The organism is Leclercia adecarboxylata, from assembly GCF_023639785.1.
In the GTDB taxonomy this organism is placed as follows: Bacteria; Pseudomonadota; Gammaproteobacteria; order Enterobacterales; family Enterobacteriaceae; genus Enterobacter; species Enterobacter adecarboxylatus_D.
Map to the genome: position 1 here is coordinate 343,908 of NZ_CP098325.1, position 57,671 is coordinate 401,578.

Genomic DNA, 57,671 nt, shown 5'->3' on the forward strand with positions numbered 1-57,671 from the left:
TAGAGAGATTATCAATGACAACAACGTCTTCTCCGCGCTCCAGTAATGTCAGTACCGTGTGAGAACCAATATAGCCTGCACCGCCCGTAACCAGAATTGCCATAATAAATCCCCTAAAAAGCCCGCATCTGTCCGCCCACTAAGGTGGCGGAAAATAATCGCTCTTTTGCAGTTTTTTATCCTGTTACTCTGGTTAGGTTAGTGCTAATTCCCCATATTGTCACTTTAGCTAAAAAGACGCTTCCGGTGATTAACCATAACTTTATATGCCAGCTTTTTAAGGGTGGAAAGAAGGCTGAAGGTCAGGTGTTTTGTATCATAGACAATATAGTTATCGGTGAAATTTAACGTGTGGATTCCGTCACTGTTATTAATCGACGAACTTATTTTGCCTACCAGTTTCTCTTCATATTTATGCGGCGTCAGGCTGGTTAATTCTTTGATGAAGATAGACTTACCGTAAAAGCCAGGATTGCACTCCTGGGTAAAGAGGTAGGTTTTATCGTTGATCGAGTAGGGCTTGCCGGCGCCTCTGGCATGAATATTACAGATATCCAGGGCCGGGGAGATTTGCTTCCAGTCGCCGAGAATGCCCTCTGAGGTGTGGATCACCAGCTCGTTATCCATGGTGGTGGAGACCAGGTAATTCACGCCGTTCAGCTCAAAGACCACGTTATCCGTCACGGCCAGGTCTGAGACCAGCACTTTGACCTTTTCCCAGCGCGCAGGGAAATCAACGGACTGGAACAGAATGACCTCTTTTCTCTCTGATGACTCGGGGATCATGAACAGTTTGCCGTCGAGTTCAAACAGGAACGGAAAAGAGAGATGGCATTTTAAGTCATCAAACCCTTCAAGCTTAACGTCGTCCGTTTCCTCAAGATCGTTATTAAGAATACGACAGCGCAGTACGCCCTTAGCGTTAAGGAAGGAGAAAGCTTCATAAAAAACATACAGTCGGTCACCTTTATCTATAATAAAAGGATCGGCCTGGAAGATATATTTTTTATCAAGCTGCCGTGCTTTTGCGTTACACAGAATATCCAGCGTGTTATCCGGAAAAACATGCTTGCCGTGGCTATTAATGACCATGATGTCCCAGGACTCATGGAAAAACAGCTTTTTGATTAATTTGTTATTTTTATTAAACATTTCACCCTGCTACTCATGAGTAAAGATGAATAAATCCAGAAATAAGCGGTGTCTGTTGGCCCAGAGGTATGATAGATGAATCGTGACACTCACTTTTCCTGCGCAGTAACATATCAACCTTAGTGCAGCGTTTGTAAATAGAAATAGTCATATCGGGTGAGTTCCGGGATATATCCTGTGAAATAAAATGTCATCTGTTGGCGTCGGGTTTTGGGAAGAAGGGTATTCAATGCGCTTAAACGTTCTGCCGGGCAGTATAAATCCATTGATGCTTCTTATCGCCGGGGCGCTGATGTTCTCTTCGGGTTGGGCCTGTGCGGAAAGTGCAGAAGCCTTGCAGACGGTGCATCCACCCGCTATCAGCGGCCCCCTGGCAAACCCTGGTAACGGCGTGGCCCGTTTTCACGATCAGGACTTGAACCTGGCGGATTATCCGGCGACAGGCCTCGAATATCGTCGCTATTACTGGAGCGAGGTTGAACCGCGAGAAGGGCAGTACAATTTTGCGCTGGTGGATGAGGGATTTGCGGCGGCGGCGGCACATCAACCGCCCATGAACGTCGGCCTGCGCTTTATGATCCTCGATGGGCCGGAGTCGGGCTCAGAGATCCCCCAGTGGCTGATCGACAAAGGGATTAAAGGCACCTGGACGCCGGATCATAAAACCTTTGCCCCCGATCTGGACGATCCCACCTATATCGCTTACGCCCGGCGGCTTTTGCAGGCGTTTGGCGCGCGGTACAACAATAACCCGGAGCTGGCGTTTATCGACATCGGAATGGTCGGGGCCTGGGGAGAGTGGCATAACAGCAACTTCCCGAACCTGCCGCCTTTGCAGGAGCGCTATCCCCCCGCGCTGCTCAACCGTTACGTTGATATGCATTTCAGCGCCTTCCCCGACACGCCTAAGATCATGCTGCTTAACGGCTATGATTCCGTCGCATATGCAGTGAAAAAAGGGGCGGGCTGGCGTGCGGACTGCTGGGGGGACTGGCGCAACTTCAGCCCCACCTGGAGCCATATGGCCAATGATTACCCGGAGCGGCTCACGACGGCGCAGGCGGCCTGGCCGGGGTTCAACAACGCCTGGAAAAAGGCACCCATCAGCCTTGAGATCTGCGGCCATATGGCGGAATGGCTGACCGAGCAAAAGTACACGCGGGAAGAGGTGCAGGCGACCTTTGACTGGGCGCTGGCGCAGCATGCCAGCACCCTGAATATTAAATCCACCGAGATACCGAAGGTCTATCGCGATATCGTCGACAAGGCGCTGACAAAAATAGGCTATCGCTTCCGGGTGGTGTCGCTGACCCATCCGGTGAGCGCGCGTGCGGGGCAGGCCGTGTCGCTCACCAGCCAATGGTCGAATGACGGCGTGGCACCAATTTATCTGCGTTATACCCTTGCCTGGCGACTGCAGGACACGCGCGGGAATACGGTCGCGCAGGGCAACGCCGGGGACGATATCCGCCAGTGGCTACCGGGCGGGCACAGCTCGGCTTATCAGCTGGCAACCCCGGGTAACCTGGCGTCAGGGCGCTATTATCTTGATTTGGCGCTGGTGGATAACACCGGTAAGGCGCGCATACAGCTCGCTAACGAGGGGAAGTTGAGTGATGGGTGGTACCGGTTGTCGTCGGTGGTGATTGAGTGAGGGGGAGTGGATTCTCCAAAAGCAAAAACCCGCCTTTTGGGCGGGTTCTTTAAATAGTGGTGCCGGACTCGGAATCATATCTACGACTAACATGCTGTTTGTCATTATTTTTGTTGGTATTTCTTGTAAATAGCGCCCCCACGAAGACCCCGTAAAAAAGTGCTTTAGTTTTGTGATGGTTGTCACGAAAAATCGGTGTTTAATGGTAGGGGGGCTTCGTTATGTGTGGATTCCATATATACCGGTGTGAAAACATACTCACCTCACTCGTAGGGGGTTAATTCGTTACCCCTGCATTGAGCTTTAAGTTGATATGTCGGATTAGATGCTTTTGAGATAATGCTCGGTGTAATGATTTATTACCATATAAATCATAATGATATTTTAATGGTTTTTTAGATGTCGCCATGAAGCAGTTGAGATAACCAAACATCATGGCTCACTTTAATTACATTGAAAACTGTCTACTGATCCCCCTGCTTTGATTCCCCTTAGGTCGATATGCTGACAGAGCTGGAGTCACCCATGCACTTGTGGCTGGAAACCAGTGTCCACCCTATTCTGTTTGCGCAGTTAAGGCCATTTTTCACACACCAGTATAATTTATGCCAGCATTTATCCAATTGCGATGCTGGCATAACTGAGATAAGGAGATAAGCCGAATGAAAATCAGTTTTTTCCAGTAGTATTACTTCTGTGTAAATTATAGTAGTTAACAAATAGGCGAGCGTTGATGATTTCCCACCAACCGTAAGCGGTCACTGACAGCAATAGGAAAGAAAGCACGGCACCAATACCTGAACCGATAGCCTTACACAACATGAAAAACGTTAACTCAGAATGACTAAGAGCTTTATATATCAAGCTTATAGCGTTTGTTCCCCACATAGTGCAAAGTAAAAATGTAGTAACAAAAAATATATCAATAACCAGTAACGAAAATTTTGCCCCCCATCCAGTCTGAGATGTTATCTCAGCCATCCCATCATCCCTAAATAGCACAACTGACTGGATGCGATTAATGCTTTTGTACATCCAGATGGTGGCTAATGGATAGCGGGTATTCATCATTAAAAGAATTTCATGATATTTGGAATAACGGTGTCGTGTTGCAAGAGCAAAATAATATTCGACAAGCCGGGGATCGTGGTTTGGCTGAGAAAATATAAATAGAAATTTCTCTAGCGCTTCGTTTTCTGATTTTTTGTTAAAAAAGTTAGATGAAATTAATGACAACAATGTATTAATAAGCTCACCCATATAACCTCCATGTATATATTAAATATCAAATGCTGTTCAGGACCTGTCGTATAATTTAAGTGCTACGGCTATTGAGTCCGTAGTCACGTTATGTTAACACAGCCTGGCTATCGGATAATCAGCAGATGCGATATGATATAGCCGAACATTTTTCAGCCAGAGTAACCGCTATGCCTTTGCAAATAAAAGACATTATTGATCTGCAAACTCTTATCGAGTCGGAACAGGTAGAGTTCAAGCTGGCAGGGGGGAAAGATGGCAAAGGCGAGTTACCGAAAGACTTCTGGCCCACCTATTCCGCAATGGCGAATGGTCGGGGCGGTTGGGTCGTTCTCGGTGTAAAAGAACAGTCTGGAAAATTTACACCAGTGGGTATTACTGAGCCCGAAAAGATTAAGACCGATCTGTTTAATCAGTTAAACGATCGCGATCGGGTCAGTGCGAATGTGCTGAGATCAGAAAACGATGTGCAACAGGTCTCTTTGCAGGGAACGGATGTTCTGGCGATCCATATTCCACAGGCGATGCGCAAACAAAAGCCGGTTCACCTGAAAAAGTCCCCATTTGGTAACACCTATCTACGCCTGCACGAAGGCGATCGCCTTTGTGATGATATGACCGTCAAGAGGATGCTTGCAGAGCAGATCCACGACAGCCGCGATAATGAAGTGCTATCCGAGCACTATACCTTTCAGGACGATATCGATCTGGACAGCCTGAAAGTCTATCGCAATCTGCTATCAGCAAATAACCCGCAGCATCCTTATCTGGCCTGTGAGCCGTTTGAACTATTTAAAGTGGTTGGTGGATGGCGTAAAGACAGGGAAACCGGAAAAGAGGGCATCACGCTGGCTGGCATCCTCATGTTTGGTAAATGGGATGCGATTATTGCCGCAGCGCCTAACTACATGGTGGATTACCAGGAACGCCCCGAAGCTAAAACGGAGCTGCGTTGGGTGGATCGGGTATGTCCGGACGGTACATGGTCAGGAAACCTGTTTGATTTTTATCGCAAGGTATATCAAAAGCTGGTCGCCGATCTGAAAGTCCCCTTTATGCTTGAAGAGGGGCTGCGTAGAACGGATACGCCAGTACATATCGCACTGCGTGAAGCGCTGGTCAACACGCTGGTCCATGCTGATTTTACCGACCGGGTTTCTATTTTGATCGTCAAACGTCCTGATATGTTTGGCTTTCGCAATCCCGGCTTGATGCGCCTGCCGTTGGAGGATGTAATTGCAGGCGGAGTTAGTGATTGCCGCAACAGGTTGCTACACCAGATGTTCTTGCTGATTGGTCTGGGCGAGAAAGCTGGTTCAGGGATGCCTAAGATTTTCAGCGGCTGGAAATCGGCTAACTGGCGCACCCCTAAACTTTGGGAAAAAACATTTCCTGCGCAGACGCTATTAGAGCTTTCCACCGCTAGCCTGATTCCACAGCATGTTCTGGATGACCTGCATCAACGATTTCGCGAGGCCTTCGATCTGCTTGATGATTTTGAACAGGTGATTGTTGCAACGGCGGCGATTGAAGGCTGGGTTAACCATGAACGAGCCTGCCAGTTAACAACACGACACTCCCGCGAAGTCACGCTGACGCTTCCCCGACTGGAAAGTAAAGGTTTTCTGGCCGCAGGCGGTGAACAAAAGAGTAAATATTACACCTTGCCCGGCGTATCGGTCATGACGCCGGATGAGGTTTTCTCGTTAGGGGCGGTTGTGAGTTCTACTCATAACGAGGGTAACTCCGCATATAACGAGCAGAGGTCCACACATAACGAGGGGAACTCCACATATAACGAGCAGAGGTCCACACATAACGAAAGGAACTCCACACATAATGAGGAAAGCTCCACATATAACGCCGGGGATGAACAACCCTCATCCCGGGATGAATATGGACGTTTGCTTAACCGCTTTATCGATCAACCCTATATTGATGATGTTGACAATCTCACCGAGGCTTTCCGGGATTCGTTGTTTGCTTTAGCTGCGGTTCCGCGTGAAAGGCTGCGTCTGGGGAATAAAGAGCTGATGAAGAGTGTGATCCTGAATGTGTGTCAGGGACAGTATATTTCCGTTGCTGCGCTGGGGCAGATCCTTAGTCGTAACCCTAATGCGTTGCGTCAGCAGTACTTAAAACCACTGGTGGAGCTAGGGGAACTGAAGCTGGCGTTTCCGCAGTATAAGAATGACCCTAAACAGGGATATAGCGCAGTTTGAATATTTGCTAAAACTAAACAAGAGACGGGGAATCCCGATGTCCATTCTCCAAAAGCAAAAACCCGCCTTTTGGGCGGGTTCTTTAAATAGTGGTGCCCGGACTCGGAATCGAACCAAGGACACGGGGATTTTCAATCCCCTGCTCTACCGACTGAGCTATCCGGGCAACGAGGCGCATTAAACCGTAATCACGTACGGTCGTCAACCTTATTTCGGCAAACCCTGTTCAACTGCTTAAGATTGCGGCAATCTGTCGGTTTGCCCGGCGATTTTGCACAAATCTTCCAGACAGAAAGGTCATCCCGGGCAATGCTGATAGCGAAAAAGAGGAGCGACAGTGAACGACTGGCTTGAACTGCGGCAGCATGCGGATACGGGAATTGAAACGATCAAGGCGCACTTTGAAGGGCACGCCTACGATCCGCACTGGCACGACAGCTATCTGGTCGGCATCACACTCAGCGGTACCCAGCAGTTCCATTGCCGTCGCGAACGCCATCGTAGCCACCCGGGCGATGCGTTTCTGCTTGAACCGGGCGAGATCCACGACGGCGACGCGCCCGTTGCAGGCGGCTTCACCTATCTGACGTTCTACCTGGACGAGCGCTGGCTGACCGACACTCTGCATGGCCTGTATGAATCCACCCCTGGTCATTATTCCCTGCATTTCACGCAAACCCTGACCCGCGAGCCGCAGCTGGTGCGTACTATTGGCGACACCTTTGCCGCGCTGCACAATGACGAGATGAAGATCGTGCAGCAAGGTACAATGGATAATCTGCTGGCCCAGCTTACGTCACATTGCCACTGGCGCAAAAAAGGTCCCTCGCAACTGCAGAGCGCGGCGGTGGCGCACCGGGCGCGGGACTATCTTTATGCCCATCTGGGCGACAATATTGGTCTTTCCGATCTGGCCCGCGAGACCGGGACCGATCGCTTCACGCTCACCCGCTGCTTCAAGCGCGAGTTTCACCTGGCGCCCCACGCCTGGCTCATTCAACTGAGGCTGGCAAAAGCACGGCAGTTTCTGGCCCGTGGGGATCAGCCTGTCGATGTGGCGGCTGCGCTGGGGTTTGCCGATCAAAGCCATTTAGGACGCTGGTTCCAGCGGGCCTATCGCATTACGCCTGCCCACTACCGACGGTTGTGCACAAACCTTCCAGACGTTTCCATAAAATAGCGGCAATGTCAGGGCTCTTATAAAAAAGGAGCCACCTGTGAATCTGATGCCGTTTCTGCTGTTTGCTTTTGTCGCCTCGATAACGCCAGGCCCCACCAATATTCTGATTCTCTCTAACAGCCAGCACTACGGCGTGAAGGCAACCCTGCCCGCGCTGATGAGCGCCTGCGCGGCAGCCAGTGCTATTGTGCTGGTTTCGGGTGCCGGAGCGGGTGAGCTGCTGCACCAGTATCCGCTGGTGCGTCAGGTGATGAGCTGGGCCGGGGTGCTGTGGTTAAGCTGGATGAGCTGGCAGCTATTTTGCGCACCGGCCGCAAACCTGTCTGGCCAAACGCACACCCGTTTTACCGCGCGCGCGGCGGCACTCTTGCAGGTCATTAATCCCAAAACCTGGATGATGGCGCTGGCGGTTGTCAGCCTGTTTGCCCCTGCAGGGACGCATGCGTTACGGGATGTCGCGCTGATGGCGCTCTGGTTTTTATTGATCTCGGTGGCCTGCCTGCTGTGCTGGGCATGGCTGGGAAAGGCGGTGAACAGGCTGTTTCGCACCACTGCGGCAATGGTGCGCTTTCAGCGCCTGATGGCGCTGTGCCTCTTTATTTCAGCGTGGGCGGGAATGCTGGCCTAAGTTAGCGCTCCCCCTTTGCGACATTGCGCGAAGTGCAGAATGTCCTCCGCCAGACGCTGGGCGGTATCGACATCGGCCTGGCTGCGGTTCACCAGCATCCGGCTGAGGCAACCCTCCAGGATCAGATCCATCTGCTTTGCCACCATCGCCGGATCGTCCACTTCGAGCGTGGTCAGCAGCTCATGGGTAAAATCGTGCGAAGCACGTTTTTGCTGGTCGGCAAGCTGATGGATCGGGTGACCCGGATCCGGGAAAAAGGTACAGGCGGCTATAAACAGGCAGCCCGGATAGCGGTGATTACGCACGCAGTCGGTAAGGGCGGAGTAGCGCGCCATTAATTTTTGCTCTGCCGAGAGCTCCGGGTTCAGCATCAGCTGCCTGCGCCAGCTATCCACCTGCTGGCTGAGGTAGCGCAGGGCATCGTACAGCAGGGCCTCTTTATCGGGCCAGAAACGGCGGAGTTCATCCAGAGGATAATTGATGCGTTCAGCGACCATTTCCAGCGAGGTGCTGGCTATCCCTTGAATTTCAAGCAATTGCAGGGTTGCGCCCAGAACATCTTCACGTTGCACGGTTTTCTCCTCCGTTACTTTCGTACTTTCCCGCTTAAAGTGTCGTTTACGGTTGGCGATCGCGCAAATGCGCGCTGAATGCGGCAGCATCCATAAAGCCCGTTACCCGTTGAGCGGGCTGCTCCTCACCCTGTGCATTGAAAAACAGGATGGTAGGCAGGCCGAGCACCTTCAGCTCACTCAGCAGGGCCCTGTCTTCGGGGCCGTTTGCCGTGACGTTGGCCTGCAGGAGGACGGTATCTTTCAGGGCGTTTTGCACCTGCGGGTCGCTGAAGGTGTATTTTTCAAACTCTTTGCAGGCGACGCACCAGTCGGCGTAGAGGTCGAGCATCACCGGTTTACCCTGCGCCTGCGTCAGCGCGCGATGCAATTCGTCGACGTTTCTGACCGGCGTGAAGTTCAGGTGGGCCTGACTTTGCGCGGCCGGTGCGCCAAACGCCCAGTCCTGTAACGGCCGCACGCTGACCAGCGCGGCGGCCAGCAGCAGGATCTGCACAACGCGGATCCAGGACTTACGGGCACTGAGGCTGCTGATAAATGCCCAGCTAAAGAACGCCACGCCCAGCATGGCCCACAGTCGCAGCCCCCAGACGTCGCCGATGACCCGTTCCAGCAGGAACACCGGCAGCGCCAGGATCACAAAGCCAAACGCAGTTTTGACCGTTTCCATCCACGGGCCGCTTTTTGGCAGCAGGCGGTTGCCAAAGACCGTCACCAGAATCAGCGGCAGACCCATTCCCAGGGCGTAGAGATAGAGCGTGCCGCCGCCGAGCCACATATTACCGCTCTGGGCAATATAGAGCAGGATCGCGCTGAGCGGGGCGGTAGTGCAGGGCGAGCAGATCAGCCCGGCGATAGCACCCATCGCAAAGACACCCCCCATGGAGCCGCCCTGCTGACGGTTGCTCATCAGGGTTAGGCGGGTTTGCAGGGAAGAGGGCAGTTGCAGGCTGAAGAGGCCAAACATTGAGAGCGCCAGCAGGATAAACACCGCTGACAGCCCAATAAGCACCCACGGATGCTGCAGCGCTGCCTGAAACTGGAGCCCGGCCGCCGCAACAATCAGACCAAGGGCGGTATAGGTAAGCGCCATCCCCTGGACATAGATAATTGCCAGCAGCAATGCCCGGGCGGTAGAAAGGCGCTGCTTACCGCCGAGCACGATGCCGGAGATGAGCGGATACATCGGCAGCACACAGGGAGTAAAGGCGATGCCAATGCCTATTAATAAGGCCCAGAAAGCGGAGAAGGGCAGTTCACTGCCGCTTTCGCCCTTCACCCTGGTTCCCTCCGCGGTGGGGAGAGGGGAAAATGCCGGTTGGGCAGTTGCGGTAACTTCGCTTAGCGGCACCACTTTGGTCTCTGGCGGATAGCATAAACCGGCGTCAGCGCAGCCCTGATAGGTGACCGTCAGGGTGGCGCCTTTAGCAGCCTGATTTACCGTTACCGGGACGGACAGCTGGCCGCGGTAGATTTCGCTTTTGCCGTAGAACTCGTCTTCGTGCGCCGCGCCGGGAGGCAGCTGGAGTTCACCAACCTGGGCCTGGGCGGGCGTAATACTGATCTGTTTGCGGTAGAGGTAGTAACCCTCCTTCACATTCCAGTTGAGATTCAGTTCATGTTGGTTTTGCTGAAAATCGAACACGAAAGCCTGATCGGCTGGCGTGAAGTTCGAGCGGCCGGGTGCATCAAACAACCCGGCAAAAACTGATGTGCTGCACAGCAGCAGGATCAGCGTAAGGACGCGTTGAGCCATGAGAGATAGTCGTTATCACCGTGGACCACTGGCAGTACCAGCAGTTCCGGGGTCTGGTAAGGATGATGCGATTTGAGGCAGTCGAGGAGTGCTTGCTGATGGGCCACGCTGGATTTAAGCAGCATCTGCACTTCATACTCCTGTTCCAGTTTGCCTTCCCAGTAGTAAAGGGAGGTCGCGCCGGGGAGGATGGTCACACAGGCCGCGAGCTTTTCAGCCAGGACTTTGGCAGCCAGATCCTGAGCGGTAGCTTCATCAGGGGCGGTACAGAGTACAACAACAGTGTCAGGCATGTTCACAGGTCGACCTCGTTATCGCGAAAAAAATCACTATATCATGCCGGGCCGCTGCTCATTAATGAATCGGGCCGCTAAGCGGCCCGACTTTAACTCTTTTTACACCTGAAAGCGGTTTACAGCACAATCCCGCCGATGATGAAGCCGAGGATCACGCACAGGGTAATGGCGATCACGCCCGGGATCAGGAAGGCGTGGTTAAAGACGTACTTACCGATGCGGGTGGAGCCGGTGTCATCCATCTCGACGGCCGCCAGCAGAGTCGGGTAGGTTGGCAGCACAAACAGCGCGGATACGGCAGCGAAAGAGGCGATGGCGGTCAGCGGGGAGACGCCCAGCATCAGTGCTGCAGGCATCAGCGCCTTGGTGGTCGCCGCCTGGGAGTAGAGCAGGGTGGCAGCAAAGAACAGGACCACCGCCAGCAACCACGGGTAGTTATGCAGCAGGTCGCCCGCAACGGTCTGGATATCGGTGATGTGGGCTTTGACGAAGGTATCGCCCAGCCAGGCCACACCCAGCACGCATACGCAGGCACTCATACCGGATTTGAAGGTGCTGGCGTTAAGCACTTCGCTGGTATCGATTTTACAGGTGATGCTAATCAGCGTAGCGATGGTCAGCATGAACACCACGATAGCTTCGTTACGCGGCAGGACCGGGTTCTTGATCAGCCCAACGGTATCGCTGATGGCGGTAGCGTAGAACATCACCGCGACAATACCGATCAGGAACAGCAGCACGGAGCGCTTAGCGTGTGGCTTCAGGATAAACGCCTGGCTGCCGCGCAGCTTCACTTCACCTTTTGCCAGACGTTCCTGATACACCGGGTCGTCTTTCAGCTCAGCACCAAGGAAGTTACAGAACACCGCAGTGATCATTACTGCAATCAGGGTCACCGGAATACAGATTGCCAGCAGCGTCAGGTAGCTCACGCCGAGCGGCTCAAGGATACCGGCAAAGAAGACCACTGCCGCTGAGATTGGCGAGGCGGTGATGGCAATCTGCGAGGCCACAACGGCAATGGAGAGCGGACGGGAAGGACGGATGCCCTGCTCTTTCGCCACTTCGGTAATCACCGGCAGGGTGGAGAAGGCGGTATGGCCGGTACCGGCCAGAATGGTCATAAACCAGGTGACCAGCGGAGCAAGAAAAGTGATGTATTTTGGATGGCGGCGCAGCATACGCTCCGCCAGGCTCACCAGGTAGTCCATACCGCCTGCAACCTGCATGGCTGCGATCGCGGCGATAACCGCCATGATGATTTCAATAACGTCAAACGGGATCGCGCCTGGTTTGATCTGAAGAAAGAGGGTGAGGACAAGCACGCCGAGACCACCGGCGAAACCGATGCCGATCCCTCCGAGCCTGGCGCCTAAGTATATCGCCAACAAGACGATGACGAGTTCTGCTCCGAACATAAGTGCCTACCTTGCTTATTAACAAGTTGATATTAAATTGTTGTGTTTTGGTAACGCCTAAAAAGAAAAAAGGCACGTCATCTGACGTGCCTTCATGAAGTTTAACCTGAACTGTTATTGTTCACTTTCATCCGTATATCTTTTTGCTTTATAGGCCGGGTGCATTAAGTTTTGCGCCGAGAAGATATCATCCAGCTCGGCTTCTGTCAGCAGTCCGCGCTCAAGTACGACCTCGCGTACGCTTTTACCGGTTTCAGCACAGATTTTACCGACGATATCGCCGTTGTGGTGTCCGATGAACGGGTTAAGGTAAGTCACAATACCGATGGAGTTATACACGTAGCTTTCACACACCGCTTTATTAGCCGTGATGCCGTTGATGCATTTTTCCAGCAGGTTGTAGCAGGCGTTAGTCAGGATGTGGATGGATTCAAACATCGCCTGGCCAATCACTGGCTCCATCACGTTCAGCTGCAGCTGGCCCGCTTCGGAGGCCATGGTAACGGTAATGTCGTTGCCGATAACTTTGAAGCACACCTGGTTTACCACTTCAGGTACGACCGGGTTCACTTTGGCTGGCATGATGGACGAGCCCGCCTGCAGTTCCGGCAGGTTGATTTCGTTCAGACCGGCGCGGGGTCCGGAAGAGAGCAGGCGCAGGTCGTTACAGATTTTGGACAATTTCACCGCCAGGCGTTTCAGCGCGCTGTGCACCATTACGTAGGCACCGCAGTCAGAAGTGGCTTCAATCAGGTCTTCCGCTGGCACCACGGCCAGGTTGGAGACTTCGGCCAGTTTCTGCACTGCCAGCTGCTGATATCCATCCGGGGTGTTCAGACGCGTACCAATCGCCGTTGCCCCAAGGTTCACCTCAAGCAGCAGTTCAGAGCTGCGCATCAGGTTTTTGGTCTCTTCGTTCAGCAGCACGTTAAACGCGTGGAATTCCTGACCGAGGGTCATCGGGACCGCGTCCTGCAGCTGGGTACGGCCCATTTTCAGAATGTCCTGGAATTCGACGGCCTTGTTCTGGAAACCTTCGCCCAGCTGGTTAATCGCATCAACCAGCTTCACGATAGAGGCGTACACGGCGATACGGAAACCGGTCGGGTAGGCGTCGTTGGTGGACTGGCATTTATTGACGTGATCGTTCGGGTTCAGGTACTGGTACTCACCTTTCTGGTGGCCCATCAGCTCGAGACCGATGTTTGCCAGTACCTCGTTGGTATTCATGTTTACTGATGTCCCTGCGCCGCCCTGATAGACGTCGACAGGGAATTGATCCATGCACTTGCCGTTGTTCAGCACTTCATCGCAGGCGGCGATGATGGTATTGGCGATGCTTTTTGGAATGGTTTGCAGCTCTTTGTTTGCCATTGCTGCCGCTTTCTTCACCATCACCATGCCACGGACAAACTCAGGGATGTCGCTGATTTTGCTGTTGCTGATGTAGAAGTTTTCAATCGCTCTCAGAGTGTGAACACCATAGTAGGCATCCGCTGGAACTTCCCTGGTACCCAACAAATCTTCTTCGATACGAATGTTGTTTAACATGTGAACCTTCTTTTCAAGCTGCCGATTGATGTACTAAACACACAGTACATATGTGGTTATGTCTATTTTCTGACCGACGATTATCCCCTGAATCGACCAGATACCCGGAATGATATGCTGATGATAGCGAAATGCCGTAATCTGGATCACTTATTATGGAGCCCGCGGCATGATATTTATTAATCTGTGAAATAAATCACCGCTTTAATATTTCCAGAAAAAATATCCGTGCAAACCGATTGAATTTTGACTAAACGCCTCCATGTCTTACAGACGCGAATCGCAAATTGATACCGACAGGGGCCACAAAGGCGTCTGCCACACAGGAGAAGCCAGTGCGCTGGATACCGTTAGTTGCAATCTTTCTCTATGTTTACATAGAGATTTCTATTTTTATTCAGGTCGCCCACGTGTTTGGCGTTCTGCTGACGCTGATACTGGTGATCTTCACTTCGGTGATTGGCATGTCGCTGGTGCGCAACCAGGGTTTCAAAAATTTCCTGATAATGCAGCAGAAGATGGCCGCAGGGGAAAGTCCGGCAGCGGAGATGGTCAAAAGCGTGTCGCTGATTATCGGCGGGATTTTGCTGATTATTCCCGGCTTTTTCACTGATTTCCTCGGCCTGCTGCTGCTCGTCCCGCCCGTGCAAAAGCTCCTGACGCTGAAGCTGATGCCGCATCTGCGTTTTAACCGCATGCCGGGTGGGGGTTTCAGTGCCGGAACGGGCGGCGGCGAGACGTTTGACGGGGAATATCATCGTAAAGATGACCAGCGCGACCGTCTGGATCATAAAGACGACCTTTGATGTCAGTTGCCCGGCGGCGCTGCGCTTGCACGGGCCTACGAAACAGTAGGCCGGATAAGCGAAGCGCCATCCGGCGTTTACACAACGCTCCGCTTCGGTAAAAAGATCCACAGCCCCGCCAGCATCACAATGGCGTACAGACTCTTCCATCCCACCATCGCCAGCAGCAGCAAACAGAGCACCCCGCCGATTACCGCCAGCGCTTTATAGCGCCCTTTCAGCAGACGACACCCCGCCAGCATGCACAGCAGATAGATCATAATGAAGATACCGTTGGCATAGACGATAAGCGCGTCGAGGTTGATATCCAGCCAGTAGATGGCCAGCGTGCTTACCACACAGCAGCCCAGCACCGTATTGAGGGCATTGAGCGGCAGCTGACGTTTTGAGAGGCGTGCGAGACGGCTTTCCGGTTTGTACAGCGCCTGGGACCACACCAGCCGGGCAAAACTCTGAATATAAATATTCAGGCTGGCAAAGCAGGCCAGGTACCCAATGACGCAGGCGATCCACAGCGCCTTGACGCCAAACAGTTGTACCACGATAGCAGGAAGCGAAGCCGCTGCCGCCATATCCGCACCGTAGGCGGTAAAATGAAGTACCAGCACCGTACAGGCCCAGTAGACCGTGCCTGCCAGCAGCAGACCGATCATCAGGGCGCGCGGGAAATCACGTTCCGGCTGTTTAAACTCAGACGCCAGATGGGCGAATGCCTCGAGGCCGACAAAACACCAGAACATCACTGAAAGCGCAGCAAAAAGCGGGGTGTGGTGGATATCTGTAATCGCGGGGAAGGGGATCTTTGAAACGTCAATATCTCCCGCCCACCAGATGGCAGCAATCAGCCCCACAATCAGAACGGCGACCAGCGTTTGCAGGGTGGCGCTGGAACTGGCTCCCCGTGAGCCGACCCACCAGACAATGGCCAACGTACCCAGCTCGGCCAGTAACAGCTGCGCATCATGCCAGCCAAAGAGTGCCTGACCGAAGCCCGTCGCGATGTGCAGAGCGGCAGGCAAGCCCACGGGAATGACGGAAAGGAATAGCCAGCCGGTGACGCGCTCCAGACGTGGGCCAAACGCCATCCCGACAAAGTGCGCTACGCCACCTGCGCTTGGGAAGTGCCGCCCCAGAATGGCAAAAACAATCGCCACCGGGAAGACCAGCACGATCAGCACCGGCCACGCCCACAAGCTGTTATTACCCGCTACCAGGGCTGCCAGCGCCGGTACGGCAAATACCCCCGTACCCAATAGAGACGTTGAAAGTAAGCCAACACCCTGCGCGAGTCCCAGCTCCTGTTTGAGTCCACTCATTCCATTGTCCTGCCGCCATCAAAAGAGAGGCGATGTTAACACTTTCACAAATTTTTTTTCGACTACCCCTTGAAGGGGTAAAACCCCATCCCCATCTCTCAGGGCACTAGCCGGAAAACCGCTTACGGCCCGGCGTCACCCATAACTGATAATGACTTTCTCAAAGGAGAGCTATCAATGAGTATTCGTCCGTTACATGATCGTGTGATCGTCAAACGTAAAGAAGTTGAAACCAAATCTGCGGGCGGCATCGTTCTGACCGGTTCTGCAGCAGCAAAATCAACTCGTGGCGAAATCATCGCTGTCGGTAAAGGTCGCATTCTGGAAAACGGTAATGTGCAGCCGCTGGACGTTAAAGTTGGTGACATCGTCATTTTCAACGATGGCTACGGTGTGAAGTCCGAGAAGATCGACAATGAAGAAGTGCTGATCATGTCCGAAAGCGACATTCTGGCAATTGTTGAAGCGTAATCCGCGAACGACACTGAACATACGAATTTAAGGGAAAGATTAAAATGGCAGCTAAAGACGTAAAATTCGGTAACGACGCTCGTGTGAAAATGCTGCGCGGCGTAAACGTACTGGCAGACGCAGTTAAAGTAACCCTGGGCCCGAAAGGCCGTAACGTGGTTCTGGACAAATCCTTCGGCGCGCCGACCATCACCAAAGATGGTGTTTCCGTAGCGCGTGAAATCGAGCTGGAAGACAAGTTCGAAAACATGGGTGCCCAGATGGTGAAAGAAGTTGCCTCCAAAGCGAACGACGCTGCGGGCGACGGCACCACCACTGCAACCGTACTGGCGCAGGCTATCATCACCGAAGGTCTGAAAGCCGTTGCTGCGGGTATGAACCCGATGGATCTGAAACGTGGTATCGACAAAGCAGTCCTGGCAGCAGTAGAAGAGCTGAAAGCACTGTCTGTACCATGCTCTGACTCTAAAGCCATTGCTCAGGTTGGTACTATCTCCGCTAACTCCGACGAAACCGTAGGTAAACTGATCGCAGAAGCGATGGATAAAGTCGGTAAAGAAGGCGTGATCACCGTTGAAGACGGTACCGGTCTGGAAGACGAACTGGACGTGGTTGAAGGTATGCAGTTCGACCGTGGTTACCTGTCCCCATACTTCATCAACAAGCCAGAAACTGGCGCTGTTGAGCTGGAAAGCCCGTTCATCCTGCTGGCTGACAAGAAAATCTCCAACATCCGCGAAATGCTGCCAGTGCTGGAAGCCGTTGCGAAAGCAGGCAAGCCGCTGGTTATCATCGCTGAAGACGTTGAAGGCGAAGCGCTGGCGACCCTGGTGGTTAACACCATGCGTGGCATCGTGAAAGTGGCTGCGGTTAAAGCACCAGGCTTCGGCGATCGTCGTAAAGCCATGCTGCAGGATATCGCGACCCTGACCGGTGGTACCGTAATCTCTGAAGAGATCGGTATGGAGCTGGAAAAAGCGACTCTGGAAGACCTGGGCCAGGCGAAACGTGTTGTAATCAACAAAGACACCACCACCATCATCGATGGCGTGGGTGAAGAAGATGCAATCCAGGGCCGTGTAACTCAGATCCGTAAGCAGATCGAAGAAGCGACCTCTGACTACGACCGTGAAAAACTGCAGGAGCGTGTTGCTAAACTGGCAGGCGGCGTTGCAGTTATCAAAGTCGGTGCAGCTACCGAAGTTGAAATGAAAGAGAAAAAAGCACGCGTTGACGATGCCCTGCACGCGACCCGTGCTGCGGTAGAAGAAGGCGTGGTTGCGGGTGGTGGTGTTGCTCTGGTTCGCGTTGCAGCGAAACTGGCTGGCCTGGCCGCACAGAACGAAGATCAGAACGTAGGTATCAAAGTTGCGCTGCGCGCGATGGAAGCGCCACTGCGTCAGATCGTTTCTAACGCCGGTGAAGAGCCATCTGTTGTGGCGAACAACGTGAAAGCGGGCGAAGGTAACTACGGTTACAACGCAGCGACCGAAGAGTACGGCAACATGATCGACTTCGGTATCCTGGACCCAACTAAAGTAACCCGTTCTGCTCTGCAGTACGCGGCTTCCGTTGCGGGCCTGATGATCACCACCGAGTGCATGGTTACCGACCTGCCAAAAGGCGACGCGCCTGACTTAGGTGCTGCTGGCGGTATGGGCGGCATGGGTGGCATGGGCGGCATGATGTAATCATGTTGTTCTGCTACTCGCAGAAATAAAAAAACCCCCGGTCAGAAATGCCCGGGGGTTTTTCTTTTGGTCATCTTTTTAGTATAAGGTTTAGACACGGGCAGCACCTGCCCAGCTTATTGAAAACGAGGAATAACATGCGCGCTAACGTTTGTGCAGGGATTGTGGGAGCAGCGCTGCTGCTGGCGGGTTGCAGCTCCGGTAATGAGCTGTCTGCAGGTGGGCAGAGCGTTCGCTTTGTTGAGGATAAACCGGGAAGCGAATGCCAGCTGATTGGCACCGCTACCGGCAAGCAAAGCAACTGGCTATCCGGGCAGCATGGCGAAGAGGGCGGCTCAATGCGTGGCGCGGCGAATGGCCTGCGTAACCAGGCGGCTGAGATGGGTGGGAACGTGATTTATGGCGTGAGTAGCCCGACGCAAGGTTTGTTATCAAGCTTTGTCCCGACCGCCAGTGAAATGCAGGGCCAGGTTTATAAGTGCCCTAATTGATATGAAAAAAGGCCTCGGTGAACAGATTTCACTGAGGCCAAAAAAAGGGTAATGGTTGTCAAAAGGTAGAACTTTCTCGTTCTTTACCCAGCAATGATAAATGCAAATAAAAAACCTCTGCATCAAATAAGGAATAAAAAAGCCAAAGCAATTTTATTCCTTATGTACCCACATCCTTGTAAGAGTACTGGTTACTTATCTGAAAGTTACTTCATTCGTAGCGCTTTATGAAAATCTGCTAAAGGCTGGAGCGCTTCCTGTGGAGAAGGTGTTCCGCCTTTGTTGAATGCCAGAGGCTTAGTTTTAATGATTGCGAGCTGATGAGTGTATTCCATCAATCTTTTGCTTTTCGAGGCAATGTTGCGCGCAATCACGTCAATTTCCTGCTCAGTGACCGCGGCGTGGGTTTTTATTACCGCCCCCAACTTCAATTCGAGGCCGTCTTTATTTTCGATCCCGTAAATGATCAGCATAAACTGGTTAAATAGCTCAAGTTTCCACGGTTCGCTTTCAAGCAAACTATAATCGATAGCACCGTTTTGCTTAAACTCGGCATCATATACCGGAACATAATTAATGTTTGCGGTAAGCAGACCGATCAGATTGACATTTTTAATAAGATCCAAAGCCCTTGCAATTGCCATCATCAGGAACTGAATTTGTGCATCAGATACTTTGATATGATGCAGAGTCTCATTTTTCAGAATAAAAAGCAGTTTGAAGCCCTGCTCTTCCAGACTCACTGATAACGTAGTGACAATACAGCCCGGATCCGGTTGCTCGACATCCTTCTGTTCCATAACAGGAAGGTTATTCACCAGTTCCTGATTAGCTTTCTCAAAGAGCGCTGCTAACTCTTGCTGACCAGGAGAGGCGTTGTTTTGCAGGGAAACTAATCTGTTCTGCAAGATCATCATCAAATCTCGCAGCGCTTCAGCCTGCAAATAGAAGAGATGAGTCTGGTCATTGCTTGTTTTGGCCTTCAACGCCAGCGCCAGAAAACCCTCTTCGTGCGTGAGAATACCGGTGTTAAATCCCTTCAGATAATTACTCATATTCGTCCCTTTATCTATAAGTTATGGCTGGATTGTCTGAACGTTCTTCCCGTACTGGGCTAAATCAATAATACGGTCTGCTGATGCGATAGTTGAAGGTCTGTGCGCAACGATGACGCGAGTGATCTTCAGACTGGAAATCGATTTGTTAATAAACGATTCGTTAGCCAGGTCGAGGTGGCTGGTGGCCTCATCCATAAATAGGACACTCGGCTGGCGATACAGCGCACGAGCAATCAGGATTCGTTGTTTCTGACCGCCAGAAATCCCCAGACCCAATTCCCCGACAATAGATTCATACGCCATTGGCATACGCATTATCTCGTCATGAATATTGCAGTATTGCGCGCAGGCGATAATACGATCCTGGTCCGGATTATCTTCAAAACTACAAATGTTATCCGCAATCGAACCAGAGAATAACCTGTCTTCCTGCAACACACAGGCCGTACTCATGCGATAGTTATTCAAACCAATTTTAGCAATATCAAGTTCATCAGCTAATACGCTACCACTTGTAGGCAGCAATAAGCCGCACATGACCTTCAGCAATGTCGTTTTACCAACCCCTGATGGACCGATGATCGCGACAGACTCCCCTGGTTGAATGGTGAGGTTGAGGTCGCTAAATATCGGCCGTGAGAAAGGATCGTACTGATAGGTTAGATCTTTAACTTCCAGAACCACACCTTTGTTAGGTTCAAATACACGACGCTGCGGCATTTCTGCTTCCGGCTCGCTAAACACAATTTCTGACAGACGTTCGTTATGCAATGAGAGCATGCGCATTTGCATAACCAGGTCAATAAGACTGGATGCACGCTGAGAAAACTGGCCGCGGTAAGCGTTAAACGCCATGAACATACCGAGCGTCATGTTGTTATCAATAACCATGACGGCGCCTAACCACAGAATCACCACCTGATCGATACTGTTGATAAAGGCATTAAAGCCGCCAAACATCATGTCAAAACGGGTTTGTTTGATGCCCGCATTCGAGGCTTCAATGTTAATGTTGAGCCAGTGCTTGGAACGCCGCTCTTTAAGGTTGAGCGCCTTAATGGTGGAAATACCATACAAGGATTCCATAAAGTGTGAGCTTGAACGCGCGCCTTTAATTACCTGTTCTTCAGATATACGGCGATAGAAGTTATACGTACCAAAACGCATCAATGCATAACAGAGGGTAAAGCCAATGACTACCCATACCAACCAGCCACCGTACAGCGACATCATTACCAGCAGGCCTATGGTCATGATAGTGTCGATGATGCCGGTTACGATGCTGTTTGTGAATGTAGAGCGAATTACATCCAGCGATGAAAAACGTGACTGAATATCACCGAGGTGCCGTTTTTCGAAAAAGTTTAACGGCAGACTGCTCAGGTGGTCGAACAGGGTTGTTTTCCACTGAATATCCGTCAGCGTGTTCAGAGTGAGGGAGGTCCAGGCTCGCATCATGCTGACAAAGGTGCGGAATAATGTAAATACCACCAGCCCAATACAGATAACAGACAGCAGGCTGTGATCGTGGGCGATAATAACGTGGTCCGTAACCAACTGCGTACCAATTGGCATCAATAGGTTAATGGCTTCAATAACAACGGACAGCGCGAATATTTTAACGAGCGTCGGCTTGAGTCCGTTAATGTTTTTCATTAAATCGACAAGGCGCAGCCGGCTTTTGGCTTTTTCCTGCTGAAAGTTGCTGCCAGGCCAAAGCTCCATGGCGATGCCCGTAAAGTGATTGGACATCTCCTGAATACCAATCACACGCTTTCCTAACGCCGGATCGTGAACCACAAAGGTGGAACGCTTTACTTGTGTCAGAACCACATAGTGGTTCATTCCCCAGTGAATAATGCAGGGGAGTTTCAGCTGCCTGATTTCATCTAAATCTAAAGACAGAGAGCGGTTTTTAAGCCCGGCCTGTTCGGCAATCTTGCTTAGTTCGAGCAGGTTAACACCCTGCGATGAGCTGCCAAAGCGTTGGCGGAAATTAAATAGATCGATTTCCAGGCCATGATAGCTGCTGATCATGGATAAACAGGCGATGCCGCACTCTGATGATTCAGACTGCAATATAACCGGGACCTTTTTACGCAGTGAGAAATTCAGTTTTGCTACAATTGATTTAAATAATTCGTTTGTCATTGGATAGGCCCACTTACGCTATGTGAAATTTTATAAAACGGTGAAAACATCCACATATAAAGTGGTCGTTCTTCAAGGAAAACAATTGCCTGCGCTTTTAACCCGTTGGAAAGGGTTAATTCCTTACCATTGTATTTAAATGACTTATCATTTATCTCAACCAAGGTTTTATACAGCGCAAGTTCCTGCTGATTCATTGCGTTTATATTATTCACGTTAGTGTATTCAGCCATCTCCTGACGAGATGCCGGCACAGATGATATCGTTGCGATTTTCCCAGGGAATTGACCAAATTTGTCCGAAGGGAAAGCATCATAACGTATATTCACAGTATCCCCGGCTTTAACATAAGGAATGCTGTTGTTAGGTAACCAGAGGACAAGATAATATTTCACATTCCCGGTGGGTTTGATCTGCACCAGACTGCTTCCTTTATCAACCATTTGCCCAACGGTCACGGAGGCAGATTCTATTTTGCCACTGGTCGTAGCTTTAATGACCATATTTCCGCTGGCGCCTGATTCAACCATCTGGTTTTTGAAATCATTGATGTTATTGCGCTGACTAGCAATTTGATTCTCAAAATCAGCGGCTTTGGTAACGATATCACTTTTCAGTTGAGTCAGCTGAGATTCTTGCTGCATTCTCTGGCTGATCAGCGATTGATAGGCACTTTGCTGCTGAAAATATAATGAGTGTTGATAGTTATATTGATCTTTGGTGATTAAACCCTGGCGCAAATAATTATCATAGCTCTTTAAATTATTTTTCATGTCGTTCAGGCCTGTTTTGGTGTTCTTTAACATGGTTTCTGTTTCCACCAAAGCATTACTGAACTGACGGACCTGCTCATTTAACGCATTAACTGTTTCTTGCTTATTATCCGTCATCTTTTTAATGATTTCTTCAGCGTTAGCGATTTTATCTGTGATCGATTTGCTCATGAAATCAGAAACATTACCCGTATTCGTATCCCGGGACACATCAATTTCATACAGGGGCGCACCTTTTTCCACCAGGTCGCCAGGTTTAACGTATTGCTTTACGACATAACCTTGCTGAGAAGAGAAAACGTTAACGGAATGGGGCAGTGTGATCACTTCGCCACGAACGTCAATGCGCTGGGTGTAGCTACAAAAAATCAGTGTGAGTGTTAGCGTGGTGAGGAATGCAATTGATAGCAAGGATATTAACCACGCAGGCATTCCTGCGAGTAATAAAACTTTTCCTTTCCAATAGTATTTTTTATATTCAATCGCTTCCTTGCGATATATACTTTTTTTCATTGGTGTTTATTTAACCTATCGAATGGTTGCTAAAGGTCTAAAAACTAAAATTGTGATTATCCTAAGCGAGGTGAAAAGTAATTAATAGTAATGAATACTTACATTATTACAGCAAAAAAATGAGGTGAAAATGAACTAGTAAAATCTTGACTTATTATTATTTTGAGGGTTGAAATCTATAATTAAGAAAAGACCCTTGCGGGTCTTTTCTTAATTATGCCGATAAATCAATGGCCCCACGGCACAAACTGGCCATCAGCGACATTATTGAGTGATTTCTGGTTTATTGCCATCATTGCGTCCCAGCCAATTGCAAAGCCGCCTGATGCACCAGTCACAGCGCCCATCGCCAGGCCCCAGAACATGCCGACTACGTTAGAGAGCAGGCCGAAACCCAGCAGGCCGCCGTTTGCCCCTGACTGGGTTCCACCGATCAAGGTGCCCCATACGGCGCCGGTCACAGCGCCAAGCCCTGCAGCTGCAACGCGGGAAATCAGACTTTCAGCTCCAGCAGCAATTTCCTGCATTTCAAAAGTATTAAGTTCTTTCATAACAATATCTCTTTATCGGATATTACGATAAATTAATGGCCCCAAGGCACAAACTGGCCATCAGCGACATTGTTCATCGATTTCTGGTTTATTGCCATCATTGCGTCCCAGCCAATTGCAAAGCCGCCTGATGCACCAGTCACAGCGCCCATCGCCAGGCCCCAGAACATGCCTACTACGTTAGCGAACAGGCCGAAACCCAGCAGGCCGCCGTTCGCCCCAGACTGGGTTCCACCGATCAGGGTGCCCCACATGGCACCGGTCACAGCGCCAAGCCCTGCAGCTGCAACGCGGGAAATCAGACTCTCAGCTCCAGCAGCAATTTCCTGCATTTCAATAGTATTAAGTTCTTTCATAATGATATTCCTTTATCGAATTAAGCGATAATTAATGGCTCCAGGGCACAAATTGTCCGTCTACAGTGTTCTGCAGTGATTTTTCAACAATGGCTAGACCATTCTCCCAGCCAATAGCAAACCCACCAGTGGCGCCAGTAACCGCCCCCATGGCCAGCCCCCAGAACATACCAACAGCATTACCGATCAGGCCGAAACCCAGCAGGCCGCCGTTTGCACCTGACTGGGTACCGCCAATCAGGGTACCCCATACACCGCCAACAACAGCACCTAAGGCCGCAGCAGCCACACGGGTAATCAAATTTTCCCCTGCTGCAGCGACGTGCTCCATTTCAAATGCGTTAAGCTCTTTCACGTAATAATCCCTCTCAGGATAATTATTGCGCCCAAGGAACAAACTGACCGTCAAACAGGTTGTTGAAAGTTTTTTCAGTCAGCGCAATGGTTGCGTCCAGGCCTGCGGCAAAGCTGGAGATACCGCCGCCGATAGCGCCAGTAGCCAGGCCCCAGAACATACCCACCAGGTTACCGAAACCACCAAAACCGATCAGGCCGCCGTTAGCGCCAGACTGAGTACCACCGATCAAAGTGCCCCATACGCCCCAGGTTGCAGCGCCTAATACACCAGCGGCCAGGCGGGTAATCAGATTATCTTCAGTACCTGCAGCGATCTGTTCCATTTCAAATACGTTCAGTTCTTTCATGTTAATATTCCTTTATTGGTTAAAAATTTACTTTATTGAGACCATGGCACAAATTCGCCATCAGCTATGTTTTCAAAACTGCTATCTGCTAAAGCTAACGTTTTATCCCAGCCCATCGAAAAGCCAGTCGTGACGCCGAGAACGGCACCCGCACCCAGACCCCAGAACAAACCGATGGCGTTGGCTACCAGACCAAAGCCGAGTAAGCCACCGTTAGCACCAGCCTGAGTACCACCGATCAAAGTACCCCAGACACCCCAGGTTACTCCGCCCAGCACAGCTGCCGCTGCGCGGGAAACCAGAGTATCAATTGTACCGCCGGTAATATGGTCCATTTCAAGAACGCTAAGTTCTTTCATGATTATATTCCTTTAAATTACACATGCTTATATCGATTGATGAATTCGATATGTAGTATTAATAAAATATTTATGTCGTGAAGTTTCCTCCACTATTTTGCTGCTTATAAATAAGAGTGGTATATCGATAAAACTTAACAAGTAAATTACTCTTACCTATGTTTGTTTATTTTAATGAAAATAAAGTGTCAGTATTACCAGCCGAAGATAGATTCGACGAGAGAAACCAAGCCATATTTCTCCGCTATTTTCGCCAGGTCGCGGCCAGCTGATGCTCCAAAGGTCCTTTTCATATTTTTCATGAATGGATCGTCAGTAGTCTGTGCAGTTTTTGATGGATTGACTACGCGGTTATATATCTTGTCAAAAATAGATGCTCCACCTTCTACATATTGCATGTCTTCAGTAGATAAAATTTTCATAATATAAATTTATCCTTTAGGAGTTAAATATACGAATTTAATAATAAATAGATCCAGCCCTTGAAGTAGCTGACCCCAAAAATGTTGCATTATAATAATGCTCAAGTCAACATAGTAAAGCTGATTAGTTGATGATTTTAGATTTTATAGCAATAAAAATAAGGCACAGGTTAGCATGCCTTATTTTATATTTAAGCGGTTATTTCTCTTGCAGTATTACTTCTATCAACCCGGTAACAGCACCCTGAGATATATTGTTTGACAGGCGATAGTAATCAATATTGAATTTAATTTCTTGGGTGGCTTTAGTTTTAGAGATTTGATAATCGTCATAGTCGTAAAATTTCACGGCTGTGGAACCTTGTTTAATAATAAAGCCCACATCTTGTGCGCCACCTGCGGCTACACTTGTTGAATTAAGTAAAACGCCATCTTTAGTATCGGAACCTGATATTGGGTTAAACCAGTAGTTATAGTTAATACCAACAGCCTCACTCGGACAGGTCATATCTAAAATCACTTCTTTAGCTTTACCTGTAGCGTTAGGTGGCGTGATTTTTTTCAGATCAGGCAATTTGATCGGGTCTAGCTTAATGACATTACCCCCACGCGGCGTCAGGTTACATGAGGTGGCGCGGTAATTGACTGTTCCCAGGTTTAACGTCACCCTGAGCAGCTGAGTACTCAATATCAGGCTGTTAACCTGGCCCGAACGCCCTGCCGCATAGGTTATGGTGATTGAGGGCACCGTTGACTTCGAGGTATCAATAATGGCTTTGGTTTTGATCAACCACACTGTCCACTGCTTAATACCCATGGTGGCGGTTACCGTCAAAGGGTAGGTACCAATTTTGGCGACGACAGGGCGCCCTGGTTCACCCGACAAAGCATCCGATACCTGAAAGCCTATACCATCGATACCCGTTTCATAAACGGCTTCGCCGTTCATCCCCGTTACGCCTGGTACCGGGGTTTTTGAACCGACATCAATTCGATAGAGGTCAGGGTCGGCAGATGTGATATCACAGTTATAAAAAGTCTTCATACTGGAGACACCCACCGTCTTCGCGAACAGCACGCTACCTATGGGTAAGCTTGCATCTGACAACAGACGCGGGTTAAGAGTTAAGCCCACCGTTCCAGGTGTTGTGCCCGTAGAGTATTTACAGTCTGCAATACTCTGCGCGCTAAAAATTAACAGACCGAACATGAGTAATACATATTTTTTCATAGCCATTCCTTCGCCGTGTCATACAGTTAACGACATGTTGCTGTCGTTTGTCTTAGCTGTTCCTGGGTCTGGGACAAGTTATATGTTGCCTTACATTGCTGTTCGGTATTTTTTCCCCATTGAACCGCAAGTTCGCCACTATCTTTCAGACCTGACAGATAAACCATCCCACCGTCGCTAACGATACTGGCTGGCGCATCCATTTTTGAAGCAGGCACAACAGTGGCACCAAATGGCACTGGGTTGCCGGATACGGTCAGCAGTTTAATAAATGCCCTTCGGCCAATATTTCCATCAAAACTCAGACGGGTAATGGCTCCGCGTGTAGGAACCGATTTCTTACTGGTTTCGGGCAGTTCCATCTCATCACCCAATGTAGTGCTATCAAGTGTGAGCGTATTACGACGATAAGGGCTCAAATATGGATAGATCGCGTAGCCACGGAAATCTGTTTCAATGGTTTGGTCATTTTCAATGCGCACATTGCTTAAACCTGGCGCTTTAACCAGTCCTGAAGTATCAGACATCTCTTGTCCAAGCGTAATCCCATCTGCGTGAGCCATAATCGCCCCGCTTGCTCCGTAATTTAGCAGCTGGCTGTGTTTGTTATAGCTGTAACTACCATTAACCGTTCCCTGTGACCCACGGTAATTGGTATATACGCCGCCGCTGTTGCCTTCACGATTGCTGTAACCTTGCTGAACGTTCCAGTCGAGGTTATTTCTTTCAAGTGCAACACCGTTTAAGGATACGTACTGATCTGTTGACCCTGGATTGCTGTTGCTTACCTGATAGGTTGCATAGGCATTAGGCAACCATTCACTGAGAGGTACGGATATACTTAACGAGAACAGATGGTCGTCCTCTTTAGCACGGTCAGTACGACTTTTTTTCCAGGTATATCGACTATAGTTGTATCCTAAATAATAGTTGATACGACCCAAGCCACCGTTATATCCGATGCTGAGAGACTTATTGCGACGCTTATTGTCCCAATAATCTTCAAACAGACCTGATATTGAAAGATTGCCCAGCCCATCTCCCAGGCTTTGGTTGATTGTCAGGTTAGTCCTGTTACGCAGCGATCGCGGTGAATAAGTACCGACATCTGAGTTATAGCTCTCAAGAACGTCATTAAGTGTGTTAAACCCTTTTGTCGAGTAGCGATAACCTGCAACTGTAATGTTCGTGCCTGTCGAGAGGATGTTTTTACCATAGCGCAGACGCCATGACTGCCCAGAGGTTTTCTCAGCATTTTTCATTCTGGACCAAGCCTGAGTCAAGTCAGCAGAGAATGCACCCAGAGCACCTAAATTGCGCCCAATACCGAAGGCCAGAGCCTGATACTTAGATGCGGCCTGCAACCCGGAATATAACGTCGTATTACTAAAGGCCCCATGGCTAATGGATGCCTGAGTGAACGGCGTTTCGTCTGTATTGTTATCATAAGAACGGTATTTACCACTTGTGATTTCATATTCGGTTTGACCCTCACGAAGCATCAATGGTAATGAAGCGTAGGGAACGATATAGTTTTGCTTAGTCCCATCAGATTCTTCTATAGTGACGTATAAGTCACCATTACCGCCCGTGGCATAGATATCGGTGATCTCAAATGCACCGGGCGCAACGAAGGCCTGGTAAATTTGATAGCCATTCTGCTTAATCACGACACGTGCATTTGTTTTGGCAATACCACGCACGACTGGCGCATAACCACGAAGGCTATCTGGCATCATGTCAATATCGGTAGCAAGCTGCAAGCCTGTGAAAGGAACACTGTCGAAAATATTGGATAATGAAGAACTTTCACCAACAACAAGTGTACCGTTTAATGGAGTAATACTGCGCTGAGCATACAGGTATACTGAATCCCATTTGCCATTGTCGTAGTTTGTCTTATTCCAGGTGCCAAGATTACGAATACGCCATGCACCGATATTTAAACCAGACTGTAAGTTGAGGCTATAGTTCTCATTTTCTATCTCAAAATCTTTACTGGCGTTAAATTGATAGTTAGTAAATAGCGCATTAATCCCTTCATCAAATTCTTCAGAAGGGATATAACCTTGAGCATTGTTATTCAACGCAGCCTGAGGAATTGAAATAGACAATTGTTGCTTATTAAAGTTGAATTCAGTTTTGAAATCAGGAATAATGCTAGTATTAGTACAACCAGTAGCATCTTCCTTTAACTCGGGAAAAGCGCTAACGCGCAATCCGTAACGTTTAAGCCTGTCCAGGCTTAAACAAGGTACTAGCGTGGTTTTCTCATCACCGCTATCATTTACCTTTTCCATGAAAAGAATAGTTGTTATTTCCTGGTAGTCATTATTTAACAGGATTTCAACACGATATTCTCCCGGGGATTGGGCATCTTTGGTTGAGAAAATGGTTAAGTCAGGTACCGTTGCTGCATTGTTCTGACCAACTGAACTAATAAATGCAGGGTCAAAAAAGTCGCGAGCTAGTGTTTTGTTACATAGGCCCACAATTATAGCCGGCACAAGAACGGTAATTTTCGGAGATATTATGGCAAATAATTTATCCCATTTTTTGCTGGATGCAGACATATTTTTAACCCGGTTGGTCTAAAAGCGGTCATCATCAAAGTGATGTCGTATGAGTAGATCCAGTTCCACCATGCTCGTTAGCTATTGCCCAAATGACTTGATTGCCATCTGTGCCTGCTGGAAGGGTGAAGTCGTTGGTCGAGAAGGGATCAATATGTGGAACTGATTCACGCAGTTGTTTGCCGTTAATCATCACTGATTTGAAATAGATGAAGAAAGGCGTTGGGTTTTTAATTGTTATTTTATTATGGGTTTTGCGCCATTCAAGCTTAGTGACTTCACTGTCTACTTTCATATTCTGAATCGCTTTGGGACGATAAATCAGACGCATTCTATGGCGAACCGCAAGCTGCAGTTTATTTTCACCCTCAATGGTGTCGTTAGTCGGTGGAATGGACATCACGTCAAAGAAATAAACGCTGTCTCGATCTTTCGGCGCTTTGGAAATGTAAGCGTTGGGGAAAATACGAACCGTATTTTTTTGTTTTCCTTCCAGACGGAATAATGGCGGTGTAACCATAAAGTAAGAGTTACTCTCACCTTCGGCAGGTTCAACCCATGATTTCATCAGGAATGGGCCATCATCCTTATTTTCCATTTGAGCGCTGATTTCACGCGATCCCTCTTTGTAGAGATAACGCGTAGATTCAATCACAACACCACTGTTAGCGATACCGCTCACCGCCATCGTGGCCACTGCGATTAATTGATAAATAGACTTACGCATAATTCAATCCCTGAATATAAAAAAACGGAGTCTGCACACGGCAGACTCCGTTCGAAAATTAGTAAGTGATGGTAAAGGTTGCAACACCTTTAACTTCACCTGCAGTTACGCCTGCTGCGGTTTTAACATATGCAGCTTTATAGCTCAGCAGAGTAGGAGTAGTGCTGGTATAAGCGATAGTTTTCGGTGAAGTACCGTCAAATTTAACGCGGGTAGAATCGCTGTTGATCAGGGCCAGACCAGTATTTTTAGCTGGGTTAGCTGCCTGGTTGGTCAGAATGTCAGGCGTACCGGAGATGTAATCACCAGATACGTTAACGTTCAGGTTGCCAGCGAAATCAGCACCAGCTTTCTTACAATCGGTGATTTTGTAAGTAATGTCCTTCGCAGAAGCCATAGATGGGGTGTTGATCGCCAGGCCTTCTAAGGTAGACACTTTGATGTCATCCAGAACAACAGTGCCGCCAGTAATAGAACCGTATGGGGTGATATTACAAGAGTTATCGGTATCAGTTACGTTACCGTGGATAACGATTTGAGCAGTGTTACCTGCAGCGAAAGCCTGAGCACTCATAACTGCAGCAGCAGCAACCATAACAGCAATAATATTTTTTTTCATTTGTTCAATCCATAAATTAATGATAACCATTCCTGAAGGAAAATAGACGCGTCATGGTTATTGGGCGAGTCTATCTCTCTTTCTTCCTCTTATACATTGCCTGAGCTGCTATTGGTGCGTGTCGATATCACCCTTTGGCGTACTGGCTCGCATCAATAGTTAAAATCGATGTACCGAGGTGGAGCGTAATTTATTACTTTTTTTTACTGGCTGCATGTGAATTTATTTTGAATTAGCGATCATGAACAATATCTGCATTGTTTTTTATATTTCTTTCTTTATGTGACTTTTTAGTTCGCTGGTTTTTGTAATATAATTTGGTTTAGAAATGTGTTTTTTCTTTCTATAAGCGTGGAGAATGCTATTTTTGATAGATATGCTTTGAATATGAAAGGCTTATGGATTTGTTAAAAAAGCGTGAAAAAATATTTTATGTATGAACTGTAAGGCTTCACTTTCGTTTGTGGGTGTGATCTTTCCGTCGAAGGGGCAATAAATAGCGAATCAATTAAATCATTTGTCTAATATTTTTAAACACAGTAAAAAAAGCCAAATCATTTTGTGAAGCAATCCTGGTGATTGCTTAAGAGGGGGTTTATTTTTAATTAAGTTTAAATTGTGTGATTTTGTTGATCCTGCATATGTTTTGAATGCCATAAACGTGCTTTTTAAGATATCTTCTCATATAATAATATCTATATTGCGCACATAATATAAATCATATGAATAACCTATTTGATGATTATTTATATGAATTACAATGCTTCGTGTTACTCAGGATGAGTAGCAGTGTCTAACCCTTTGAGCGTATAAGGAAATTTTACGAACAATGGAATTCGATTTTTTTATAATTAATGATGAAATTATTTTTGATGTGAATTCTTGTCAAGTAAAGGCCCTTGATGGTCCCGACGAAGGCATCATACTTAACACACCAACTGCGCGTTGTTTGCAGCTTTTAATTGATAAAAGAGGTGAGGTTGTTTCCAGAGAAAGCTTTCTGGAGCAGGTCTGGCAGGTACGAGGGATCGTAGTATCACAAAATACGTTTTACCAAAATATCTCACTATTAAGGAAGTCGCTAAAAAAGGTAGGTTTAACGGAAGATATAATTGTTACTGTTCGCCGTAAAGGATTTATGCTTGCTACTGATACTCGTATTCAACCAATAGAAGATAAAAATAGTCTTGTAGGGGAAGGGGCTGAAGCTAATATAACGAATGATAGACAGTCTTCTCCCTTGCCTAACGTGGCGTATAAAGCGCGTGGTTTTAACTTAATGAACGCCTTTCTTCAGTCAATGGGCCGGGAATCGAAAATGCCGAAGTGGTTCATAGTGCTCATCATTCTTTTTATCATTTTAGAACTCATTTCACTTATTTCTGGCTATCTAAACAGATAGTGTTGTTCGCATAGCATTGGAACTAAAAGCATTATGGTTGCCTGGTTCTATGGGCCAGGCAACGTTTCTCAGGATTGTTGCAAACCCAAATCTATTGGCGTCTTACTGGGTTCTCCGCTAATTTCACGTGCCAGTTTTGGTACCATATAGCCCGAAACGAGAGTTAACAACTCACGCATAATTTTGCGAGCTTCGTCATCATTCACCATGAAATGTGCGGCTCCCTGCACTTTATCAAGTACGTGAATGTAGTATGGCATTACGCCGGCGTCGAACAGGGCATTACTCAGTCTGGCCAGGGTATGGGCATTATCATTTACGTCTCGCAACAGTACGCTTTGATTAAGCAGGGTAACGCCAGCCTGACGTAGTCTTAACATTGCCTGGCGGAATGATTCGTCAATTTCGTTGGCGTGATTAATATGGTTCACCAACAAGATTTGCAGTGAAGAACGCGCCAGTCGCTGGGCCAATTCATCTGTAATACGCGCCGGGATAACAATAGGTAAACGGCTGTGAATGCGTAACCGTTTAATATGTGGGATAACTTCCAACTGAGCGATCAGCCAGTCCAGCTCGTGATCTTTCGCCATCAGCGGATCGCCACCCGAGAAGATAATCTCATCCAGTTCCGGGTGGGCGGTGATGTAATCGAGTGCAGCCCGCCAGTTACGTTTGTTCCCCTGATTATCGGCATAGGGGAAGTGACGACGGAAGCAATATCGGCAATTTACCGCACAACCGCCCTTTACCAGTAATAAGGCGCGGTTTCGGTACTTGTGCAGCAAACCGGGCACTACGCTGTTCTGCTCTTCCAGGGGATCGGTGCTGAAGCCAGGGGCGGCGATAAACTCTTCTTGTGCAGTAAGCACCTGTTTTAAGAGTGGATCGTCAGGGTTACCTTTCTCCATTCGGGCAACAAAAGCGCGCGGAACACGGAGCGCAAACAGGCGCTTCGCATCACGGCCAGCCAGGAGTTTTTCGTTAGCGTCCAGATTTAAAAGACGCAGCAGTTCATCCGGACTGGTGATTACATCTGCAAGTTGCAATAACCAATCTTCTCTGGATGGGGTGTTTAGGGTTACAATATGCGCCATTTTGTGGCTTAGCTACCAGTTAACAATTTCAGAGGGCCTTATGGCGACTTACTATAGCAACGATTTTCGTGCCGGTCTTAAAATCATGATGGACGGCGAACCTTACGCGGTTGAAGCCAGTGAATTCGTGAAACCAGGCAAAGGCCAGGCTTTCGCACGCGTAAAGCTGCGCCGCCTGCTGACCGGTACTCGTGTTGAGAAAACCTTCAAATCCACCGACTCCGCTGAAGGCGCAGACGTAGTGGATATGAACCTCACCTACCTGTACAACGATGGTGAATTCTATCACTTCATGAACAACTCTACTTTCGAACAGCTCTCTGCTGATGAGAAAGCGGTCGGTGACAGCGCTAAATGGCTGCTGGATCAGGCTGAGTGCATCGTGACGCTGTGGAACGGCCAGCCTATCGCTGTGACCCCGCCAAACTTCGTTGAGCTGGAAATCGTTGAAACCGATCCAGGTCTCAAGGGTGACACCGCAGGTACTGGCGGCAAGCCAGCTAAGCTGTCTACCGGTGCCGTGGTTAAAGTTCCACTGTTCGTCCAGACTGGCGAAGTGATCAAAGTTGACACCCGCTCTGGTGAATACGTTTCTCGCGTGAAGTAATTCATTTCGGGATGCCGGGCGCAGCAGTCGCTGCGCCTTACCATTCTAAAGAAGGGTCATGGAAGATGCCGCGCACACTCAAAATTATCCTGATGACGATTATTGCCAGCGCTCTGCTTTCCGGCTGCAACACTGCTCGTGGTGTCGGGGAAGATATCAAAAGCCTGGGTAACGCTATTTCGCACGCCGCCTCCTGATATTTTCTACTTTTCCTAAAAATTCTTCCTTTTCCGTCACTCGCCGGGATCCTGGCTATGCTTATGTTGCTGTACACAATAACTTTGCCTAAAAAAGGAAGACATTATGCTTAAGAAAACATGTGTAGCGATCTTTTCTGTCCTGGTGCTTTCATCAGTTTTAACCGCCTGTAACACTACTCGTGGTGTTGGTGAGGATATCTCTCAGGGCGGCAGCGCAATTTCTGGCGCAGCAACTAAAGCTCAGAACTAAAGCACAGGCGTAATTTGGGCGGTACGGTGCTGAATATCGAATCGCCGTACCCTCAGTTTAACGCTCAGGGCAGTGACAGAAACGGCGAGTAACGGGTATCCATATGCAATTTCATCCTGATATTGCGCTTGTAGGTATACACCGTTTTTCCATGAATACTCAGCTTGCTGGCAATTTTCTGATTGCTGGCCCCATCCATCCAGAGCGTTAACACTTTCTCCTCCTGACGTGTCAATAGTGTTGTAGCGGCAGGCCCGGATTCATTGCACTCCTGTGCTGCCAGCGTCTCATTAATCACTTTTGCCAGTGCCTTCAGCGGTGTCGTTTTGGGTAACGATGGGCCTAAAGCAAATGTGCCAGTAAAGGCTGTCATGTCAGGGGGCTCATCCGAATGGAGCAAAATGAAAGGTACGGTCTCACTGGCATTCATCACTGAAGAGAACTGTTGGGTGTCGGCGGTGAATCCCTGAAAATCCGCGATAACCAACGCCGGTTTCCACTGCAGGATATGCTCTCTGGCAAGGAAGAGGTTATTAAGGCCCGTCACCAGCACTGGTGAAGGAAAAAGCCCTGAATGATTGATCCACATTTCCAGGCCCATACGGGTGTAATGACACCGGTCAATCAAGAGAATTTTGAACATGTTATTTCGCAATCGGCAAAGTGTAGTCGCTTCCTGCTATCAGGAAGTGCCTCATCATAAAGAAGTCGGATGAGTAATAAATGACTGAATTTCGCTCCTAATTGCGTCTAATTCTTGGCTTCAGTGACATAACTGGGCCTCAAACAAACAAGTTGAAAAAAAAGTTCATGCTCTTCACAATATGAAATTCATATATCTTGCAGGACGACCTGTAAGCTTTTCTCTCATCGGGGACGGCCCCAGACTGTTATTTAAGTTAAGGAGCCTGATATGCCCTGGATCATACTTTTTATTGCAGGTTTACTCGAAGTTGTATGGGCCATTGGCCTGAAATACACCCACGGCTTTACGCGCCTCACGCCCAGCATTATTACCGTTTCCGCAATGATTGTGAGCATTGTGCTGCTCTCGTGGGCCATGCGTTCGCTACCTGTAGGGACAGCATATGCGGTATGGACGGGGATTGGTGCGGTAGGTGCGGCCATTACCGGGATTTTACTGCTGGGTGAATCTGCGAGCCTGGCGCGTATTGCCAGTCTCGCATTGATTGTTGCCGGTATTATCGGCCTGAAGCTCAGCACGCATTAATGGGGCTGCTCAACCCAGATGAGCTTACTGACATCAAATCCCTGACGCGTTGCGGAATTCAGTAACCTTTGTTTCATCTCATCTGAAATCGTCGGTGTGCGGGAAAGGATCCACAGATAATCACGATCTGGCCCGCACACCAGCGCATGTCGGTAATCTCTATCCAGTCCAATCACGTTATAGCCGCCATAGAAGGGGCCAATGAATGAGACTTTCAGGGCCGCAGTATCAGATGCGCCGGTAAAATACGCTTTGCCCGTCACCTTTTGCCACATACCGCGTTCAGGATTATAGCCCCGGTTGATAACCTGAATTCCACCGTCGTTCATCAGGCTATAATTCGCCGTCACTTTCTCCAGGCCACGTTCAAAACGGTGGTCAAAGCGGGCAATTTCATACCAGGAGCCCAAATATCGCTGGACGTCGAAGGGATGGACGACAGTCACGCCCCGGGGAGGGGTAGGGGAACTGCAGGCGACGACCAGGAACGCAACGGTAACTGCGGCGATGACAGGCAGGATGCGCATAGAAGTATCCTTACAGGATTTTTGTTAAGTGTAGAACCTGTCAGGAATTTTGCTCTCCCACCGGCAGGCGGGAGAGCAAGGAACGGCTACATAAAGACGACGGCAACCAGCGTAACCACGCTTAGGATAGCCGCCAGGCCATAGAACACCCATTTACCGTTAGGAACGTGGATCTTCAGGTCATGCATGGCGTGATGGATACGGTGCAAACCGCACCACAGTGGCAGAACAATCATCAGGAAAATGAATACGCGGCCAATGAAGCTGTGGGCAAAGGCCAGCACCCGCTCGTAGCTCAGCGCATCACCAGGGTAGAGCCCCAGCGGCAGCATAATTCCCACCAGCAGAATAATGACCGGCGCGATAATGGCGCACCACATGCCGCCAGCCCCAAAGAGACCCCAGAAGACGGGCTCATCAGAACGTTTTGGATTTGGATTAATCACTGTGGTCTCCTTACCAGAACAGGGCTACACCGAGAATGACCACGGTCACCACCGCAGTTAACACCCAGAGTCCTTTGATAATTGGCTCTGGCCCAAGTTTTTCGTTTTTCACGATGATATTTGCCGCTTTTGGCGCCAGTTCAAACCAGGTTTTGGTATGCAACAGCGCCGCTGCCAGCACGATGATGTTCAGGATCACCACAATCGGGTTCTGCAGGAACCCGACATAACCAGCCCAGGTTTCCGGGCCGTGTTTCAGGGCAAACAGGCCGTACATCAGTTCAATACTGAACCATACCGCCGGCACTGCCGTGCCTTCACGCAGCATATAGAAGCGATAAAACGGCAGATTTTTCCACCAGGTGGACGGCATCGGCCGTACATAGGCTTTGCGTTTAGTCGTCATCATGCACTCCTTAGCGTGGTTTCAGGGTGGCGATAAGAAAGTCTTTCGAGCTTTCCACTTTACCCTGCTGGATCGCGGCGGCCGGGTCGACGTGCTTCGGACACACTTCCGAGCAGTAGCCGACAAAGGTACAGGTCCATACGCCGTTCTGACCGTTCAGCTGCGCCATACGTTCTTTCTTACCCCGATCGCGGCTGTCTTCGTTGTAGCGATGCGCCAGAGTAATGGCTGCCGGCCCGATAAATTCCGGATTCAGACCAAACTGCGGGCAGGCGGCATAGCACAGGCCGCAGTTAATACAGCCGGAGAACTGGTGATACTTGGCCATCTGCGCCGGGGTCTGCTTGTTAGGCCCTTGCTCCGGCGTGCGTGGGTTACCAATGATGTACGGCTTAATGGCCTCCAGGCTTTCGATAAAGTGGGTCATGTCGACCACCAGATCGCGCTCAATCGGGAAGTTGGCCAGAGCTTCGACTTTCATCCCCTTCGGGTATTCACGCAGGAACGTTTTACAGGCCAGCTTTGGCACCTTATTGACCATCATGCCGCAGGAGCCGCAAATCGCCATACGGCAGGACCAGCGGTAGCTCAGGTCCGGCGCCAGGTTATCTTTGATGTATCCCAGCGCATCCAGCAGGGAGGTCTGTTCATCGTAAGGCACTTCATAGAAAGCACTGTGCGGGGCGCTGTCCACTTCCGGGTTATAGCGCACCACTTCAACTTTCAGGGTTTGCATCTCAGCCATTCGCCGTCTCCTTCTTATCGGCTGCTTCCGCTTCTGCACCGTAAACGCGTTTGGCCGGTGGCAGCGTGGTGATCTTCACGTCGCTGTAGTCCAGACGGGTAGTGCCGTCTGCGTCGCGATAAGCGAGGGTGTGCTTGAGGAAGTTAACGTCGTCACGCTCGGTGCAGCCTTCGTCCAGACGCTGATGCGCGCCGCGTGACTCTTTACGCGCCAGGGCGGAGTGCGCCATACATTCGGCAACATTCAGACCGTGGCCCAGCTCGATGGTGTAGAGCAGATCGGTGTTGAATACGCTGGAAGTGTCTGTGACACGCACACGTTTGAAACGCTCCTGCAGCTCAGCCAGTTTATCAATGGTTTTCTGCATCAGCTCCGGCGTACGGTAAATTCCGCAGCCTTCTTCCATGGAAAGGCCCATCTCATCACGGATCTTCGCCCAGTTTTCACTGCCTTCCTGATTAACCAGCTTTTTCAGACGCTGCTCAACATCTGCTGCCTGCGCATCCAGGGCGGCACCGTTAGCTACGCCAGCAGCAGCAGCGCGCGCCATGGCCTGCTCACCGGCCAGACGGCCAAACACCACCAGTTCTGCCAGCGAGTTTGAGCCCAGACGGTTAGCCCCGTGCAAGCCGACGGATGAACATTCGCCCACTGCAAACAGGCCCTGAATTCGGGTTTCACACTGTTGATCGGTTTCGATACCGCCCATGGTGTAGTGTGCGGTTGGACGCACTGGAATCGGCTCTTTAACCGGATCGACGCCAACATAGGCTTTGGACAGTTCACAGATAAACGGCAGGCGCTCCAGCAGCTTTTTCTCACCCAGGTGGCGTAGATCGAGATAGACCACATCGCCGCGCGGGGTTGGGATAGTGTTGCCTTTGCGCCACTCATGCCAGAAGGCCTGAGACACTTTATCGCGTGGGCCAAGCTCCATGTATTTGTTCTTCGGCTCGCCGAGCGGGGTTTCCGGGCCCATTCCGTAATCCTGCAGATAGCGGTAGCCATTTTTATTCACCAGAATACCGCCTTCACCGCGACAGCCTTCCGTCATCAGAATGCCGGAACCCGGCAGACCGGTGGGGTGATACTGCACAAACTCCATGTCACGCAGCGGAACGCCGTGCTGCAGCGCCATGCCCATGCCGTCGCCCGTCACGATGCCGCCGTTGGTGTTGTAGCGGTAGACGCGTCCGGCCCCGCCGGTCGCCATCACCACTGCATTGGCGCGGATCTGGACCAGCGTACCTTCCATCATGTTCATCGCTACCAGGCCGCGAGCCTGACCGTCATCAACCAGGATGTCGAGGACGAAATGTTCGTCGAAGCGCTGGATCTGGGGGAACTGCAGTGAAGTCTGGAACAGGGTATGAAGCATATGGAAGCCGGTCTTATCGGCGGCAAACCAGGTGCGTTCAATTTTCATGCCGCCGAAACGACGCACGTTGACGCTACCATCGTCCCGGCGGCTCCACGGGCAGCCCCACTGCTCCAGTTGGGTCATTTCCGTCGGGCAATGATGGACGAAATAATCGACGACATCCTGTTCGCACAGCCAGTCACCGCCGGCCACTGTGTCGTGAAAATGATAATCAAAGCTGTCATGATCCTGCGCCACGGCGGCGGATCCCCCCTCGGCGGCAACCGTATGGCTGCGCATAGGGTATACTTTTGAAATCAGGGCGATTTTAGCGTTTGGATTAGCCTGGGCTGCAGCTATCGCTGCGCGTAATCCCGCTCCGCCAGCGCCAATAATGGCAAGATCGGCTTGATAGGTATGCACGACATTCCTCCAGATTTTTGATATTTCGCATCTTAACTACCTAAGGTAGTGCACGGCCCGGGAGGGCAAATGCGAAAGCGATTCCACTGCTCCTTTATGGGTAACGCAGTATAGCCGTAGGAAAGGAAGGGAAATTTGACGTGTTCGATTTTTTTGCGGTTATTTCCCTCCATTTATCATTGCAATTGATGAATTGCGTCACGTTATTATTGAAGATTATGAAAACCACAAAATTCACTGGGCAAAATTTGTCTCTGCCATGGGTTACGAGTAGACTTCGTCCCCTTGTCTGAAATCGGAGAAATTCTCATGAGCGAAACGGCCACCTGGCAGCCGAGCGCATCCATCCCCAATCTGTTAAAACGCGCAGCAATTATGGCGGAGATCCGCCGCTTCTTTGCCGACCGCGGTGTGCTGGAGGTGGAAACGCCCTGCATGAGTCAGGCGACGGTGACCGATATTCATCTGGTGCCGTTTGAAACCCGTTTTGTTGGTCCCGGTCACTCCCAGGGGATGAATCTCTACCTGATGACCAGCCCGGAATACCACATGAAGCGCCTGCTGGCGGCGGGGTGTGGCCCGGTTTATCAGCTGTGCCGCAGCTTCCGCAACGAAGAGATGGGACGACATCACAACCCGGAATTCACCATGCTGGAGTGGTACCGCCCGCATTATGATATGTATCGCCTGATGAATGAGGTGGACGATCTGCTGCAGCAGGTACTGGAGTGCCCGGAAGCCGAGACGCTCTCTTATCAGCAGGCTTTCCAGCGTTATCTGGAGATTGACCCGCTCTCTGCTGACAAAACCCAACTGCGTGAAGCGGCAGCGAAGTTGGATCTCAGCAATATCGCCGATACCGAAGAGGATCGCGACACGCTGCTGACGATGCTCTTTACCTTTGGCGTTGAGCCGCAGATTGGCAAAGATCGCCCGACCTTCGTCTATCACTTCCCGGCAAGCCAGGCGTCCCTGGCGCAGATCAGCACGGAAGACCACCGCGTGGCGGAGCGTTTCGAGGTGTACTTTAAAGGTATTGAACTGGCGAATGGTTTCCATGAGCTGACCGATGCCCGTGAACAGCAGCAGCGTTTTGATCAGGATAACCGCAAGCGCGCCACGCGCGGCCTGCCGCAGCAGCCTATCGACCACAATTTGCTGGACGCGTTAAAAGCCGGCCTGCCGGACTGCTCCGGCGTGGCGCTGGGTGTCGATCGTCTGGTGATGCTGGCGCTGGGCGCCGCGCAGCTGGGTGATGTGATTGCCTTTACCGTAGACCGCGCCTGACTGCACGCCGGGTGGCGCTGCGCTAACCCGGCCTACGAAGCATGTAGGCCCGTGCAAGCGTAGCGCCGCCGGGCATGCTGACTTACAGACTCCCCGCCGGGCGCGCCTTCGCCGCCGACGTTAACGTTCTTCCCGTCTTACGACCGTCCAGACTTTCCAGACGCATCTGGAACGGTGGGAACGGCAAGTCGATACCGTGTTCACGGAAGCCCGCCAGAATCAGCTGGTGGATTTCGTGGCGCAGCGGCATACGATGGCCCATTTCCGCAGCGTAAATACGCAGTTCGAAAATCTGGATCCCCTGCTGTAAATCCACCAGGAACACTTCCGGCTCTGGCGTGCTGATCACCAGCGAGCAGCGCTCGGCCGCCGTGTAGAGGATCTGCGTTACCTCTTCGCTATTGGCATCCGATGGGGCTGGTACGGTCAGGACCACACGCGTGACGGAGTCCGACAGCGACCAGTTAATAAACTGCTCGGTGATAAAGGCTTTATTAGGGACGATGATCTCTTTACGGTCCCAGTCGCTGATGGTGGTGGCACGGGTGTTGATTTTGGAGATGCTGCCGGTCAGATCGCGAATTGTCACGGTATCGCCAATACGGATCGGCTTTTCAAACAGGATAATCAGGCCAGAGATAAAGTTGGCGAAGATCTCCTGCAGACCAAACCCGAGCCCGACACCCAGAGCGGCAACCAGCCATTGCAGCTTCGACCACTCAATCCCGATCATCGAGAAGCCCACCAGCCCGCCAAACAGCATCAACAGGTATTTGGTGATGGTGGTGATGGCGTATCCGGTACCGGGCGTTAAATCCAGGTGCTGTAACAGCGCCAGCTCCAGCAGGGCCGGGAAGTTACGGATCAGTTGAGTGGTGATGATGAACACCAGAATGGCAATCAGCACCGCGCCGAGCGTTATTGGCTCCAGGCTCTCCACGCCCTGCACCGTCGAGGTCACATCCCAGAGGGTAATGTTCTCAAGGAAGCCAAACGCCGAGTGAATTTCCGACCACAGCACGATCACGGAGAGCAGGGCGATCAGCATCAGGATGGAGCGCACCAGGCGCAGTGACTGGGTACTGATGGCATCCAGATCCAGCTCGGTTTCATCGACCTCTATCGCGCCTTCGGTGCTGAGCGTATGGGCCGGCTCCTCTTCACCACGCGCACGCTGGGCGAGAATTTCGGCCCGGCGGTTCTTCGCCCGGTCGAAGGCCAGACGACGGCGTTGAATCAGCATCCAGCGGCGAATCACGTGGTAGACCACCAGCAGCAGGAACCAGATCGCCACCGACGTCTCAAGGCGTGCCAGCAGCGCCTGAGCGGTCGCCAGATAGCCGACGGCTGCCGCGAGAATTGCCGCCAGCGGAGCGCTGAGCAGCAGGTTCCACAGCATGCGGTTAATCATGTTATCGCCGCTGCCCTCTTTGTCGAGATAGAGCGGTATCCCTGCCTTCTTCAGGCTCAGCGTAACCACCGCCAGCGCACCGCAAATCAGCATAAAGCACAGACGACCCAGCGAGCCGGAAAACTCCCGATCGTTGAGATTATCAAACATGATCAGGGCCATAATCAGCGGCACGATAAGCCCGATGCTCATCAGGTAGTAGCGCATGGCGCGCGCCACGCGATTACGTGGCCAGCCAAAGTGCGCGACAAAGAGTCCATTAGGACGGGCGAAGGTGGCGCAGATCATCACCACCCACAGCAGCGGCACGGTGGCCGTCACCCCGGCACCGATAGCCACCGCCAGCGGATAAGGCCAGGCTTCGCGCAGACCATAACCCAGCGTCATCCACAGGACCGGCAGCGGGGAGGCGACCAGAATCGACCAGAAGACCGTGCGCAGCGTGAGCCAGAAATGGTCCTGCGTCACTTTGCCGACGCGCGCGCTGGAGCGATCGAGGAAACGGGTGAAGTGGCGGCGCGAGTAAATGCTGAATCCAACCAGAATCAGCGCCCCCAACAGCGGGAAAATCGTCTCCTTGTTGGTAAGCATCATGATGCTGGCTTTGCCGAGCTGGCTAAAGGTATCCAGGGAAATCAAACGCCGCAGATCCTGAACAATATCAATTGGCCAGGAGAAGGAGACCGGCCGTACATCCGACGTCCAGAACAGATAGCGGTGAGTGGCTTCGTTAACCTCTTTTAGTGCATCTTCCAGCTGGCTGTTCGATACCTTCAGTTTGGTTAACTCGAGCAGCAGGGTATCGCCGCCCTGCAGCAGGGAGTTCAGTAGCTCACGCTGCGTTCTCAGTTGCGCTTCCAGGATCCGGTTTTGCTCGGCGGTAAGGGGTTTGCCGTCCGGCTGGTGGATCTGGCGCAGTTGCGGCTGCTTGTTCAACTGATCTTCAAAGCGCAGACGCTGTACGCGAAGCTGCGCCATTTCGGTGTCGAGCTGCTGAGGTTTGGGCATCTCGGGCAGACGAGCCACCTGAGCACGCAGGGCTTCACCGAGCAGATTCGATGAACCCAGCCACTGAGACTGTTCCCGCAGGGTGTTCAGCGCCTGGCGCACCTGCAGGGTCTGATTTGTTGCCTGGCGCTGCTGCGAGGCCACCAGATCCATACGCTGCGCCTGCTGGTTAAGCGCGGCCGAAAGCTCACGGTTAACCTTGAACTGCTCAACGATGCCAGCCGGCAGGTTCTCGCTGTTTTCCGCCAGCAGCTCGGTGCTTTCCAGCGCCCGTTCTGCTTCGCGCTGGCGCTGGCTGTTCAACTGATTGCGTAGCGCCTGAAGATAGGCATCCAGCTGCTCACCCTGCTTCTTCGCCAGCTCAGAGCGCATACGCGCCAGCTCCTGGCGATTATTGGCCGACAGTTGCGCCAGCTCCAGCTCATCCACCAGGGCTTTTAACCTGGCGGATTCTGCCTGCATACCCAGACTCTGCGCCTGGTTAAGAGGAGTATTGCCGGTTTGCGCCCCGGCCCGGCGCTCAACCTCATTGAGCTGCCGGCGGGCATCGGTTTGTTGCTGGGGCAGCTGGCTCAGGGAGTCAGCGATATCACGGGCACGCTCCTGCTCCTGCTGCGCCTGGCGGGTTTTTTCCAGTAACTGGCTGCTGACCTGCAGGATCTCCTGATTGAGCGCATCTGAGGTCAGTCCCGCAGGTACCTGACGCGGCTCTTCACGAATATCGCTCAGCTGCGTGCGCAGGGTTTGTGAAAGTTTGGGGAAGTTATCGATAACTTGCTGATACTGCGTGGCGCGCTCAAGGGAACCTTTACGCTCCTCAAGGGCATTCAGCGCAGCCTGGAGCGCCTCGACGGCTTCCGGCTGAGCGGGTTTTGCCGCCTTCGCCTGCTCCAGTTCTTGCGTGATTTGTTTGGTATCAGGGGCCGTCGCTGCGTACGCCCCCATGCTGAGGCACCAGGCCATCAGAAAAGTGATAATCAGGCGCACGTCAGTTTACCTTTACTTAGCTTTCGTCTTTCTTGTCGTCAACCAGTGGGCTGGCTTCGAGTTCGGCGGCAATTTCTTCTTCTGGCAGCGGCGCAGGCTCTGCATCCGTTGTTACGAAGGGCTCCGTCGACACTGCCAGCGGCTGGCCGAGTTTGGTCACGGACAGGCTTTCGAGCTGCTCTACCAGCTGCACTTTACCCGGGGCAAAGAGGTTAATAACGGTAGAGCCGAGCTTGAAGCGTCCCATCTCCTGGCCTTTCAGCAGCGCCACGGAGCCTTCGCTTTCGCCCGCAGGCCACGTCCAGCGTTTGATCACGCCTTCACGCGGCGGCGTAATGGTGCCAGCCCAGACCGTTTCAATGCTGCCAACAATGGTCGCACCCACCAGAATCTGCGCCATCGGGCCAAACTCGGTGTCGAACAGGCAGATCACACGCTCGTTGCGGGCAAACAGGTTCGGCACGTTTTGCGCCGTCAGGTGGTTAACCGAGAACAGATCGCCCGGTACGTAGATCATTTCACGCAGGATGCCGTTGCACGGCATATGCACGCGGTGATAGTCGCGCGGCGACAGGTAGGTGGTGGCAAACGACCCGTTGCGGAACAGATCCGCCATGATGTAGTTACCTGCCAGCAGGGCTTCGAGGCTGTAGTTGTGGCCTTTGGCCTGCAAAATCTTGTCGTTTTCGATAGCGCCCAGCTGGCTGATCACGCCGTCGGCAGGCATCACCAGCACGTTCGGGTCAGTATTCAGGGGGCGCACTTCGTCGCGCAGTGGGCGGACAAAGAAATCATTGAAGGTGCGGTAGCTGGCTGTATCCGGCTTCTGCGCTTCCTTCATATCGACCTTGTAGTATTTGACGAACAGATCGATTACCAGCTTCGTCAGCCAGCCCGCTCGTTTGCTCGCGCCCCAGCCCGCCAGGCGAGTGAGCCACAGTTTCGGCAGAATGTATTGAAGCGAAAGTTTAAATGAGTTTAACAAGGTAGCCTCCAGGCCATTGTTTTGTCGTTCCTGATCCGGCCGTCAGACAGCCGGAACCTGAAAAAAGGGGACGATTTTAGCGACGCTTAGCTTAGTTGTCAGTCATCAGATTCAGAAAAGCTTTTACGCGTTTTTACCTGCGCCATGCTTTCAAGAATATGGTGATAGTTTGCAAAACGGGTTTCCGCAATGTCACCCTTTTCAACCGCGGCACGAATGGCGCAACCAGGGTCGTTATCGTGCTTACAGTCGCGGTATTTACACGCGCCTAAATAGTCGAGAAATTCGACAAAGCCGTTAAATATTTGATCGGGTTCGAGATGCCACAGACCAAATTCACGTACTCCCGGGGAGTCGATGACATCGCCGCCATGCGGGAAGTGATACAGACGTGAGGCGGTGGTGGTGTGCTGACCCAGCCCCGAATTATCAGAGACATCGTTGGTCAGGATCTCTTGTTGCAAGCCGAGCAAATTATTCAGCAGGCTGGATTTGCCCACCCCGGACTGGCCGGCGAAAATGCTGATGCGATCGGTCAACGCCTCTTCGAGCGGCTTCAGGCCATCCTGCGTACGGCTTGAAACCATCAGCACGCGATAGCCAATCTCGCGATAGATATCCATCTGCTCGTTCACAAATTTCATGCCTTCGTCGTCGAGCAAATCAATCTTGTTCAGCACGATCAGCGGTTCAACCTGCAGGGTTTCACACGCGACGAGATAGCGGTCGATAATGTTCAGCGACAGTTCCGGCAGAATGGCAGAGACAATCACGATCTGATCGATATTGGCAGCAATCGGTTTTACGCCATCGTAAAAGTCAGGACGCGTTAATACCGACGTACGTTCATGTACGGCTTCGACGATGCCTTTCACCGCTACGCCTTCTGCGGCAGTTTTACCCGGGCGCCATACCACGCGATCACCGGTGACCAGCGAGCGGATGGTGCGGCGAATATTACAGCGGTGAACGTCGCCATCGGCAGACTCCACGTCGGCATGCATACCGAAGCGGCTAATCACGATGCCTTCCGCGGGCTCGCCAAACAGGTTGTCGTCGTAGTCGACCTTCTCCGAAGTGGTTTTAAGGCGGCGCTGGTGATTGGCTTTTACGCGGCGCTGCTGCCCTTTGGAGAGTTTATTTTTACTCAATCGTGCTGGCTCCTGGTCGCCCATATTGGGCAAAACCTCTATGATACACACTAATTAATACTAGTTAACCTGCCACGGCCGGTTATGCGAGAAGGGTGGAAAATAACATGAGTGCAGATGAAAACAATCTGATTTGGATCGATCTGGAGATGACCGGACTGGATCCCGAGCGCGATCGCATTATTGAGATCGCCACGCTGGTGACCGACGCAAACCTGAATATCCTGGCGGAAGGGCCTACCATTGCCGTACACCAGTCTGACGAACAGCTGGCGCTGATGGATGACTGGAACGTGCGCACTCACACCGGCAGCGGGCTGGTGGATCGCGTGAAAGCCAGCACTCAGGGCGACCGCGATGCTGAGCTGGCGACAATCGAATTTCTGAAACAGTGGGTGCCGCAGGGCAAGTCGCCGATTTGTGGCAACAGCATCGGCCAGGATCGCCGCTTCCTGTTTAAGTATATGCCGGAGCTGGAAGCTTATTTCCACTACCGTTATCTGGATGTCAGCACCCTGAAAGAGCTGGCGCGTCGCTGGAAACCCGAAATCCTCGACGGCTTTAAGAAGCAGGGCACTCATCAGGCCATGGACGACATCCGGGAGTCGGTAGCCGAGCTGGCTTACTACCGCGAACATTTTATTAATTTATAAGCGGTATTCCCGGCAGCACCGCGCTTGCCGGGCAATGACGCTCTAAATTTGCGCAATGTGATGGATATTGCAGCACTTGAACTAAATTTATAAAAAAACGCTTTTGAGGGGGTTGCAGGAGAAAAGATTTCTCGTATAATGCGCCTCCCGTAACGACAGAGAATTCATCGTTACGACAGCAATAAATTTGCGGGAATAGCTCAGTTGGTAGAGCACGACCTTGCCAAGGTCGGGGTCGCGAGTTCGAGTCTCGTTTCCCGCTCCAAAATTTATTCGCAAAGAAGTAAGACCACCAATCGCAGGATTTCAAGTTGCAACAAGGCGCAACTGAACGAATTCTTAGGAGCTTACTCAAGTAAGTGACTAAGGTGAGTGAGGGCAGCCACGCAGTGGCGGCTTGAAAGACGAAGATTAAGCGGGAATAGCTCAGTTGGTAGAGCACGACCTTGCCAAGGTCGGGGTCGCGAGTTCGAGTCTCGTTTCCCGCTCCAAAATTTGTTTGCAAAGCAGTAACACCACCCAAGCGGGAATAGCTCAGTTGGTAGAGCACGACCTTGCCAAGGTCGGGGTCGCGAGTTCGAGTCTCGTTTCCCGCTCCAAATTTTATCTCCTCCTCCAGATATCCACAGCGGAAAGCCCCGCCGGGGATGATTTGTTTCATTTCTGACAAACTCTTCTTAACAGACTTATCCACAGCTTTATCTTTTTCTGACTACTATCAGAATACTTCGCCTGATGAATAGTAACTTCTTAATAGCCTGAAAATTATAAAGAAAATATCATTTCAAATTGTTAAGCCGATCACTTGACCTGTGGCCGCACCCAGAGTACTTCTGGCTTTTGATTTTTATTCACAGGCTGTGGAAACATCATGCATCGCGTGGAAGCCCTTTTTCGATCACGCGTACCAGCCTGATTTTCTGCGGTAATTGTACCTCCACCACACAGGCGTTTCGCTTGTCTATTTGCTGCGCAATCGCCCACTCTATGTGCTCATCAAGAAGTGGGTGCTCACCCCGGCGACTTTCCAGCGCCTTAAGGTTAGCCTCATCCCAGGGGGCATTGCCCAGCGCGACGGCGATATTACGCAGCCAGCGCAGGTGGCCGATACGGCGAATCGCCGATCCTTCTGTCACTTTCAGGAACCAGGCCTCGCTCCAGGCGAACAGTTCGATAAGCGGCGGCGCGTGCAATGCCTTGCGGGGGCTGAAGTCGTCCTCTTCCGTTAACTGCGAATAACGGTTCCACGGGCAAATCAGCTGACAGTCATCGCAACCGTAGATGCGATTGCCGATCAACGGACGAAACTCTTCCGGGATCGCCCCTTCAAGTTCAATGGTCAGGTACGAGATGCAGCGGCGGGCATCGACGGTATAAGGCTCGACAATGGCCCCGGTGGGGCAGATAGTCATACAGGCCACGCAGCGGCCACAGCCTTCTTCGACCGGTTTATCCACCGGTAAAGGGATATCAATCAGTAACTCGCCAAGGAAAAAGAAAGAGCCAGCGTCGCGGCTCAGGATAAGTGAGTGCTTACCTGTCCAGCCGAGCCCGGCTTTTTCAGCCAGCGGACGCTCAAGAACAGGCGCAGAATCGACAAAGGGTCTAAAATTCAGCGTGGCGCACTGCTCCTGAATCATTTCCCCAAGCTTTTTGAGTCGGTTACGCAACAGTTTATGATAATCACGCCCCAGGGCATAACGGCTGACATAGCCCAGCGATGGGTTTTTCAGCGTACTGGCAAAAGCGGCTCCGGTGGGAAGGTAGTTCATACGCACGCTGATCACGCGCAGGGTTCCTGGCAACAGTTCATGCGGGCGGGCGCGCATCATACCGTGGCGCGCCATCCACTCCATCTCGCCGTGGTATTGATTATCCAGCCATGCCTGCAGTTTTGGCTCGCTGGCAGAGAGATCGGTATCGGTGATACCCACGTGTTGAAAACCAAGCTCAGCGCCCCACTGTTTAATGTTTTGCGCTAACTGATTGAGATCGAGGGGCTGTGACATGACGGACCATACTGTGAAGAAAAACCCCGCAAGTATACCACACTCTGTCTGGCCCGCAGATGACCTGCGGCACGCCGAAAAAGAGGCGGCAGACAGTCTCGGCATAACCCTTTATGAACTGATGCAGCGCGCGGGCGAGGCGGCTTTCACCGTTGCCCGCACCGCATACCCGCAGTCCCGCCACTGGCTGATCCTGTGCGGTCATGGCAATAACGGCGGCGATGGCTATGTGGTTGCCCGACTGGCGCTTGCCGCAGGCATTACCGTTACGCTGCTGGCGCTGGAGAGTGACAAACCGCTTCCTGAAGAAGCAACAAACGCCCGGCAAGCCTGGCTGGATGCGGCGGGGGTGATACACGCCGCAGATACGCCCTGGCCAGAAGGCATCGACCTGATCGTCGACGGCCTGCTGGGTACCGGTTTACGCAGCGCACCTCGCGATGAGGTTGCTGTCCTGATCGCCCATGCTAACCAACACAGGGCTCCCGTCGTGGCGCTGGATATTCCCTCCGGGCTGGTAGCCCAGACGGGCACCACGCCAGGTGAGGTCATTCATGCCGCCCATACGGTGACGTTTATCGCCCTCAAACCCGGCCTGCTGACCGGTAAAGCGCGCGATGTGGTCGGCGCGTTACATCATAATGCCCTTGGGCTGGAGGGGTGGCTCGCCGGGCAGGAGACCGCTATCACGCGCTTTGATGCGGCGCATCTGGCGCAATGGCTTCCTCCGCGCCGCCCCACATCCCATAAGGGCGATCACGGCAGGCTGGTGATTATCGGTGGCGATCGTGGTACGGCGGGGGCTATCCGCATGACCGGCGAAGCGGCGCTGCGTACCGGGGCGGGGCTGGTGCGCGTGCTGACGCGCAGCGAAAATATTACGCCGATCGTCACCGCCCGGCCTGAACTTATGGTGCATGAACTGACGCCGAAGTCGCTGGACGACAGCCTGCAGTGGGCGGATGTGGTGGTGATTGGCCCTGGTCTGGGCCAGGAGTCGTGGGGGAAGGAGGCGCTACGCAAGGTCGAAAACTTCCGGCATGCGATGCTGTGGGACGCTGACGCGCTCAACCTTCTGGCAATCAACCCGGATAAACGTCACAATCGCATCCTGACGCCGCACCCCGGCGAGGCCGCGCGGCTGCTTAACTGCAGCGTTGCAGAAATTGAAAGCGATCGCTTACATTCTGCCCGACGTCTGGTAAAACGTTACGGTGGTGTTGTCGTTCTGAAAGGCGCCGGTACTGTCGTCGCCAGCGAGAGCGGCGTGGCTGGCATCGTGGATGTCGGCAATGCCGGAATGGCGAGCGGCGGAATGGGCGACGTGCTTTCGGGTATCATCGGCGCGTTGCTCGGACAAAAACTGGCGCTTTATGATGCCGCCTGCGCAGGCTGCGTCGCGCATGGTCTGGCCGCCGATATGCTGGCCGATCAGTACGGCACGCGTGGCATGCTGGCAACCGATCTTTTTGACACGCTGCGGCGTGTCGTTAACCCAAAATAATTGACGTAGAACATGATTAATCGAGTGATCCCTTTACCCGACGAACAAGCAACTTTAGATCTCGGCCAGCGCGTGGCGCAGGCCTGCGAGGGGGCAACCGTCATCTATCTGTATGGCGATCTTGGTGCGGGTAAGACCACCTTTAGCCGGGGCTTCTTGCAGGCGCTGGGGCATCAGGGCAATGTGAAAAGCCCAACCTACACCCTGGTTGAGCCTTACACTCTGGAAAACCTGATGGTGTACCACTTCGATCTCTATCGCCTCGCAGATCCTGAAGAGCTGGAATTTATGGGGATCCGTGACTACTTCGCTAACGATGCCATTTGCCTCGTCGAGTGGCCGCAGCAGGGGACTGGCGTCTTGCCTGAACCCGATGTTGAAATTCACCTGGAGTATCAGGCACAAGGGCGTGAGGCCCGCGTTACTGCTGTCTCCACATCAGGAAATTCGATACTGGCGCGTTTAGCCGGTTAAGTTAAGAGATAACGGGATGATTAATCGCGTTAAAGGTTGGTTGATAGCAGCAGCGGTACTGTTTTGTGCGCAGGCCGGTGCAGCAACGTTGTCCGATATTCAGGTTTCCAACGGAGATAATCAGGCCCGAATTACTTTTAGTTTTATGGGCGATCCTGAGTATGCATTTTCGCAGATCGATAAGCGCAGCGTTGCACTGGATATTAAACAGACCGGCGTCATCAAGGGTTTGCCGCTTCAGTTCAGCGGCAACAATCTGGTGCACAGCATTCGGTCCGGCACGCCGAAGGACGCGCAGTCCCTGCGTCTGGTGGTCGATTTAACACAGAACGGCAATACCCGGGCGGTGAAGCAACAGAACGGTGCGAGCTATATGGTGGTCTTTACCATCAACGCCGATGCGCCGCCACCGCCGCCACCTCCTCCGGTGGTGGCGAAGCGGGTGGAGCAGCCTGTCGTTGCGCCACGTCCTTCAGAGCCAGCAAGAAACCCGTTTAAATCCGGCAGCGATCGCATGACCAGCGTCACCAGCAGCAACACGGTGACTCGCCCGGCGGCACAGGCGCGCCCCTCAAATGGTGAGAAGGTGATTATCGCTATCGATGCCGGGCATGGCGGGCAGGATCCCGGCGCAATCGGGCCTGGCGGCACACGTGAGAAGAACGTGACCATCGCCATTGCCCGTAAGCTCCGGACGCTGCTCAATGATGACCCGATGTTTAAAGGCGTCCTGACCCGCGACGGCGACTATTTCATTTCCGTCATGGGCCGCTCAGACGTGGCGCGCCAGCAGAACGCCAATTTCCTGGTCTCTGTTCACGCAGATGCAGCACCGAATCGCGACGCCACCGGCGCTTCTGTCTGGGTGCTTTCCAACCGTCGCGCCAACAGCGAAATGGCGGGCTGGCTGGAACAGCACGAGAAGCAGTCAGAGCTGCTGGGTGGGGCGGGTGATGTGCTGGCAAACAGCCAGGCGGATCCTTACCTGAGCCAGGCGGTGCTGGATTTACAGTTCGGCCATTCCCAGCGCGTCGGGTATGATGTGGCGACTAACGTCCTGAGCCAGCTGCAAAGCGTGGGTTCCCTGCATAAGCGCCGTCCGGAGCATGCCAGCCTGGGTGTGCTGCGCTCGCCGGATATTCCGTCCATCCTTGTGGAAACGGGCTTCATCAGTAATAACGGTGAAGAGCGCCTGCTGGCCAGCGACAGCTATCAGCAGCAGATTGCCGAAGCGATTTATAAAGGCCTGCGTAAGTACTTTGATGCGCATCCGCTCCAGTCTGCACCACAGGGTGGCGCGGGGCAGACCGCCATGTTACCGGGCGAGTCGTCCTCGACCCATTAAGGAGATTTCATGCCGATTCAGGTTCTGCCGCCGCAGCTTGCGAACCAAATCGCCGCCGGTGAGGTGGTGGAACGTCCTGCGTCGGTAGTGAAAGAGCTGGTGGAAAACAGCCTCGATGCAGGGGCAACCCGCATCGACATTGATATTGAACGCGGCGGTGCGAAACTCATTCGAATTCGCGATAACGGCTGCGGCATCAAAAAAGAGGAGCTGGCGCTGGCGCTGGCTCGTCACGCCACCAGTAAAATTGCCTCACTCGACGATCTTGAAGCCATCATAAGCCTCGGTTTTCGCGGTGAAGCGCTGGCCAGTATCAGCTCTGTTTCCCGCTTAACGCTCACCTCCCGCACCGCTGAACAGCAGGAAGCCTGGCAGGCTTATGCCGAAGGCCGGGATATGGACGTGACGGTTAAACCTGCCGCGCATCCGGTGGGTACGACGCTGGAAGTGCTGGATCTCTTCTATAACACCCCCGCACGGCGCAAATTTATGCGCACCGAAAAAACCGAATTCGGACATATAGACGAGATCATTCGCCGAATTGCCCTGGCACGCTTCGATGTCACCATCAATTTGAGCCACAACGGCAAGATGATGCGTCAGTATCGCGCCGTGGCGCCGGGCGGCCAGAAAGAGCGTCGGCTGGGCGCCATCTGCGGAACCCCGTTTCTTGAACAGGCGCTGGCCATCGAGTGGCAGCATGGCGATCTGACCCTCCGCGGCTGGGTAGCTGATCCCAAAGCGACCAGTACCGCGTTTGCCGAGATCCAGTATTGCTATGTAAACGGACGCATGATGCGTGACCGTCTCATCAACCATGCGATCCGCCAGGCGTGCGAAGATAAACTGGGTGCGGGTGAGCAGCCCGCTTTTGTGTTGTATCTGGAGATCGACCCGCATCAGGTGGACGTCAACGTCCACCCGGCGAAACATGAAGTGCGTTTTCATCAGTCGCGGCTGGTTCATGACTTCATCTACCAGGGCGTGCTGAGCGTGTTGCAGCAGCAGGCCGAGCCGGGCTTGCCGTTGAGCGAAGAGGTGCCTGCTCCGCGTCAGATCCCGGAGAACCGCGTTGCGGCGGGCAGAAACCAGTTTGCTGAACCCGCTGTGGCGCGGGAACCTGCCGCCCCGCGTTTTTCGTCTGGCGGCTCAGCCCTCAGGCCGTCTGGCGCTAATTATCCTCATGCCCAGCCGGGCTACCAGAAGCAGGCGGGCGCGGTGTATCGCACATTGCTCGACACGCCGGCTCCGGTGCAAAAAGCGGATGAGGTCATTCCTGCTACGCCTGCGCTAACGGGCCATAGCCAGAGTTTTGGCCGGGTGCTGACCATCATCGCGCCCGATGCGGCGCTACTGGAGCGTGACGGCCAGCTGGCGCTGTTATCCCTGCCGGTCGCCGAGCGCTGGCTGAAACAGGCGCAGCTGGCACCGGGCCCGCATCAGGCCTGCGCACAGCCTTTACTGATCCCGGTGCGGATAAAAATCTCACCGCAGGAGACGCAGGTTGTGCAGCGACATCAGGCTGCCCTTGCTGAAATGGGTATCGAAATGGTGCAGGAGTCGCATCATGTCACGCTTCGTGCCGTGCCTTTACCCTTACGCCAACAAAATTTACAAAACTTGATTCCTGAACTGATAGGCTACCTGGCGCAGCAGACAACGTTTGATGCCGCCAACACCGCGCAGTGGATCGCCCGCCAGCTGGCAAGCGACCATCCGACGTGGAGCATGGCACAGGCGATTACCGTGCTGGCGGAGGTTGAACGTCTCTGCCCACATCTGGTAAAAGCGCCACCGGGTGGTTTGTTGCAACTTATCGATCTACAAACGGCTAAGACCGCCCTGAAAAATGAGTGACTTGAGTAATACCAGCCTGCCAAAGGCGATATTTTTGATGGGGCCAACGGCCTCGGGCAAAACTGCGTTAGCCATTGAGTTACGTAAAGTTTTGCCAGTAGAGTTGATTAGCGTTGATTCCGCCCTTATTTATCAGGGGATGGATATCGGTACGGCAAAGCCTAACGCAGATGAGTTACGCGCGGCACCGCACCGATTGCTGGACATTCTCGACCCGGCGCAGGCTTATTCGGCGGCTGATTTTCGTCGCGATGCGCTGGCGCACATGGCGGAGATCACAGCAGCAGGGCGTATCCCGCTGCTGGTGGGCGGAACAATGCTGTATTTCAAAGCCTTACTGGAAGGATTGTCGCCGTTACCGTCGGCAGACCCCGCAGTAAGAGCAAAGATTGAGCATCAGGCAGCAGAGCAGGGATGGGGTGCGCTGCATGAGCAACTGAAAGAGATTGATCCGGTTGCTGCAGCACGTATTCATCCAAATGATCCGCAAAGGCTTTCCCGGGCACTGGAAGTTTTTTTCATTTCGGGTAAAACTTTAACGGAACTGACGCAAACGTCAGGAGAGGCTCTGCCGTATCAGGTGCATCAGTTCGCCATCGCCCCGGCGAGCCGTGAACTGCTCCATCAGCGAATTGAGCAGCGTTTTCATCAGATGTTGGCTTCAGATTTTGAAGCAGAAGTGCGGGCGCTATTTGCCCGTGGAGATTTGCATACGGATATGCCTTCCATTCGTTGCGTGGGTTATCGCCAGATGTGGTCCTACATTGAAGGTGAAATTTCACATGATGAAATGGTTTATCGAGGTGTTTGCGCCACGAGACAGTTGGCGAAGCGCCAGATAACCTGGTTACGCGGTTGGGACGAGGTTCACTGGTTAGACAGTGAAAAGCCACAACAGGCGTTACATGATGTATTACAGGTTGTTGGTGATATCGCAGACTGAATGTGTACAATTAAGCCGTATCGTGCGCAATTTTTCAGAATCGCAAGGTTCTAAGTACAAAACAAGCATATAAGGAAAAGATAGAATGGCTAAGGGGCAATCTTTACAAGATCCGTTCTTGAACGCACTGCGTCGGGAACGTGTTCCAGTTTCTATTTATTTGGTGAATGGTATTAAGCTGCAAGGTCAGATTGAATCTTTCGATCAGTTCGTGATCCTGTTGAAAAACACGGTCAGCCAGATGGTCTACAAGCACGCGATTTCTACTGTTGTTCCGTCTCGCCCGGTATCTCATCACAGCAATAACGCTGGCGGCGGTTCCAGTAACTACCATCACGGCAGCAACGCACAGGGCTCTTCTGCGCCTGCGCAGGACAGCGAAGAAACCGAATAAGGTTACTGGCTGTTATTTCCATATCGGGGAGCCAGGTTTCTGCGTTCCCCGCTGATCTTTTTTGAGGGGTTTACGCTTGTTTGACCGTTACGATGCCGGTGAGCAGGCGGTGCTGGTACACATCTATTTTTCGCAAGACAAAGATATGGAAGATCTCCAGGAGTTTGAATCTCTGGTCTCTTCCGCCGGTGTCGAAGCAATGCAGGTGATTACCGGTAGCCGTAAAGCGCCGCACCCAAAGTATTTTGTTGGTGAAGGTAAAGCAGTAGAGATTGCGGATGCCGTTAAAGCGACTGGCGCATCAGTCGTGCTATTTGATCACGCCCTGACACCGGCCCAGGAACGCAACCTGGAACGTCTGTGCGAATGCCGGGTTATCGATCGGACGGGTTTGATTTTAGACATTTTTGCCCAACGTGCACGTACCCATGAAGGGAAATTGCAGGTTGAGCTGGCGCAGCTGCGCCATCTGGCGACGCGCCTGGTGCGTGGCTGGACACACCTTGAACGACAAAAGGGCGGGATTGGTTTGCGCGGCCCGGGTGAAACCCAGCTCGAAACCGACCGTCGCTTGCTGCGTGGCCGTATTACCCAGATCCTCTCACGACTGGAAAAAGTTGAGAAGCAACGCGAGCAGGGGCGCCGCTCCCGACAGAAGGCTGACATCCCGACGGTGTCGCTGGTCGGTTATACCAACGCCGGTAAATCCACCCTGTTTAACCAGATAACCGAGGCCCAGGTGTATGCCGCAGACCAGTTGTTTGCGACCCTGGATCCGACGCTGCGCCGTATTGACGTAACGGATGTCGGTGAAACCGTGCTGGCGGATACCGTTGGGTTTATCCGTCATTTGCCGCACGATCTGGTGGCCGCGTTTAAAGCCACTCTGCAGGAGACGCGTCAGGCGACGTTGCTGCTGCACGTCATTGACGCTGCGGATGTCCGCCTGCAGGAAAATATTGATGCAGTGAATATCGTGCTGGAAGAGATTGATGCACACGAGATCCCGACGCTGCTGGTGATGAATAAGATCGATATGCTGGACGGTTTTGAGCCGCGTATCGACAGGGATGAAGAGAACATACCGATTCGGGTCTGGCTATCTGCCCAGACCGGTATTGGTGTACCACTGCTTTTCCAGGCCTTAACAGAACGTCTTTCTGGTGAAGTGGCTCAGCACACGCTGCGTTTACCACCCGAGGAAGGCCGACTGCGCAGCCGTTTTTATCAGCTTCAGGCGATAGAAAAAGAGTGGATGGAGGATGACGGCAGCGTGGGGTTGCAGGTGCGTATGCCAATCGTTGACTGGCGTCGCCTCTGTAAACAAGAACCTGCGCTGGTCGACTACGTCGTCTGACCAGAAAGGAGATGCCTGAAGGATTTTGCCCTTTGGGATACCCACACCGCTGCGAATGCTCCGGCATGACAGGCGTTTGAGGGTATATCACCGCATAACAAATATGGAGCACATACATGGCGTGGAATCAGCCCGGTAATAACGGACAAGACCGCGACCCGTGGGGGAGCAGCAATAATCAAGGCGGCAACTCCGGGGGAAATGGCAACAAAGGTGGTCGCGAGCAGGGGCCACCCGATCTGGATGATATCTTCCGCAAGCTGAGTAAAAAGCTGGGCGGACTTGGCGGTGGTAAAGGCACTGGCGGTGGTACTGGCCAGGGGCCGCGTCCTCATATGGGCGGTCGCGTGGTGGGCATTGTTGCAGCAGCAGCGGTGATCATCTGGGCAGCCAGCGGGTTCTACACGATCAAAGAAGCAGAACGCGGTGTTGTGACCCGTTTTGGTAAATTCAGCCATCTGGTTGAGCCAGGCCTGAACTGGAAGCCAACCTTTATCGATGACGTCACGGCGGTGAACGTTGAATCGGTACGTGAACTGGCGGCATCCGGCGTGATGCTGACGTCCGACGAGAACGTCGTACGCGTCGAGATGAACGTGCAGTACCGTGTGACCGATCCACAGCACTATCTGTTCAGCGTGACCAGCGCCGATGACAGCCTGCGTCAGGCGACCGACAGCGCCCTGCGCGGCGTCATCGGTAAATACACCATGGACCGCATTCTGACTGAAGGTCGTACCGTTATTCGTAGCGATACCCAGCGCGAGCTGGAAGAGACCATCCGTCCGTACAACATGGGTATTACCCTGCTGGACGTCAACTTCCAGGCTGCTCGTCCGCCGGAAGAGGTGAAGGCCGCTTTTGATGATGCGATTGCTGCACGTGAAAACGAACAGCAGTACATCCGTGAGGCTGAGGCCTACACCAACGAAGTTCAGCCGCGTGCGAACGGTCAGGCCCAGCGTATTCTTGAAGAAGCGCGTGCCTACAAGACGCAGACCGTGCTGGAAGCTCAGGGTGAAGTGGCTCGCTTTGCCAAGATCCTGCCGGAATATAAAGCCGCGCCGGAAATTACCCGTGAGCGTCTCTATATCGAGACCATGGAGAAAGT

The 57,671-nt window shown here is 51.9% G+C and carries 56 protein-coding genes and 4 tRNA genes (2 of these 60 cut by a window edge); 26 read left to right on the forward strand and 34 right to left on the reverse strand.

The window, feature by feature from the left end:
* Together galE and NB069_RS01595 are read right to left on the reverse strand one after the other, a co-directional pair.
* Window positions 1–103: the 5' end (the start) of a UDP-glucose 4-epimerase GalE gene (gene galE / locus NB069_RS01590; RefSeq protein WP_250587197.1), read on the reverse strand. Its footprint begins 914 nt before the window's first position; only the first 103 of its 1,017 coding nucleotides appear in the window; the start codon lies at window positions 101–103; the stop codon falls past the left edge of the window.
* Window positions 104–225: 122 nt separating this feature from the next.
* Complete coding sequence (locus tag NB069_RS01595; RefSeq protein ID WP_250587199.1) at window positions 226–1,152, reverse strand: glucosamine inositolphosphorylceramide transferase family protein; 927 nt, start codon at window positions 1,150–1,152, stop codon at window positions 226–228.
* Between the two features lie 229 nt (window positions 1,153–1,381).
* Here NB069_RS01595 and NB069_RS01600 point away from each other — a divergent pair, with 229 nt between their 5' ends.
* Entirely contained in the window at window positions 1,382–2,806 is a 1,425-nt protein-coding gene (locus tag NB069_RS01600; RefSeq protein WP_434543599.1) for a DUF4832 domain-containing protein, read from the forward strand.
* A 669-nt stretch (window positions 2,807–3,475) separates the two neighbouring features.
* Here the strand turns inward: NB069_RS01600 and NB069_RS01610 are convergent.
* Window positions 3,476–4,066: a hypothetical protein gene (locus tag NB069_RS01610; protein WP_250587201.1), complete on the reverse strand. Its 591-nt coding sequence runs from the start codon at window positions 4,064–4,066 to the stop codon at window positions 3,476–3,478.
* Between the two features lie 170 nt (window positions 4,067–4,236).
* On the opposite strand from NB069_RS01610, the gene NB069_RS01615 reads away from it, so the two are divergent.
* On the forward strand, window positions 4,237–6,288 hold the full coding sequence (locus tag NB069_RS01615; protein WP_250587203.1) for an RNA-binding domain-containing protein: 2,052 nt from the start codon (window positions 4,237–4,239) through the stop codon (window positions 6,286–6,288).
* Window positions 6,289–6,378: 90 nt separating this feature from the next.
* Here NB069_RS01615 and NB069_RS01620 read toward each other — a convergent pair.
* Window positions 6,379–6,454: transfer RNA gene (locus tag NB069_RS01620), tRNA-Phe, on the reverse strand.
* Window positions 6,455–6,625: 171 nt separating this feature from the next.
* On the opposite strand from NB069_RS01620, the gene NB069_RS01625 reads away from it, so the two are divergent.
* A complete protein-coding gene (locus tag NB069_RS01625) occupies window positions 6,626–7,468 on the forward strand; it encodes an AraC family transcriptional regulator (RefSeq protein WP_250587205.1) in 843 nt (280 codons plus the stop codon).
* A 37-nt stretch (window positions 7,469–7,505) separates the two neighbouring features.
* Entirely contained in the window at window positions 7,506–8,096 is a 591-nt protein-coding gene (locus tag NB069_RS01630; protein WP_250587207.1) for a LysE family translocator, read from the forward strand.
* On the opposite strand, the gene NB069_RS01635 is transcribed toward NB069_RS01630, so the two are convergent.
* The 5 genes from NB069_RS01635 to aspA form a co-directional block, all read right to left on the reverse strand.
* Window positions 8,093–8,668 carry a transcriptional regulator gene (locus tag NB069_RS01635; protein ID WP_250587209.1) on the reverse strand — a complete coding sequence of 192 codons (576 nt, stop codon included), beginning with the start codon at window positions 8,666–8,668 and terminating at the stop codon, window positions 8,093–8,095. The genes NB069_RS01630 and NB069_RS01635 overlap by 4 nt on opposite strands.
* 46 nt (window positions 8,669–8,714) lie before the next feature.
* The gene (locus tag NB069_RS01640) at window positions 8,715–10,424 is read right to left on the reverse strand and encodes a protein-disulfide reductase DsbD (protein WP_250587211.1); all 1,710 of its coding nucleotides are present in this window, start codon (window positions 10,422–10,424) and stop codon (window positions 8,715–8,717) included.
* Window positions 10,400–10,723, reverse strand: a complete 324-nt coding sequence (cutA, locus tag NB069_RS01645; protein ID WP_350223401.1) for a divalent cation tolerance protein CutA — start codon at window positions 10,721–10,723, stop codon at window positions 10,400–10,402. Before cutA ends, NB069_RS01640 begins: the two co-directional genes overlap by 25 nt.
* Before the next feature lie 113 nt (window positions 10,724–10,836).
* On the reverse strand, window positions 10,837–12,138 hold the full coding sequence (locus NB069_RS01650) for an anaerobic C4-dicarboxylate transporter (protein WP_103791334.1): 1,302 nt from the start codon (window positions 12,136–12,138) through the stop codon (window positions 10,837–10,839).
* A gap of 114 nt (window positions 12,139–12,252) precedes the next feature.
* Entirely contained in the window at window positions 12,253–13,689 is a 1,437-nt protein-coding gene (gene aspA, locus NB069_RS01655) for an aspartate ammonia-lyase (RefSeq protein ID WP_250587215.1), read from the reverse strand.
* Between the two features lie 335 nt (window positions 13,690–14,024).
* Between aspA and NB069_RS01660 the strand changes: the two genes are divergently transcribed.
* Window positions 14,025–14,495, forward strand: coding sequence for an FxsA family protein (locus NB069_RS01660; RefSeq protein ID WP_250587217.1), 471 nt, complete (start codon window positions 14,025–14,027; stop codon window positions 14,493–14,495).
* A gap of 77 nt (window positions 14,496–14,572) precedes the next feature.
* Here the strand turns inward: NB069_RS01660 and yjeH are convergent, their stop codons facing one another.
* Complete coding sequence (gene yjeH, locus NB069_RS01665; RefSeq protein ID WP_250587219.1) at window positions 14,573–15,811, reverse strand: L-methionine/branched-chain amino acid transporter; 1,239 nt, start codon at window positions 15,809–15,811, stop codon at window positions 14,573–14,575.
* Between the two features lie 177 nt (window positions 15,812–15,988).
* Here yjeH and NB069_RS01670 point away from each other — a divergent pair, with 177 nt between their 5' ends.
* From NB069_RS01670 to NB069_RS01680, 3 genes are all read left to right on the forward strand, one after another.
* Window positions 15,989–16,282 carry a co-chaperone GroES gene (locus tag NB069_RS01670; protein WP_032616151.1) on the forward strand — a complete coding sequence of 98 codons (294 nt, stop codon included), beginning with the start codon at window positions 15,989–15,991 and terminating at the stop codon, window positions 16,280–16,282.
* 44 nt (window positions 16,283–16,326) lie between these two features.
* Window positions 16,327–17,973 carry a chaperonin GroEL gene (gene groL, locus NB069_RS01675; RefSeq protein ID WP_250587221.1) on the forward strand — a complete coding sequence of 549 codons (1,647 nt, stop codon included), beginning with the start codon at window positions 16,327–16,329 and terminating at the stop codon, window positions 17,971–17,973.
* A gap of 137 nt (window positions 17,974–18,110) precedes the next feature.
* Window positions 18,111–18,464, forward strand: a complete 354-nt coding sequence (locus NB069_RS01680) for a DUF4156 domain-containing protein (RefSeq protein WP_250587223.1) — start codon at window positions 18,111–18,113, stop codon at window positions 18,462–18,464.
* Between the two features lie 206 nt (window positions 18,465–18,670).
* Here the strand turns inward: NB069_RS01680 and yjeJ are convergent, their stop codons facing one another.
* The 13 genes from yjeJ to NB069_RS01745 all read right to left on the reverse strand — a co-directional run bounded on the left by yjeJ (window position 18,671) and on the right by NB069_RS01745 (window position 30,501).
* Complete coding sequence (gene yjeJ / locus NB069_RS01685) at window positions 18,671–19,519, reverse strand: YjeJ family protein (protein ID WP_250587225.1); 849 nt, start codon at window positions 19,517–19,519, stop codon at window positions 18,671–18,673.
* A gap of 21 nt (window positions 19,520–19,540) precedes the next feature.
* Window positions 19,541–21,673, reverse strand: a complete 2,133-nt coding sequence (locus NB069_RS01690) for a peptidase domain-containing ABC transporter (RefSeq protein WP_250587226.1) — start codon at window positions 21,671–21,673, stop codon at window positions 19,541–19,543.
* Window positions 21,670–22,959 (reverse strand): HlyD family secretion protein, encoded by a 1,290-nt coding sequence (locus tag NB069_RS01695; protein WP_250587227.1) that lies wholly within the window; start codon window positions 22,957–22,959, stop codon window positions 21,670–21,672. Before NB069_RS01695 ends, NB069_RS01690 begins: the two co-directional genes overlap by 4 nt.
* A gap of 227 nt (window positions 22,960–23,186) precedes the next feature.
* A complete protein-coding gene (locus tag NB069_RS01700) occupies window positions 23,187–23,510 on the reverse strand; it encodes a hypothetical protein (protein WP_250587229.1) in 324 nt (107 codons plus the stop codon).
* 32 nt (window positions 23,511–23,542) lie between these two features.
* On the reverse strand, window positions 23,543–23,866 hold the full coding sequence (locus NB069_RS01705) for a hypothetical protein (RefSeq protein WP_250587231.1): 324 nt from the start codon (window positions 23,864–23,866) through the stop codon (window positions 23,543–23,545).
* 31 nt (window positions 23,867–23,897) lie between these two features.
* On the reverse strand, window positions 23,898–24,221 hold the full coding sequence (locus tag NB069_RS01710; protein ID WP_434543600.1) for a hypothetical protein: 324 nt from the start codon (window positions 24,219–24,221) through the stop codon (window positions 23,898–23,900).
* A 22-nt stretch (window positions 24,222–24,243) separates the two neighbouring features.
* Window positions 24,244–24,570, reverse strand: coding sequence for a hypothetical protein (locus tag NB069_RS01715; RefSeq protein ID WP_250587232.1), 327 nt, complete (start codon window positions 24,568–24,570; stop codon window positions 24,244–24,246).
* A gap of 32 nt (window positions 24,571–24,602) precedes the next feature.
* The gene (locus NB069_RS01720; protein WP_250587234.1) at window positions 24,603–24,929 is read right to left on the reverse strand and encodes a hypothetical protein; all 327 of its coding nucleotides are present in this window, start codon (window positions 24,927–24,929) and stop codon (window positions 24,603–24,605) included.
* Between the two features lie 194 nt (window positions 24,930–25,123).
* The gene (locus tag NB069_RS01725; RefSeq protein WP_250587236.1) at window positions 25,124–25,351 is read right to left on the reverse strand and encodes a hypothetical protein; all 228 of its coding nucleotides are present in this window, start codon (window positions 25,349–25,351) and stop codon (window positions 25,124–25,126) included.
* 199 nt (window positions 25,352–25,550) lie between these two features.
* Window positions 25,551–26,582: a fimbrial protein gene (locus tag NB069_RS01730; RefSeq protein WP_250587238.1), complete on the reverse strand. Its 1,032-nt coding sequence runs from the start codon at window positions 26,580–26,582 to the stop codon at window positions 25,551–25,553.
* 26 nt (window positions 26,583–26,608) lie between these two features.
* The gene (locus tag NB069_RS01735) at window positions 26,609–29,155 is read right to left on the reverse strand and encodes a fimbria/pilus outer membrane usher protein (RefSeq protein ID WP_250587240.1); all 2,547 of its coding nucleotides are present in this window, start codon (window positions 29,153–29,155) and stop codon (window positions 26,609–26,611) included.
* A gap of 34 nt (window positions 29,156–29,189) precedes the next feature.
* Entirely contained in the window at window positions 29,190–29,882 is a 693-nt protein-coding gene (locus tag NB069_RS01740; RefSeq protein ID WP_250587242.1) for a fimbrial biogenesis chaperone, read from the reverse strand.
* A gap of 58 nt (window positions 29,883–29,940) precedes the next feature.
* Window positions 29,941–30,501, reverse strand: a complete 561-nt coding sequence (locus NB069_RS01745) for a fimbrial protein (protein ID WP_250587244.1) — start codon at window positions 30,499–30,501, stop codon at window positions 29,941–29,943.
* A gap of 829 nt (window positions 30,502–31,330) precedes the next feature.
* Here NB069_RS01745 and NB069_RS01750 point away from each other — a divergent pair.
* The gene (locus tag NB069_RS01750; RefSeq protein ID WP_250587246.1) at window positions 31,331–31,903 is read left to right on the forward strand and encodes a winged helix-turn-helix domain-containing protein; all 573 of its coding nucleotides are present in this window, start codon (window positions 31,331–31,333) and stop codon (window positions 31,901–31,903) included.
* A gap of 68 nt (window positions 31,904–31,971) precedes the next feature.
* On the opposite strand, the gene epmB is transcribed toward NB069_RS01750, so the two are convergent.
* Entirely contained in the window at window positions 31,972–33,000 is a 1,029-nt protein-coding gene (gene epmB, locus NB069_RS01755; RefSeq protein ID WP_250587248.1) for an EF-P beta-lysylation protein EpmB, read from the reverse strand.
* A gap of 40 nt (window positions 33,001–33,040) precedes the next feature.
* On the opposite strand from epmB, the gene efp reads away from it, so the two are divergent.
* The 3 genes from efp (at window position 33,041) to ecnB (ending at window position 34,057) form a co-directional block, all read left to right on the forward strand.
* A complete protein-coding gene (gene efp / locus NB069_RS01760) occupies window positions 33,041–33,607 on the forward strand; it encodes an elongation factor P (protein WP_010427766.1) in 567 nt (188 codons plus the stop codon).
* A 92-nt stretch (window positions 33,608–33,699) separates the two neighbouring features.
* Complete coding sequence (locus NB069_RS01765) at window positions 33,700–33,804, forward strand: entericidin A/B family lipoprotein (RefSeq protein WP_434543616.1); 105 nt, start codon at window positions 33,700–33,702, stop codon at window positions 33,802–33,804.
* A gap of 106 nt (window positions 33,805–33,910) precedes the next feature.
* Window positions 33,911–34,057: a lipoprotein toxin entericidin B gene (gene ecnB, locus NB069_RS01770; RefSeq protein ID WP_250587252.1), complete on the forward strand. Its 147-nt coding sequence runs from the start codon at window positions 33,911–33,913 to the stop codon at window positions 34,055–34,057.
* A gap of 64 nt (window positions 34,058–34,121) precedes the next feature.
* Here the strand turns inward: ecnB and NB069_RS01775 are convergent, their stop codons facing one another.
* Window positions 34,122–34,700 (reverse strand): LuxR C-terminal-related transcriptional regulator, encoded by a 579-nt coding sequence (locus tag NB069_RS01775; protein WP_250587253.1) that lies wholly within the window; start codon window positions 34,698–34,700, stop codon window positions 34,122–34,124.
* Window positions 34,701–34,970: 270 nt separating this feature from the next.
* Here NB069_RS01775 and sugE point away from each other — a divergent pair, with 270 nt between their 5' ends.
* Entirely contained in the window at window positions 34,971–35,288 is a 318-nt protein-coding gene (gene sugE, locus NB069_RS01780; protein WP_106994027.1) for a quaternary ammonium compound efflux SMR transporter SugE, read from the forward strand.
* Here the strand turns inward: sugE and NB069_RS01785 are convergent.
* From NB069_RS01785 to frdA, 5 genes are all read right to left on the reverse strand, one after another.
* Window positions 35,285–35,815 (reverse strand): lipocalin family protein, encoded by a 531-nt coding sequence (locus NB069_RS01785; RefSeq protein WP_250587254.1) that lies wholly within the window; start codon window positions 35,813–35,815, stop codon window positions 35,285–35,287. The two genes, sugE and NB069_RS01785, sit on opposite strands and share 4 nt — an antisense overlap.
* 86 nt (window positions 35,816–35,901) lie before the next feature.
* Window positions 35,902–36,261, reverse strand: a complete 360-nt coding sequence (frdD, locus tag NB069_RS01790; protein ID WP_039028426.1) for a fumarate reductase subunit FrdD — start codon at window positions 36,259–36,261, stop codon at window positions 35,902–35,904.
* Window positions 36,262–36,271: 10 nt separating this feature from the next.
* A complete protein-coding gene (gene frdC / locus NB069_RS01795; protein WP_250587256.1) occupies window positions 36,272–36,667 on the reverse strand; it encodes a fumarate reductase subunit FrdC in 396 nt (131 codons plus the stop codon).
* Between the two features lie 10 nt (window positions 36,668–36,677).
* On the reverse strand, window positions 36,678–37,412 hold the full coding sequence (locus NB069_RS01800; RefSeq protein WP_250587258.1) for a succinate dehydrogenase/fumarate reductase iron-sulfur subunit: 735 nt from the start codon (window positions 37,410–37,412) through the stop codon (window positions 36,678–36,680).
* Window positions 37,405–39,195 (reverse strand): fumarate reductase (quinol) flavoprotein subunit, encoded by a 1,791-nt coding sequence (gene frdA / locus NB069_RS01805; protein ID WP_250587260.1) that lies wholly within the window; start codon window positions 39,193–39,195, stop codon window positions 37,405–37,407. The genes NB069_RS01800 and frdA overlap by 8 nt, the downstream gene beginning before the upstream one ends.
* 309 nt (window positions 39,196–39,504) lie before the next feature.
* On the opposite strand from frdA, the gene epmA reads away from it, so the two are divergent.
* Window positions 39,505–40,482 carry an elongation factor P--(R)-beta-lysine ligase gene (gene epmA, locus NB069_RS01810; RefSeq protein ID WP_250587262.1) on the forward strand — a complete coding sequence of 326 codons (978 nt, stop codon included), beginning with the start codon at window positions 39,505–39,507 and terminating at the stop codon, window positions 40,480–40,482.
* 82 nt (window positions 40,483–40,564) lie between these two features.
* Here epmA and mscM read toward each other — a convergent pair whose 3' ends face one another.
* The 3 genes from mscM to rsgA all read right to left on the reverse strand — a co-directional run bounded on the left by mscM (window position 40,565) and on the right by rsgA (window position 46,024).
* A complete protein-coding gene (mscM, locus tag NB069_RS01815; RefSeq protein ID WP_250587264.1) occupies window positions 40,565–43,888 on the reverse strand; it encodes a miniconductance mechanosensitive channel MscM in 3,324 nt (1,107 codons plus the stop codon).
* Window positions 43,889–43,904: 16 nt separating this feature from the next.
* The gene (gene asd / locus NB069_RS01820) at window positions 43,905–44,873 is read right to left on the reverse strand and encodes an archaetidylserine decarboxylase (RefSeq protein WP_250587266.1); all 969 of its coding nucleotides are present in this window, start codon (window positions 44,871–44,873) and stop codon (window positions 43,905–43,907) included.
* Window positions 44,874–44,971: 98 nt separating this feature from the next.
* Window positions 44,972–46,024, reverse strand: a complete 1,053-nt coding sequence (gene rsgA / locus NB069_RS01825; RefSeq protein ID WP_250587268.1) for a small ribosomal subunit biogenesis GTPase RsgA — start codon at window positions 46,022–46,024, stop codon at window positions 44,972–44,974.
* Between the two features lie 107 nt (window positions 46,025–46,131).
* Between rsgA and orn the strand changes: the two genes are divergently transcribed.
* The 4 genes from orn (at window position 46,132) to NB069_RS01845 (ending at window position 47,276) form a co-directional block, all read left to right on the forward strand.
* The gene (gene orn / locus NB069_RS01830; RefSeq protein WP_250587270.1) at window positions 46,132–46,677 is read left to right on the forward strand and encodes an oligoribonuclease; all 546 of its coding nucleotides are present in this window, start codon (window positions 46,132–46,134) and stop codon (window positions 46,675–46,677) included.
* Window positions 46,678–46,866: 189 nt separating this feature from the next.
* Window positions 46,867–46,942 (forward strand) — tRNA-Gly (locus NB069_RS01835).
* Between the two features lie 150 nt (window positions 46,943–47,092).
* Window positions 47,093–47,168, forward strand: a tRNA-Gly gene (locus tag NB069_RS01840).
* Window positions 47,169–47,200: 32 nt separating this feature from the next.
* A tRNA-Gly gene (locus NB069_RS01845) sits at window positions 47,201–47,276 on the forward strand.
* A 270-nt stretch (window positions 47,277–47,546) separates the two neighbouring features.
* On the opposite strand, the gene queG is transcribed toward NB069_RS01845, so the two are convergent.
* The gene (queG, locus tag NB069_RS01850; RefSeq protein WP_250587272.1) at window positions 47,547–48,686 is read right to left on the reverse strand and encodes a tRNA epoxyqueuosine(34) reductase QueG; all 1,140 of its coding nucleotides are present in this window, start codon (window positions 48,684–48,686) and stop codon (window positions 47,547–47,549) included.
* Between queG and nnr the strand changes: the two genes are divergently transcribed.
* From nnr to hflK, 8 genes are all read left to right on the forward strand, one after another.
* Window positions 48,685–50,190 (forward strand): bifunctional ADP-dependent NAD(P)H-hydrate dehydratase/NAD(P)H-hydrate epimerase, encoded by a 1,506-nt coding sequence (gene nnr, locus NB069_RS01855; protein ID WP_250587274.1) that lies wholly within the window; start codon window positions 48,685–48,687, stop codon window positions 50,188–50,190. The two genes, queG and nnr, sit on opposite strands and share 2 nt — an antisense overlap.
* A gap of 12 nt (window positions 50,191–50,202) precedes the next feature.
* Entirely contained in the window at window positions 50,203–50,664 is a 462-nt protein-coding gene (gene tsaE / locus NB069_RS01860; protein ID WP_250587276.1) for a tRNA (adenosine(37)-N6)-threonylcarbamoyltransferase complex ATPase subunit type 1 TsaE, read from the forward strand.
* 16 nt (window positions 50,665–50,680) lie between these two features.
* Window positions 50,681–52,009 carry an N-acetylmuramoyl-L-alanine amidase AmiB gene (gene amiB, locus NB069_RS01865; RefSeq protein ID WP_250587278.1) on the forward strand — a complete coding sequence of 443 codons (1,329 nt, stop codon included), beginning with the start codon at window positions 50,681–50,683 and terminating at the stop codon, window positions 52,007–52,009.
* Window positions 52,010–52,018: 9 nt separating this feature from the next.
* A complete protein-coding gene (gene mutL / locus NB069_RS01870; RefSeq protein WP_250587280.1) occupies window positions 52,019–53,866 on the forward strand; it encodes a DNA mismatch repair endonuclease MutL in 1,848 nt (615 codons plus the stop codon).
* Window positions 53,859–54,809 (forward strand): tRNA (adenosine(37)-N6)-dimethylallyltransferase MiaA, encoded by a 951-nt coding sequence (gene miaA, locus NB069_RS01875; protein ID WP_250587281.1) that lies wholly within the window; start codon window positions 53,859–53,861, stop codon window positions 54,807–54,809. The genes mutL and miaA overlap by 8 nt, the downstream gene beginning before the upstream one ends.
* 85 nt (window positions 54,810–54,894) lie before the next feature.
* Window positions 54,895–55,203 carry an RNA chaperone Hfq gene (hfq, locus tag NB069_RS01880; protein WP_032616179.1) on the forward strand — a complete coding sequence of 103 codons (309 nt, stop codon included), beginning with the start codon at window positions 54,895–54,897 and terminating at the stop codon, window positions 55,201–55,203.
* 76 nt (window positions 55,204–55,279) lie between these two features.
* A complete protein-coding gene (hflX, locus tag NB069_RS01885) occupies window positions 55,280–56,560 on the forward strand; it encodes a ribosome rescue GTPase HflX (protein WP_250587283.1) in 1,281 nt (426 codons plus the stop codon).
* 116 nt (window positions 56,561–56,676) lie between these two features.
* Window positions 56,677–57,671: the 5' portion of an FtsH protease activity modulator HflK gene (hflK, locus tag NB069_RS01890; RefSeq protein WP_250587284.1), read on the forward strand. The gene runs 259 nt beyond the window's last position; 995 of the gene's 1,254 nt are visible here — the first part of the coding sequence; its start codon is at window positions 56,677–56,679; the stop codon falls past the right edge of the window.

Coding starts and splice junctions, on each gene's coding strand:
- NB069_RS01595 (WP_250587199.1), bottom strand. CDS start 1,152: ATGTTTAATAAAAATAACAAATTAATCAAAAAGCTGTTTTTCCATGAG.
- NB069_RS01600 (WP_434543599.1), top strand. CDS start 1,382: ATGCGCTTAAACGTTCTGCCGGGCAGTATAAATCCATTGATGCTTCTT.
- NB069_RS01610 (WP_250587201.1), bottom strand. CDS start 4,066: ATGGGTGAGCTTATTAATACATTGTTGTCATTAATTTCATCTAACTTT.
- NB069_RS01615 (WP_250587203.1), top strand. CDS start 4,237: ATGCCTTTGCAAATAAAAGACATTATTGATCTGCAAACTCTTATCGAG.
- NB069_RS01640 (WP_250587211.1), bottom strand. CDS start 10,424: ATGGCTCAACGCGTCCTTACGCTGATCCTGCTGCTGTGCAGCACATCA.
- NB069_RS01650 (WP_103791334.1), bottom strand. CDS start 12,138: ATGTTCGGAGCAGAACTCGTCATCGTCTTGTTGGCGATATACTTAGGC.
- aspA (WP_250587215.1), bottom strand. CDS start 13,689: ATGTTAAACAACATTCGTATCGAAGAAGATTTGTTGGGTACCAGGGAA.
- yjeH (WP_250587219.1), bottom strand. CDS start 15,811: ATGAGTGGACTCAAACAGGAGCTGGGACTCGCGCAGGGTGTTGGCTTA.
- NB069_RS01670 (WP_032616151.1), top strand. CDS start 15,989: ATGAGTATTCGTCCGTTACATGATCGTGTGATCGTCAAACGTAAAGAA.
- groL (WP_250587221.1), top strand. CDS start 16,327: ATGGCAGCTAAAGACGTAAAATTCGGTAACGACGCTCGTGTGAAAATG.
- NB069_RS01680 (WP_250587223.1), top strand. CDS start 18,111: ATGCGCGCTAACGTTTGTGCAGGGATTGTGGGAGCAGCGCTGCTGCTG.
- yjeJ (WP_250587225.1), bottom strand. CDS start 19,519: ATGAGTAATTATCTGAAGGGATTTAACACCGGTATTCTCACGCACGAA.
- NB069_RS01690 (WP_250587226.1), bottom strand. CDS start 21,673: ATGACAAACGAATTATTTAAATCAATTGTAGCAAAACTGAATTTCTCA.
- NB069_RS01695 (WP_250587227.1), bottom strand. CDS start 22,959: ATGAAAAAAAGTATATATCGCAAGGAAGCGATTGAATATAAAAAATAC.
- NB069_RS01700 (WP_250587229.1), bottom strand. CDS start 23,510: ATGAAAGAACTTAATACTTTTGAAATGCAGGAAATTGCTGCTGGAGCT.
- NB069_RS01705 (WP_250587231.1), bottom strand. CDS start 23,866: ATGAAAGAACTTAATACTATTGAAATGCAGGAAATTGCTGCTGGAGCT.
- NB069_RS01715 (WP_250587232.1), bottom strand. CDS start 24,570: ATGAAAGAACTGAACGTATTTGAAATGGAACAGATCGCTGCAGGTACT.
- NB069_RS01720 (WP_250587234.1), bottom strand. CDS start 24,929: ATGAAAGAACTTAGCGTTCTTGAAATGGACCATATTACCGGCGGTACA.
- NB069_RS01725 (WP_250587236.1), bottom strand. CDS start 25,351: ATGAAAATTTTATCTACTGAAGACATGCAATATGTAGAAGGTGGAGCA.
- NB069_RS01730 (WP_250587238.1), bottom strand. CDS start 26,582: ATGAAAAAATATGTATTACTCATGTTCGGTCTGTTAATTTTTAGCGCG.
- NB069_RS01735 (WP_250587240.1), bottom strand. CDS start 29,155: ATGTCTGCATCCAGCAAAAAATGGGATAAATTATTTGCCATAATATCT.
- NB069_RS01740 (WP_250587242.1), bottom strand. CDS start 29,882: ATGCGTAAGTCTATTTATCAATTAATCGCAGTGGCCACGATGGCGGTG.
- NB069_RS01745 (WP_250587244.1), bottom strand. CDS start 30,501: ATGAAAAAAAATATTATTGCTGTTATGGTTGCTGCTGCTGCAGTTATG.
- NB069_RS01750 (WP_250587246.1), top strand. CDS start 31,331: ATGGAATTCGATTTTTTTATAATTAATGATGAAATTATTTTTGATGTG.
- epmB (WP_250587248.1), bottom strand. CDS start 33,000: ATGGCGCATATTGTAACCCTAAACACCCCATCCAGAGAAGATTGGTTA.
- efp (WP_010427766.1), top strand. CDS start 33,041: ATGGCGACTTACTATAGCAACGATTTTCGTGCCGGTCTTAAAATCATG.
- NB069_RS01765 (WP_434543616.1), top strand. CDS start 33,700: ATGACGATTATTGCCAGCGCTCTGCTTTCCGGCTGCAACACTGCTCGT.
- ecnB (WP_250587252.1), top strand. CDS start 33,911: ATGCTTAAGAAAACATGTGTAGCGATCTTTTCTGTCCTGGTGCTTTCA.
- NB069_RS01775 (WP_250587253.1), bottom strand. CDS start 34,700: ATGTTCAAAATTCTCTTGATTGACCGGTGTCATTACACCCGTATGGGC.
- sugE (WP_106994027.1), top strand. CDS start 34,971: ATGCCCTGGATCATACTTTTTATTGCAGGTTTACTCGAAGTTGTATGG.
- NB069_RS01785 (WP_250587254.1), bottom strand. CDS start 35,815: ATGCGCATCCTGCCTGTCATCGCCGCAGTTACCGTTGCGTTCCTGGTC.
- frdC (WP_250587256.1), bottom strand. CDS start 36,667: ATGACGACTAAACGCAAAGCCTATGTACGGCCGATGCCGTCCACCTGG.
- NB069_RS01800 (WP_250587258.1), bottom strand. CDS start 37,412: ATGGCTGAGATGCAAACCCTGAAAGTTGAAGTGGTGCGCTATAACCCG.
- epmA (WP_250587262.1), top strand. CDS start 39,505: ATGAGCGAAACGGCCACCTGGCAGCCGAGCGCATCCATCCCCAATCTG.
- orn (WP_250587270.1), top strand. CDS start 46,132: ATGAGTGCAGATGAAAACAATCTGATTTGGATCGATCTGGAGATGACC.
- nnr (WP_250587274.1), top strand. CDS start 48,685: ATGACGGACCATACTGTGAAGAAAAACCCCGCAAGTATACCACACTCT.
- queG (WP_250587272.1), bottom strand. CDS start 48,686: ATGTCACAGCCCCTCGATCTCAATCAGTTAGCGCAAAACATTAAACAG.
- tsaE (WP_250587276.1), top strand. CDS start 50,203: ATGATTAATCGAGTGATCCCTTTACCCGACGAACAAGCAACTTTAGAT.
- amiB (WP_250587278.1), top strand. CDS start 50,681: ATGATTAATCGCGTTAAAGGTTGGTTGATAGCAGCAGCGGTACTGTTT.
- mutL (WP_250587280.1), top strand. CDS start 52,019: ATGCCGATTCAGGTTCTGCCGCCGCAGCTTGCGAACCAAATCGCCGCC.
- miaA (WP_250587281.1), top strand. CDS start 53,859: ATGAGTGACTTGAGTAATACCAGCCTGCCAAAGGCGATATTTTTGATG.
- hfq (WP_032616179.1), top strand. CDS start 54,895: ATGGCTAAGGGGCAATCTTTACAAGATCCGTTCTTGAACGCACTGCGT.